The organism is Shimia sp. CNT1-13L.2 (assembly GCF_024331145.1).
GTDB lineage: Bacteria > Pseudomonadota > Alphaproteobacteria > Rhodobacterales > Rhodobacteraceae > Shimia.
The window spans coordinates 1-53,322 of sequence record NZ_JANDJO010000014.1 but is presented as its reverse complement, the minus strand read 5'-3'; the positions used below and the strand labels follow the sequence as shown (position 1 = coordinate 53,322).

Here is a 53,322-nt window from a genome sequence, read left to right as displayed (position 1 = left end):
ACGAGATGATCACCCACAAGCTGACCCTCGATCAGATCAACGAAGGCTTCGACCTGATGCACGAAGGCAAATCCATCCGCGCGGTGGTTGAATTCTGATCTGGTAGTCCTGCGAAAAAGAAAGGCGCGTCCGCTTCGGGCGCGCCTTTTGCGTTGATACTGTTCCTACGGTACCTAGTCCTGCGCAACCCCATAGCGCGCAAGGAACGTCTCGACCGCGTTCTCCGCCACGTTGCGGATCTCCTCTTGGGAAAACTCGCTCTGGATCCCAAAAACCGCCCTGTTCCAGATCGTCGACTTGCACAGTTCCGAAAACTGTTCCGCCGCCATCTTCACATCATCAATCTGCAAAGCGCCGTCCGCCACCGCGCATTCAAGAAAGGCCGCCATCCGGTCCCGCCCCATCCGCGGCCCGGCCTCGTAGAAGGCCGCGCCCAGTTCGGGAAAGCGGTCCCTTTCTGCCACGCAGATACGAAACACCCCCTGGGCCACATCAGAAACCAGAAAGCTCGCCAACCGTTCTGCCGCGATCAGCAAGGCTTCGCGCAAAGGACAGTCCTCGGTCAGCATGGCAAGGATTTCATCCGCCATCCGGTCGCATTGGTTGGTCGCAATTTCACGGAACAGAACGGCCTTGTCGGGAAAATAGCTATAAAGCGTGGCCTTTGAGACACCGGCCACCTTTGCAATCTCATCCACGCTCGCCCCTTCGAACCCGTCGCGAAGGAACACCTCACGTGCTCCTTCAAGCACCTGGTCGAATTTGCGTCCCCTACGGATGACTGGGCTGTGCGTGTTCATTGACGCTCCTGGCTATTTGGAATTCGAATATAAACTGAGCGGTTCAGTTACCACAAGAAAAACACCTTGCACCTGACCCGCAGTTACATAAATTAGAATTATTCTAAAATACGCGAGTCCCCCATGCGTTTTTTCTCTCAACGACGCCACTTCAAGGATCTGAGCGAACAGGAACTCATAGCGCTGGCCATCTCCTCGGAAGAGGATGACGCCCGCATCTACCGCTCCTATGCCGAGATGCTACGCGGCGATTTCCCGGCAACGGCGAAGGTGTTCGATGGCATGGCCGCCGAGGAGGACACCCACCGCCAGCGCCTGATCGACCTGCATCAGAGCCGCTTTGGCGATGTGATCCCCCTGATCCGCCGCGAACACGTTGCAGGCTATTATGCCCGCCGCCCGATCTGGCTGGTTGAAAACCTCGGGATCGACCGCATCCGCACCGAAGCCGCCGCGATGGAACGCGATGCCGAAAGGTTCTACCTTGCCGCCGCCGCCCGCAGTCAGGATGCCGCGACCCGCAAACTGCTTGGCGACCTCGCCGCCGCAGAGGCCGGCCATCAGGACACGGCGCACGGTCTGGAGCAGCAGCACCTCGACGATGACAGCCGCGAGACAGAAGCTGATACTGCCAAACGCCAGTTTATCCTGACATGGGTGCAACCCGGCCTTGCCGGTCTCATGGACGGATCGGTGTCGACACTGGCCCCCATCTTCGCCACCGCATTCGCCACACAGGACACCTGGACCACCTTCCTTGTCGGCCTTGCAGCGTCGGTTGGTGCCGGCATCTCGATGGGCTTCACCGAGGCCGCCTCGGACGACGGCGAACTCTCTGGGCGCGGCTCTCCGATCAAGCGCGGCTTCGCGTCGGGCATCATGACAACCGTAGGCGGCCTCGGCCACGCCCTGCCCTATCTGATCCCCGATTTCTGGACCGCAACCACCATCGCGATCCTCGTGGTGTTCCTCGAACTCTGGGCCATCGCCTGGATTCAGAACCGCTTTATGGAGACCCCGTTCTTCCGCGCCGCCTTCCAGGTCGTGCTGGGCGGTGCCCTCGTCTTCGCCGCAGGGGTGCTGATCGGCAGCGGCTAGACCGCACTTCAACCCGCAGTCTCCTTCCACCATCACAAGAATTCGATCACCATTTCCCCAAAGACCCGCTAGAACCAAGGGGAACAGGAGACACCCATGCCCCAGATCACCGACATCGACTCTCTCGAAGCCCTATACGGCGAACCGGTTCCTGCCTCGCTGACCAAGGTCGCCATTCGCATGACCCCGCTGTACCGCCAGTGGATCGAGGCCGCGCGCTTTGTCGTGCTCTCCACTGTTGGCCCCGAGGGCACCGACGCCAGCCCGCGCGGTGACGATGGCCCGGTTGTGAAAATCGCCGACGACCACACCCTCCTGCTGCCGGACTGGCGCGGCAACAACCGCATCGACAGCCTGCGCAACATCGTACGCGACGGGCGCGCCAGCCTGATGTTCATGATCCCCGGCACCAGCAACGTCGTGCGCTGCAACGGAACCGCGATCCTTACAACAGATGCAGAGATGACCGAACAGTTCACGCAGGAGGGCAAACACCCCAAGTCTGTCATCGTTTTCACCCTCGCCGAAATGTACTTCCAATGCGCCAAGGCGATCATGCGCTCGGGCCTCTGGACCACGCCACACCCGGACAACGTCCCAACCGCCGGACAGTTCATCCAGGAAATGAAAGCTGACTTCGACGGCAAATCCTATGACGCAGGCTACGCGGAATACGCCAAAACGCGGATGTGGTAGCCGCCTTTGCCATGCGCCGCGCCTTGGCCTATGCTGGACGCCCGTCAGGAAAGGGCCGAAAGACCGTGGCCAAACCGCTGAAACCCCTGGTAGCCTGCTGCCTCTTACTGGGCGTGTCGCTCTCGGCAGCACACGCCCAAAGCCTAGCAGACGATACGGTTTTCCCGTCCACCACGCCGCCTTTCTCGGACTTTCGGCTGACCAATGATCCTGAAACCCTCACGCCCTATCCCCTGATACGCGATTGCCCCGAATGCCCGCCGCCTGCATTTTACGGTCGCATTCCCGATCCCTTTACCGACCTGTCCTTCAGCAGCCCCGTATCACGCCACCCCGACGGCATCCTGACTTTCCGGGGGGGGTTGCAAAAAGACGGCAGCATTTCCCTTGGGCTGATATGGACCAACCGCCGCTGGTACTGGGCCGAAAAACGCCAGCCTTCACAGCCTTTGACGCCCTCCCATGCCTTCCGTCCGACGGTCCCCCTCGGCCAAGGCGGCACCTGGAGCTCCAACTGCAACCCGTTGACCGATCCGGACTGTACCCGCTTTTGATCCCGCCATTCGCTTCGAAAACACCCGACAATGACACGGTCGCCCCAACGATTGCGCGACGGGCCAACAAATCCCTTGCCCTGCCCTGCCGGGATGCTACCAAGTTGCCATGTTAGCGATCTTCCTCAAGACCCTGCCGTTCTTCGCAATCATCGGCCTTGGCTACTGGGCCGGGCGTACGAAGTTCTTCAGCCAGGAAGCCACCGCCTACCTCACCAAGTTCGTCTTCTACTTCGCCCTCTCGGCCATGCTGTTCCGCTTTGCCGCGAACCTATCGCTGGTCGAGGTACTGGATTGGCCGCTTGTCGGCGCCTACCTGCTGGGCACGCTGGCGATCTACCTGCTCGCCACCGGCATTGCTTTCCTGCGCCGCCTCGACATTCCCACCGCCGCGATCGAGGCCCAATGCGCCGTCATCGGCAACGTCGGTTTCCTTGGCGTGCCCATGCTTGTCCTGCTGCTCGGCGAACGGGCCATTGGTCCGGTCATGCTGGTCCTCGCGGTCGACCTGATCGTCTTTTCCTCTCTGATCGTGATCCTGATCACCGGCTCCCGGGATGGCCGGATGAGCTTTGCTATCCTGCGCACCGTCGGTCTCGGCCTGCTGCGCAACCCGATGATCGTGGCGATCTCCTCGGGCCTGATCTGGTCAGCCCTCGAAATCCCGATCCCCGCGCCGCTGAATGAATTCCTCGCACTGCTTGGCGCGGCAGCCACCCCCGGCGCGCTGTTCGCCATCGGAGCCTCGCTGGCCGCCATTGCCGCGGAGCGCGTTCAGGTCGCCGCCTGGCTCTCGTTCTGCAAACTGGTCCTGCATCCGGCCGCCGTTGCAATCGCAGCGCTCTGGATCATCCCGATCGATCCCTATTCCGCTGCCGTGGTGATCTCCGCTGCCGCCCTGCCCGTGGCCGGCAACGTCTATATCCTCGCCCAGCACTACGGCGTCGCCCCCCACCGCGCTTCGGCCGCCATCCTGCTCTCGACCGTCGTCAGCATCGGCACCGTTTCCGCTGTCATCGCATGGGTCGGCACCCTCACCTGACGCACAGCCTTTCTGCAAAGGCGCACATCACCCTTAGTTGTTTTGAACGTGATTGGCCCGGTTCCTAACTCGAGGTCACCGCAGCGCAATATCGCTTGCGGCGCAAACAACTCCGATCTGTCCGGAAATTTCGGCTGGCCAGATCAAGCACTCTGAAAAGGCAAAACCAATGAACGCTTTCAAATCCCTCATCGGCGGCATCGCCCTCTCCGCAGCTCTCGTCACCTCGGCCCTGGCAGCAGGCGTCGACGTCAATGCCACCACCACTGGCCTTGCCCTGCGCGGCTACGATCCGGTTGCATACCACACCGTAGGTGAACCGACCCCGGGCGACTTCCAGATCACCGCAACCTACAACGACGCGACCTACCGCTTCGCCTCGGAAGAGAACAAAGCCACCTTCGAAGCCAACCCCGAAGCATACGCTCCGGCCTACGGCGGCTACTGCGCCTTCGGCACCGCGATGGGCTTCAAATTCGACGGCGATCCGGAAATCTGGAAAATCGTTGACAACAAGCTCTACCTGAACCTGTCGGCTGGCGTTCAGGAACGCTGGGAAGGCGACGTACCGGGCTTCATCGAAAAAGCCTCGGCCAACTGGGTCGACATCGCAGACAAGACCCCGGAAGAGCTGCAAGCGCAGTAAATCCCAATCCACTCACGGATCAGAGCGGCGGCAGGACACCCTGCCGCCGTTTTGCGTTGCGCCTTACAAAAAAAGGCGCCCCAAGGCGCCCTTTCAGATGTTGCTTCTCAGACAAAGTCAGTAGCTGAACTCACCGTAGATCCGGCTCAGGTCACCGTTCCAGTCACCATGATAGTGGTCCAGCAGTTCATCCGCCGGCACCTTGCCGCTTTCCACGCTTTCCTTCAGCGCGTTGAGGAAATGGGTCTCGTCCGGCACCAGACCGCCCGCGCCTTCCTTGCCACGCGCCACAAGGCCCGCCTCGGAAATCGTCAGAACTTCGCGCGCCAGATCGTGCATCTTCACGTTGCCCGCCTGTGCCTGCAAACCGTCGACCGAGGCCGCCACGCGCAGCATCTCGCGGGTCTCTGCGTCCCAGCCCTTCACAAGGTCCCAGGCCGCATCCAGCGATGACTGGTCATACATCAAGCCGACCCAGAAGGCAGGCAGCGCACACAGGCGACGCCACGGGCCACCGTCGGCGCCGCGCATCTCCATGTATTTCTTGATCCGCGCCTCTGGGAAGGCGGTGGTCAGGTGGTCGGCCCAGTCGCTCAACGTCGGGGTCTCGCCCGGCAGTGCAGGCAGTTCACCCTTCAGGAAATCGCGGAACGACATGCCCAGCGCGTCGATATATTCGCCGTCGCGGTAGACGAAATACATCGGCACATCGAGCGCATATTCCACCCATGCCTCAAAGCCGAACCCCTCTTCGAACACGAAAGGCAGCATGCCTGTGCGCGCCGGATCAAGGTCACGCCAGATGCGCGACCGCCAGCTTTTGTGGCCGTTGGGCTTGCCGTCAAAGAACGGCGAATTAGCAAACAGCGCCGTCGCCACCGGCTGCAGGGCAAGCGCCACACGCAGCTTTTGCACCATGTCCGCCTCAGAGGCGAAATCAAGATTCACCTGCACGGTACAGGTCCGGTACATCATGGATTTGCCCATGGTGCCCACACGGTCCATGTAATCGGTCATCAGGCGATAACGCCCTTTCGGCATCACCGGCATTTCCTCGTGCGACCACACGGGCGCCGCGCCCAGGCCGATGAAGCCGACACCGATCTTGTCGGCAATGTCCTTCACATCGGCAAGGTGCTGATTCACCTCGTCACAGGTCTGGTGGATGCTCTCCAGCGGCGCGCCGGACAGTTCCAGCTGACCACCCGGCTCAAGGCTCACGTTGGCGCCATCTTTCTCAAGACCGATCAGCTTGCCGCCCTCTTCCACCGGCGTCCAGCCATGGCCATCACGCAGGCCTTTCAGCACCGCGAGAATCGACCGATCGCCCTCGTAGGGCAGCGGCTTGAGGGTTTCCTTGCAGTACCCGAACTTCTCGTGTTCGGTCCCGATCCGCCACTGTTCACGCGGCTTGCAGCCACTTTCAAGATATTCACCAAGTTGGGAGTGGTGCTCGATCGGCCCGCCACCGGACTGAGGAATGGACATTGCGGTTTCTCCGGTCCTTTTGGATGCGCATGTCCGCTCAGTGGTGATCGGAAATGCGCAAAGTGTCAATGCAGCGTTGCGGCGACCTTTGACCAGATCACGACAGGGTGATCCGGTTTCGACTTCAACTGCGCCAGCATGTGCTCGGTCCGAATACCGGGCAAGGCGGCAAAGGCATCGAACAAAGCATCCGATCCTTCCGCGTTCACGGGAATGCGCAGATCGGCCTGTCCGGGCTGGCGCAACACCCAGACCGGCGGCACGCTATGCGCCTCAAGGCTCAGTCCCATCATCTCGTCAATCGCCACGGCCCCGCCATCCAGGGGGCCGAAATAGGTGATCTGCCGTTCATCCACCTGCACAACACCGGGGCCGCCCTTGCCCATGCGAAACCGCGCGCGCTGAACACCGGCCACCAAAAGGGCCGCACCAATCAGGATCACCACGATCCCGACCCACTTCAAAAGTCCGAAACCGCTTGCCCAATAGATACCAAGGGCCACCACGACGATCCCGATCATCACCTCGCGCCACCGATCAACAAAGGCGCTGGCTTCTGGTCGAATGAAACTCATGCGTCAGGCTCCCATCCTGCAAGAAACAGATCGACCTGCGGCAAGATCAGGTCGTCACGTTCTAGATACTTAGGTGAGCCATACTTGCGATACATCTCCAACCCGATGAAAAACCGGAACACGGTTGCGTAATCGTCACCAACGGCAAACCGGCTTGGGCGAAATGCGGCAAGTTCGTCGGGGGTACACCAGATTTCCTGCCCAAGGCAAAACCGCGCCGCCATCTGCAAAACCGGCATCTGGTGGCTGCCGTGAATGTCGATCCCCCACATGTGGGTGCCATCATACATCAGGTTGGTCAGGCTAAAATCCCCATGCCCGACCGAGAACATGACCTCGCGGCCCTCCATCTCCCGCGCCATGACATCCAGTTCCGAGCGAAAGCGGCTCAGCGCCTCGATGATCTCCGGCTTCGCTCTGGCATCAGGCGGCACAAGCCGGCTCAGGCATTTCTGCGCCGGAAAGGCCCGCACCTCGGCCCGCAGCACCGCCACCTCCTGCAACCACTCCGCCGACAGGCGCACCAGCTTCTGACGCCGCCGTGATGGCGCGGATTTTATCCGTTCGCCAACCGTCTTGCCGGGCACCTTCTCTGTCACCAGAAGCCCGTGTTCGGGAAAGGCATCCAGAACCCGCATCACCCGGTTCTGCCCATCGCCGAGCGCCTCGTGCAGAAATCCAAGCTCGCGGCAAGCACGCTCCACACCTCCGCTCGCATCCTTAACGCGCAGGTGTTTGAAAAACACCGGCGCCCCGCGCAACCTGCCCCTGATGACTGTGGCGCGGTCATCGGATTTCACAACGTCTTTGATCTCGGCGGTCTTCGCGCCGTAAACGCGGTCGAGCAGGTCCTGAATCTCTTGTCCCCGCGCCGACCATTCCAGCATGCGGTCAAGAAATCCCCGGCTCATACCGCCCCCTTCACGCCCAGTCGCCAAGGGCCTGCTGCCAAAGCGTCATCGCCGCCACCGCCGCGGTGTCCGCCCGCAGGATACGTGGCCCCAAGGCCACCACGTGCGCCTGTGGATGCGCATGCAGCTTGGCGCGCTCTGCTTCGGAAAAACCACCTTCCGGTCCAATCAGGATCGCCCATTTGCCGCCTTCGGCAGCTCCAAGACGCTTGGCCGATCCAACCTCGGCCTCGTCACAGAACATCAACTGCCGGTCTTCCGGCCACTCCGCCAGAACCCGCTCCAGCTTTTGCAAGTCACGAACCTCGGGCACAAAGGTGCCCCCGCATTGCTCTGCCGCCTCGACCGCATGGGCCTGCAACCGGTCCTGCCGGATACGCTCGGAATTGGTAAAGGCCGTCTGCACCGGCATGATCTTCGCGGCCCCCATCTCGGCCGCCTTCTCGACGATGAAATCGGTCCGCGCCTTCTTGATCGGGGCAAACATCAGCCAAAGGTCCGGCGGCATCTGCAACGGCTTGGTCTGTTCCTCGCACACAAGAACACCGCCACGCTTGCCCGCCTCGGCAACCGCGCAGCGCCACTCACCATCCACCCCGTTGAACAGCAACACCGGGTCCCCCACGCCCATCCGCATCACCCCGAAAAGGTAATGCGCCTGATCGCGTTCAAGAGGAACCGATTGCCCTTGGCCCAAGGGATGCTCTACATACAGCCTGACTTTTGCCTGTTTCATGGAAACCTTCATATGAGCGACACGCCCACAACACCAGAGCCGAAAGGTCAGGTTTCCGACGCGGTCCGCGGTAATTGGGTCGATCACCTCGCCCCGCACGCCACCCGCCCCTACCTGCGCCTAAGCCGCGCCGACCGTCCCATCGGCACCTGGCTGTTGCTGCTGCCCTGCTGGATGTCGCTGCTACTAGCCATGCTCTACGATGGCCAGGCCCGGCTCGAAGACCTCTGGATCGCCATCGGTTGCGCTGCGGGCGCATGGCTGATGCGCGGCGCAGGCTGCACATGGAACGACATCACCGACCGCGACTTCGATGCACAGGTCGAACGCACCCGCTCACGCCCCATCCCCTCGGGTCAGGTCACCGCACGGCAGGCCGCGCTGTGGATGGGCATTCAGGCGCTGATCTCATTCGCCATCCTGCTGACCTTCCACCCCAATGCCATTCTGCTTGGCGTGGTCTCGCTCGCCCCCGTCGCCATCTACCCCTTTGCCAAACGTTTCACGTGGTGGCCGCAGGTCTTCCTTGGCATCGCCTTCAACTGGGGCGCACTTCTGGCATGGACGGCACACACCGGATCGCTGCAATGGCCCGCCGTTGTCCTTTATCTCGCGGGCATCGCATGGACCCTGTTCTACGACACCATCTATGCCCATCAGGATACCGAGGACGACGCCCTCATCGGCGTGAAATCCACCGCCCGCCTGTTTGCCGAGAAAACCCCGCAATGGCTTCAGGCCTTCCTGATCCTCACCGTCGCCCTGATGGCAATCGCCACCTTCCTTGCCACCCGCGACCGCAGCCCGCTCTCGATGGTCGTCGCACTTGCCGGTCCGTGGGCGATGGGCTGGCACATGCAATGGCAGATGCGCCGCCTGAACACCGATGACAACGACGTGCTCCTGCACCTGTTCCGCTCGAACCGCGACACCGGCCTGATCCCCTTGCTGTTTTTCGCCGTCGCCTGCTTCCTTTGAGCGCAAGTGATTGCATGCAGGCGGGCAGCAGCGTATCAAACGCTAACTCGAACAAAACAAACGCTTCCGAACGCTCCTGATGCGCCTTTCCGACTACCTGCCCATTGCCACCACCTTCACTCTGGCCGCCGGCTTCAGCGCCGTCGCCGCGGTGTTCTCGGCAGACCTGATCGAAGAGGCCTCGCGCCGCGGCGTGCAAAGCGAACTGGCCAAGGAAGGCATGACATGGGCCACCATCCATGCCGAGGGCCTTCAGGTCTTCATCACCGGCGTCGCCCCGACCGAGGCCGAGCGGTTCAAGGCCATCTCTTCGGCTGGCAAGATTGTCGATGCCGCCCGTGTGATCGACAACATGCAGATCGAGGCCACCGCCGACATCGGCCCGCCGCGTTTCTCGATCGAAATCCTGCGCAATGACTCGGGCATCCAGCTGATCGGCCTGATCCCCGAAGACAGCAACCGCGCCGAAATCATTGGCGATCTGCGTGGCCTCGACGGCAGTCCGGTGGTCACCGACTTCCTTGAAACCGCCGAATACGATGTTCCCGAAGGATGGCAACAGGCCCTGAGCTATGCCCTCTTCGCCCTCGAAGAACTGCCCCGCGCCAAGATCTCGCTCGAGGCAGGCCGCGTCAGCGTCACCGCCATGAGCGACAGCCCCGAAGCCCGTCGAGAGCTGGAAGGCATCCTGACCCGCAAGGCACCGCCGACGCTTGACCTCGCGCTGACGATTTCGGCGCCCCGCCCTGTCATCACGCCCTTCACCCTGCGCTTCCTGATCGACGATCTTGGCGCGCGCTTCGATGCCTGCTCTGCCGACACCGAGGACGCCCGCAGCCAGATCCTCGCCGCCGCAACTCAGGCCGGCCTCGAAGGCAGCGCCGCCTGCACCATCGGCCTTGGCGTGCCTACTCCGTCTTGGGGCGACGCGGTCGAAACCGCCATCTCAGGCCTCTCCGAACTGGGTGGCGGCAGCGTTACCTTCTCCGACGCCGACATCACCCTGATCGCCCGCATCGGCACCGAACAGGATCTCTTCGACAAGGTCATCGGCGAGGTCGAAAGCGCCCTTCCCGAGGTCTTCGCCCTGCACGCCACCCGCCCGGTCCCGATCGAGGAAACCGACGAAGGCACGCCGGAATTCACCGCCACCCTCAGCCCCGAAGGCACCCTGCAACTGCGCGGTCGCCTGCGCGACGACGTCAGCCGCACCATGGCGCAAAGCTACGCCAACGCCCGTTTCGGCATGGAAGACGTCTACATGGCCGCCCGCCTTGACGAAAACCTGCCCGGCACCTGGTCGCTTCGCGTTCTCGCCGGGCTCGACGCCCTGTCACAGCTGCACAACGGCGCCCTGACCGTCACCCCCGACACCATCGACATTTCCGGCACCACCGGCGATCCGCAGGCCAGTGACCGCATTTCCCGCCTGCTGGCGGAAAAGCTAGATCAGGGCGACCACTATGCCCTCAACGTGCGCTACGAAGAGGCGCTCGACCCGATTGCCCAGCTTCCCACCCCAGAGGAATGCCTCGCCCGCCTGCAAGAGGTACAGGGCACCCAGAAGATCAGCTTCGAACCCGGCTCCGGCACGCTGGATGAAACCGCGGGCCCGGTGATCGACGAACTCGCCGCTATCCTTCAGGACTGTCAGGACATCAACCTCAAGCTGGAAATTCAGGGCCACACCGACAGCCAGGGCCGCGAGGAAATGAACATGGCCCTAAGCCAGACCCGCGCCCAATCGGTTCTGAACGCCCTGCATGACCGCCGCATCCTGACCGGCAACTTCTCGGCCAAGGGCTATGGCGAGGCCGAACCGATTGCCGACAACAAGACCGAGGAAGGCCGCGAAGCCAACCGCCGCATCGAATTTGTCCTGATCCAACCCGAAGAGACCCCGCCAGAGGGCGAAAATGCGGATGGTGAAGCACAGACCGGTGAAGAAACCGCTGTAGACACCGGCGCGAATCCGGTACAAGACGACGCCGCACAGGATGTGGCACCGGCCGAACAAACCCAAGACGACGGCCAGCAGGAGACAACCGATGACCAGAACTGATTTCATCATCGCCACCGCGATCATCCTGTTCGTCGCCTTCTGCATGGGCTGGTTCGCCAACTGGCTGGTGCACCGCTTCTCACGCGTTTCGCAGTCCGACGTCGACCAGCTTGAGCGCATGAGCCAGGAGTTGCACGAGGCCGAGGAAACCCGCGATCAGGCCATCACCTACCTGCAACAGCGCGAGGCCGAACTGACCAACCAGCTGGCCCAGACCGAAGCCGAACTCTCTGCCGCCATGGAAGGCCTGCGCGACGCCCGCCACGAGGCCGAAGAACTGCGCAGCCACATCGACCGGATGAGTGCCGGCTAAGCCGTTTTCGATGCGGGGTGCTGCATCAAGCCCCGTCAAAATCGGTGTAGAATTTCCTTAACAAAGCCTGAGCGCACGGTGCCTTAAACTGGCCAGGTCGTCTGTGCCCACCTCCGTAATACCGACGTAATACCGACGTGGCACCGACAGCCGTTTTTGCCAATTCTGCCTTGTTAACCTGAACGATTCGCCCAAATGCGCCCGCGCCACACATACCGATAGGGCGCGCCCCATTAACCGCTCACCAGCGGTTCAGCGCGTCCTCGTCTTCATCCTTGGCCGCAACCCATGCACCACCATCCGCAGTGAACTCCTGCTTCCAGAATGGCGCGCGCGACTTGAGGTAATCCATCAGGAATTCCGCAGCTGCAAAGGCATCCACACGGTGCGGCGCAGCGGTTGCCACCATCATGATCATGTCGCCCGGGCGCAACGTCCCGTGGCGATGGATCACCAGCACATCCCCCAGATTCCAACGGCTTTGCGCCTCTTCCGCGATCTTGGTCAGCGCCTTTTCCGTCATCCCCGGATAGTGCTCGATCTCCATCCGGTCCAGCGGATCACCCGGCAGGTCGCGCACAACGCCGGTAAAGGTCACAATGGCGCCCATGTCGGTGTGACCACTGGCAAAGGCCTGCGCCTCGGCACCGAAATCAAACGCCTCTTCCTGAACCAGGATCTTCATACCGTCAGCCCCCGGTCATTGGCGGGAAAAACGCCACCTCGCGCGCGCCATCCAGCGCCGCGTCGAACTCGGTCAACTCCTGGTCAATCGCCACCCGCAGGGCGCTCAGGTCGGCAAAGGCCGCCTCATACCGCTCTTCCCGCGCCTTCAACTCCTCGACCAGTTCGGCAACTGTCGCGGCGCTCGTCTCGACCTTCTCTTTCGGCAGGCCAATCCGTTCGCGCACCCAGGCAAAATACAAAACATCCAGTTTCATCGCGTCAGTCCTTCAAATGCGGATAGGCCTTGCGGAAATAGTCGACCCCGGTGATCCCGGTCAGCGCCGCCGCGATCCACAGCAGGATCAAACCGGCCCAGCCACTCCAGATCATACCCGTCAGCTTCCAGCCAAGCCCCTGTGTATCCTCGATTTTTCCGGCCACCATCTGCGCAACGATCTGCGGATCCATGCCCAGCGACGACATGCCTAGGTAATGTTCAAACACACCCTGCCCGAACAGGCAGGCAATCGCCACCATCTGCGTCGCCGTCTTCCACTTGGCCAGCTTCGTCACCTTGAGGGTTCCGGCGACGTCGCCAAGAAACTCCCGCAAGCCGCTGACAAAAACTTCGCGGAACAGGATCACGGTGGCCGGCAGCACCAGCCAGGGCGACATCGACGAATAGCCCACGATCACCATCAACGCGATCACCACCATCGCCTTGTCGGCAATCGGGTCGATCATCGCGCCCATCCGGGTCTCCTGCCCCCAGGCTCGCGCAAGATAGCCGTCGAACCAATCGGTCACCGAGGCCAGCACAAACAGGCCCAGCGCGAACCAATCCGCATAGGGGCGGGTGAAATAAAGGAACATTACCGCGACAAGAGGCGCCGCGAGAAGACGAAGCACGGAAAGGATATTGGGGATCGTCCAGGTCATGAGGTCTTCCTAACCTGTCTTTCAGGGCGTGGAAAGCACTGCCCTTTCGAAATGTGCTATACTGGGCCAATGAACGGGGGCGGGCGCCTTCGTGGCGGCCTCCCCTGCCTGCACCAAAGAATGGGAGGACAAGATGCACCCCATAGTTTTGCTCGTGGCCGACATGCCGCAATCCTGCGAGATCGCGCAACAGCTTGATCACCTGCCAATCGAATGGCTCGGCGCACACGATCACGGCGAAGTCGTGCGCCAGCTGGAAACCGAACCAAGGATCGAATGCGTGATCATGGGCGGCGGCCTTGATGACCGGATGCGCGGCGATCTCGTCGGGCTCATTGCCCAGATGCGCCCGGACGTCTGCATTCACCTCAAGGACCGCGCCTCCGGCCCGCACGGCCTTGCCCCCTTTGCCGCGCAGATCGTCGAGAACATCCTGCTGCGAAAACGCGAACGCGAAGCCGCCTGACCCGGCCAGACCGCTGCGTTTACCCTTTTTCGTGGAAGTAGTCGTAGATTGTCTCGGCCAATGCGTCTGAGATGCCGTCTACGGCTTTCAGATCGGCAAGATTCGCGCGGCTCACGGCCTTGGCTGATCCGAAATGCGCCAACAGCGCGCGCTTGCGGGTCGCCCCTACGCCCGGCACATCGTCCAGCGGCGTGGCGCCAACCGCCTTCGCTCGCTTGGCACGGTGGGTGCCAATGGCAAACCGGTGTGCCTCGTCCCGCATCCGCTGGATGAAATAGAGCACCGGATCATTGCGCTTGAGAGCAAAGGGCCGCGTGCCTCTCCGGTGGAATTCCTCCTTGCCGTGGTCGCGGTCCACCCCCTTGGCCACGCCCACCATCGGGATATCCTCTACCCCGTGTTCGCGCATGATCTCGGCCACGGCAGACACCTGCCCCGCGCCCCCGTCGATCAACAACAGGTCCGGCCACATGCCCTGCGCCCGGTCCGGATCTTCCTTGAGCAACCGTTTGAACCGCCGCGTCAGCACCTCTTTCATCATGCCAAAGTCATCCCCCGGCGTGAGGTCATCGCCCTTGATGTTGAACTTGCGATACTGGTTCTTCATGAACCCTTCCGGCCCCGCCACGATCATCGCCCCAACGGCGTTCGTGCCCTGTATGTGACTGTTGTCGTAAACCTCGATCCGCGCAGGCGGCCCATCCAGATCAAAGGCCTCTGCCACACCTTTCAACAGCTTCGCCTGCGTCGCAGTTTCGCTCATCTTGCGCGCAAGGCTTTCGCGCGCGTTGCGGGCCGCATTGGCAATCAGCTCGGCCTTTTCCCCACGCTGCGGCACAAGGATCTCCACCTTGCGCCCCGCCTTGCCACTCAAGGCTTCGGCCATCAGGTCCGGGTTCTCGATCGGGTGGCTCAGGATAAGCTGTCTCGGCGGCTCCTTGGTGTCGTAGAACTGACCGACAAAGGCCTCGAGCACTTCCGCCGCCTCGATGTCGGCCCCGACTCGCGGGTAGTAATCCTTGTTGCCCCAGTTCTGGTTGGCGCGGATAAAGAACACTTGCACACAGGCCTGCCCGTTCTCAAGGTGAAGCGCAATCACATCCGCCTCGGTCACACCCCGCGGATTGATCCCCTGCGCCGTCTGCACCTGCGTCAGCGCCCGTATGCGATCGCGCAACGCCGCCGCCCGCTCGAACTCCATCGCTTCTGATGCCGCCATCATCTGCTTACCCAGCGTCTCCTGAATCTGGGTCGACCGCCCCGCCAGGAAACGCTCTGCATCACGCACGCTCTCGGCATAATCCGCCTCGCTGATCTTGCCGACACAAGGCCCGGAACACCGCTTGATCTGGTAGAGCAGACAGGGGCGCGACCGGCTCTCGAACATCGCGTCCGAACAGTTCCGCAGCAGGAAGACTTTCTGCAATTGCGACAGCGTCCGGTTCACCGCCCCCGCACTTGCGAAGGGTCCGTAATAGCTGCCTTTTTCCTTCTTCGCCCCACGATGCTTCTTGATCAGCGGAAAGGCATGTTCCCGGCTCACAAGGATATTGGGAAAGCTCTTATCGTCCCGCAAAAGCACGTTGTACTTGGGCTTGAGCTGCTTGATCAGATTCTGCTCTAAGAGGAGTGCTTCTGTTTCGGTTTGCGTCGTCAGGAACATCATCGACGCGGTTTCCGAGATCATCCGCGCAATCCGGCCGGAATGTCCGGCGGGGCGTGCATAGTTGGAAACCCGCGCTTTCAGGTTCCGCGCCTTGCCCACGTAAAGAACGCGCGCCTGCGAATCCAGCATCCTGTAGACGCCGGGCGAGCCATCCAGAGTTTTGAGATAGCCCTTGATACAGTCATGACCGAACGGTCCTGCCGACGTTTGTTTATCCTGATCCGTCATCATTTAACGAAATATGATTCTTTTGCGACGCCTGCAATCTTCCGAAACCGAGGGCAAGAAAAAACATGTCCACCATTCCTGTGGATAAGTCTGATGATATCTTTTCGTGATTGCGGAAATCCCCTTGTTTTCCGCCCATTTCATGTGATTGCTTAAAAAATAGGCACAAATGCAAGGCATTGATTTTAAACGATATTTTTTTCACCTCTTAACAAAGGACTGAAAACATTAGGAAATTCGTAACACATTTGTAACGCTCCCGTTACAAGTGCAAAACTTTGGTCAGCCACATCTTTTCAAGGGGCAGAATGCCTTCCCTATCGGCAAGCACTACCGCGCATGAAACGCACCTGAGCAACGCTCAGTAAGCAGAAAAGATCGCTCGGGAAGCAAAACGCCTAACCAGTGTTATCAGCAGGTCAGGACACCGATCACGTAGACAAGGTAGAGCACCGTCAACACGATCCCCCACGTGCGCCCAATGTCACGACGGAAGAACACGAAGGGGATCAGCAAAAGCGACGCCGCCAGCATCACCCAGAGATCGAATTTGAGGAACTCGGGATCGACAGGAATTGGTCCAACCATGGTGGCGACGCCAATAATCGCCAATAGGTTGAACATGTTCGAACCGATGACGTTACCTATGGCCACATCCGCCTGCCGACGAAGCGCCGCCATGGTGGTCGTCGCCAGCTCGGGAAGCGATGTGCCAAGCGCGACAAGCGTTAGACCGATCACGCTTTCACTCACTCCGAAATCACGTGCAATCACCTGCGCAGCATCGACCAAAAGATCCGCCCCCAAAGGCAGGCCAATCAGGCCAAGCACCAGAAAAACAATGATCTTCCACCAAGGCATATCCGGGTCCATGCCTTCCGGCTCATCAAGATCCGGATCACAGCATTCATCCCCCATCCGCCGATGCATCTGCGCTTCGCGCACCGCATCCAGGAGCATGTAGGCCAGCATCGCCAACAACAAGAGCCCGGCGTAAAAGTCAAAGACACCCCGGAAGGCCAGCCCGATGAATACCACCGTGGCGACAATCATCTGGATGTAGGTTTTCCTGCTCTCGCAGGCAGAGGTATGCAGCGCCGCCAGAATGGCCGGGAAGCCCAGGACCAGAAGGATATTGGCCGTATTCGACCCCACCACGTTACCGATGGCAATGCCCGGCACCCCTTGAAGCACCGCCTGCACCGAGATCAGCAACTCTGGCGCAGAGGTTCCAAAGGCCACGATGGTCAGGCTGACAACAAGCGCAGGAATGCCAAGACGCAGCGCCAGATTCACGGCACCGCGCACAAGCGAGTCGCCTGCCAGAAGCAGAATGAGCAGACCAAGTCCGGCAAAAAGCCACTCCATGGATTATCCCTTACCCTTGGTGCAGGGGCACGGGCCCTTGCCGATCTTGTAGCGCCCGCATTTGGGGCATTTCGCCGATTGCAGCCGTTTCTTGCCCGGATAGGTCAGTTTTCCAAACATCGCCAGCACTGCCATGCCGACCAGAAACAGGGTGACAATCTTGAATATCATCTCAGAGACCGAACCGCGCGAACTCGGCGCGTTCCTCAATCGCGGCAATCGCATCTTCAGCCACGGACGCCCCGAAGCGCTGCCAGAACGGACGGCGCGTGTCATAGCGGCGCAGGCGCACCTTGTCGCCAAACCGTTCCTTCAGCATCGGCACCATGTGCCCGATCCCGTCGATCAGGCCAAGCTCCTGTGCCTGACGACCAATCCAGACCTCGCCGGTGAACAGCTCTGGTTCATTCGACAGCTTCGGTCCGCGGCGGGCCTTCACGTGATTGATAAAGTTCGCATGGATCTGTTCCAGCATGGAACGCAGCCGCACAACATCCTCGGGTTTCTCGGGGCGGAACGGGTCCAACATGGACTTCGACTTACCTGCCGTATGCACCCTACGCTCAATCCCTTGTCGGCTCAGGAACACATGAGCCCCAAAGCTGGCGGAAATAACGCCGATAGACCCGACCACCGAACTCTCGTCCGCGTAAATCTCGTCCGCCGCCGCAGCGAGCCAATAACCGCCCGACGCGGCAACGTCTTCGACAAAGGCCAGAACGGGAATATCCTTTTCCTCGGCCAGGCGGCGAATACGTGCGCCAATCAACGAGGACTGCACAGGGCTGCCACCGGGCGAATTGACCTCAAGGACAACTGCCACCGGCTTGCCTTTTCTGAACGCCTTTTCGATCAACGGCGCCAATGCGCGATCATTCAACGCCCCACGATTGCCTGCGCCGATAGCGCCTGAAAGGCGCAGTACAGCCACCGTGGGCGGAGATTTGGTGAAGGGTATCCAGCGTGCCATGCAGAGCCATTTAAAAGCGCATGTGCCCTCAGACAAGGCATGAGGGCCATGAAACGTGCGACGTGGCAGAAATATCCCGTTTTCGTGATACGCATATCGCGACGTCACTTACGACCGGATGCGCCATCCCGTCCGGAAGATCCACCAAATCGCGGCAAGGCAAAGCGCCGTGAATCCCGCAATCGCCAGAAGGCTCAGGCCGATGGGTACATCCGCCAGCCCGAAAAACGCCCACCGGAACCCTGAAATCAGGTAGACCACCGGATTGAAGAGCGTGATCGTCTGCCAGATCGGCGGCAGCATCGAGATCGAGTAGAACGACCCACCAAGGAAAACGAGCGGGGTCACAACCAGCAGCGGGATCAACTGCAGCTGTTCAAAGTTCTGCGCCCAGATTCCGATGATAAAGCCGAACAGGGCAAAACTCAGACAGGTCAGGACAAGGAAAGCGACCATTGCAATCGGATGCTGGATTTCGAGATCGACGAACAATGAGGCCGTCCCAAGGATTACCACGCCAATGAAAAGAGCCTTGGTCGCCGCCGCACCAACAAACCCGAGGACAATTTCAAGAAAGTTAACCGGCGCTGACAACAGCTCGTAGATCGTCCCGATGAACTTTGGAAAATAGATCCCGAAAGAGGCGTTCGAAATGGCTTGGGTGATCACCGACAGCATGATCAGCCCCGGTACGATGAACGCACCATAGCTCACACCTTCGACCTCCTGGATACGGCTGCCGATGGCTGCACCAAAGACGACAAAGTAAAGCGACGTCGAGATCACCGGTGAAATGAAAGACTGTGCCAATGTACGGAAGAACCGCGCCATCTCGGTCACGTAGATGGCTTTGATCGCGGACCAGTTCATGCCGCATCCTCCTTGACCAGAGACACGAAGATTTCCTCAAGGCTGCTTTCTTCGGTTCGCAAATCCCGCATCACCAGACCGGCGGCGGCAATGTCATTCAACAGCGCCGTAATGCCTGTCCGCTCGCCCCTCGTGTCATAGGCATAGTGCAGCACATCTCCGCCCTCGCCCAAGCTAAGTCCATGCGAGGCCAAGGCCTCGGGAACCTCTGCAATCGGCGTTTGCAATTCGATCTGCAGGTGCTTCTGACCAAACCGCGCCATAAGCGAGGCCTTTTCTTCGATCAGCAGCAGTTCACCCTTGTTGATGACGCCGACACGGTCTGCAATCGCCTCGGCTTCTTCGATGTAGTGGGTGGTCAGGATGATCGTCACGCCATCGGCCTTGAGGTCCGCCACGACATCCCACATGTCCTTGCGCAGTTCCACGTCGACACCCGCAGTCGGCTCATCAAGAAACAGAACGCGCGGCTCGTGCGCCAGCGCCTTGGCGATCAAGACGCGGCGCTTCATCCCGCCGGACAATTCCATCGTGCGCGAGTCGCGTTTGTCCCAAAGGGACAGCTGTTTCAAGAGCTTCTCGATGTAGGCATCGTCACGCGTTTTGCCAAAGAGACCCCGGGAAAAACGCACTGTATCAATCACCTTGGTGAAGGGTTCGAGATTGATTTCCTGCGGAACGAGGCCAATCAAGCGGCGCGCCTGGCGATACTCGCGCACCACGTCATGCCCGCCGACCCTGATCACGCCACCACCCGGATTGGTGATTCCGCAGACGGTCGAAATCAATGTCGTCTTGCCGGCTCCATTCGGCCCCAGAAGGGCGAGAATCTCGCCCTCCTCAATGGCAAGTGATACGCCCTTGAGCGCTTCGAACCCGCCTGCATAGACCTTGCGCAGGCCTTCAATCTCTACAATCGCTGACATCGCACCCCTCCTGTTCGCCGCCCCATAGGATAGCAACGTATCAGAAGGATCAAACCGATATTTCGAGAGGACGGTCTGTGCGCGCCTGCAGGATCAGCCGCCGGTCAGGCGTTTGACCCAACCCTTCTTTTCCTCTGGCGCGTCCGCCTCGGTGTCATCGTCCTCGGGCTCTGCCGGACCTTCCAGCGTTTCCTGAAGGTTGGCAAAGAACTGATCCGCCATCTTCTTGGCAAATCCGTCGATCAGGCGGCTTCCAAGCTGGGCGAGTTTACCGCCTACCTTGGCATCCACTTCGTATTCCAGAAGCGTTCCGCCTTCGGTTTCAGACAGCTTCACATCCGCGCCCCCCTTGGCAAATCCGGCGGCACCGCCCTTGCCTTCGCCCGACAGCGTCAAACTCTGGTGCTCCACCAGATCGGACAGAGAGACATGCCCTTTGAACGTCGCTTTCACCGGGCCAACTTTCTGAACGACCGTGGCATCAAAGCCATCTTCCGCGTTGCCCGTCACCTCCTTTGCGCCGGGAACGCAGGCAAGCAAAGTGTCGGCACTCAGAAGGGCCGCCCAAACCTCGGACACTGGCGCGGCAATCTCGCGCTGATCGCTCATGTGCATGAAACTGTTTCCTCTCTCCTGTTGGTGAACAAGTTAGGCAGCTTCAGGCGCAAGGTCCAGTCACAGGTCCAATTCAATAACGCCATCCGGCTCGGCAGCGCGGCTCTGGCAGGTGATGATCGTCGTTTCACGTTGCTTGTTCGACAGCACGAAATCCCGATGTTCTACCTCGCCCGACAGCACCCCGCACTTGCACACCCCACAAATGCCGTCCGAACATTTGACGTCCACATGGATACCATTCTCAAGCAGGACATCCGACAACAGCTTGTCCGCCGGTACATGCAGCTCCTTGCCCGACTTCGCCAGCTTTGCCGTGAACGGATGGTTTTCGTACTCCGGCTGTTCAGGCGCACTGAAGTACTCAAGATGGCACGCCTCTTCCGGGAAGCCCTGCCGCTGGGCCGCAGCCATGACACCCTCCATGAACCGATCCGGCCCGCAGGTATAGACGTGCCAGCCGCCCCTGTACCCCGCCAATACCTGATCCAGATCGGCACGGGTGCCCTGATCCGAAAAGTGAAGCTGCACGCGATCCGCCCAGGGCACGCCAGCAAGATCATCCAGATACCCTGCCCCGTCCTTTCGGCTCGCGGAATAGTGCAGTTCGAAATCCGCCCCCAGCTCATGCAGGCGATGGGCAAAGGCGATCATCGGCGTGATCCCGATACCGCCGCCCATCAGGAAGGTTTTTGTCGCCCCCTCGTCCAATTCAAAGTGATTGATCGGCTTGGAAATGAAAACCTTGCGTCCTTCACTGAAGATCCTGTGCATCAGCAACGATCCGCCCCGCCCTTCATCCTCGCGCAGCACACCGATCTGATACTTGGAACGGTCCGACGGATTTCCCGACATTGAATACTGGCGCAGGAACTCTGGAGCGACCAACACGTCAAGGTGCGCCCCAGCCGTCCACTCGGGCAACTCCGATCCATCGAGGGTCGAAAACTCGTACTTCGTGACGTCTGCCGTCATCTTCTCGGCCTTGCTCAACGCCACGCGGATAACCGGCGCGTCGGCCGCATCCGGAACGGAATAGGTGTGCACGACGCTCATGTCGCCTTTGGCCATCCGCGCGCGATATTCCTGCGACGACACCATCTTTTCGTAGGCCTGAATGCCCGCTTCCCGATCCATCGGAAACGGATAGGGCCAGGGATGCGGAGCTAGCGGCGCCGGATAGACGGCAAGCGTCTGATCTTCGTACTTCAGGTCAAGATCAGTCTGCAGATCGCGTCGGTTCAACGGGTGTTTGGTCGGCCGATAGGAACCATCATCCTGCAACTCGATATCCCACCACCACTTTTTCGTGTCGTTCAGACCACCATTGCCAACCATATCGTCCAACTTGGCCAGCACCGGCGCGGCGGCGGGGATGTTGGAGGCCGCCCATCGGAACGGCGCTTCGGCAAATAGCCCTTCAAGGTTCCACGGGCAGGTTTTCATACAGCGCCCGCACATTGACCCACCTTGCGTGGTGATCCGGTAGGTCGCGCATTTCTGGCTGTCCGACTTCCAGATTTCATAGCCATTGAACATCAGCTTTGGCCCTGCGGTAATCGCTCCGGAGGGGCATTCGCGCGCGCACTTGTTGCAGGACTCGCAAAATGTCTGGAGCCCGAAATCAATCGGCTTGTCATGCACAAGCGGCATGTCGGTCGTCACCGCACCGCTTTTCAGGCGGGGGCCAAGGTAGGGGTTCAGGATCACCTCACCGATACGGCTCACCTCGCCCAAGCCACTGAGAAGCAGGAGAGGCGGCTGCAAGACCTCGCCATCCATGACCGTGTGGGCCTTGGCCTTGTAACCCAGGTTCCGGATTTGCTGGGCGATCACGCCCCCCAGCAGGGAAAACCTAAGGTAAGCCCGCATGGATTGCGCAACGCTGATCCAGTCATCACCGCTTGCGCCTTCCATTGTCTCATAGCCCTGATCGACAATCATGCTGATCGCCTGATCATGCTCGGGCACAATCTCTTCCCCGGTGGCATCATGGCTGTACCACGCCCAGTCGGGGCAGCGGGACAGACCCACCGCATCAACCCCAAGGAAATAGGTGGCCGCCTTCACATTCGCCGCATTGCGCTCTGCATCGGTCGGCCGCTCCACATCCGCACTAGCGCCATCCTGCAAGAGAACAAATGCGCCAAGGGCCCGTCGCTGAGCAAAGCTCGGCGCAGATTTGCGGACGTAGTACCCGCCCTTCGCACTGTCCTGAAGCGCCTTGCCCATATCCCCGAACTGGGCGCGCGCGAACATGTCGGCCCGCTTTGGCACGCGTGCCACGTTGGCTTCGTCGATATAGGTCGTCGGGGTCTCCACGCGTTTCAAACGCTCGAACGGATGCGCCCCTTCGACATAGTTGCGCTTGGAAAAGGGATCACGGTTGAACGCCGCCTTGGCGTGCCCCAGCCCCAGTTTCCAGCCAAGACCGCCCAAAACGCGGCTGGGTTGCTTGGCCATCTCAAGCAACGCCCCGTCATGGCCAAGGTCCATTTCCGTGGTCACCACGGCCACGCTGAACCGACGGCCCAACCAGGGCACCACGGGAACGCCGTCTTCGCAGCTGGCCAATCCGGCGGCGATCGTGAGTTTGTTGAGATCGACGTCACTGGATGTCGCCGTATGCGCCCGCGCATCGAAGCCCAGCAGTCGAATATAGTTCGCAATCACAACCGCGGTTTCGGTTGCACGAATACAACCGCGATGGTCCTGCGCGTCCATGATCCAATCGCTGCCCGGCTCATCGGGTTTCGGATCACGCATATGCTCGTACAGGAACACGATTGCATGTTTGTGCCCCTCAATCGTGGTTGCCGGGGCCTGCATGCTTTCCTTGAGATCGGCCATGATCACGTCAATGCCGCTGGCCAGTGTCTTGGTCTGCCGCGTCTTCAGGGCGTGCGCGAGGCGATCAATATCCGGATTGCGGATCGGTTCTTTCAACAGCGCGGCGTCCGGCAGCGGCCCAATGCCGACCATCGAAGCATCGTTGAAATAGCCAAAGGCCTTCAGGTGATTGGCACGCTCAACCGGATCAGCAGGAATATCTGCGGTCGCCTTGTTCACAAAGCCATCGCGAATGGCATCCATCATCGCCTGGAATTCGCCCATCGCGTTCACGATGCTCTCGGGATTTTCCGGCCGGTGAAAGCTCAAAGGCTCCGAGGCCACCACCTTGTCCATGTCCGGCATCGCCCCTCGCGCAAGCCGCTCAAGAGGATACGGACCAAGGTGTACGGGGCGTTTTCGGGTCGAAAAAATCTGGGACAAGGCGGTGGCTCATGAGTTGTGGCTAGGCGTCTTGACTATCGCATTCCCAAACCTTCAATCTGTCACCCATATGAGTGACACATTCCCTTCTCGCCCCCTGCCTCGTGATGCGACTGCCGCGCTTGCCGCCGCTGTCCCAAGCCCCGCGTTCAGCGCAGCCTTGATGCAATACGTCCGCGACGCCGCTGAAATCGCCAACATCGGGGCCTTCTACGTGTCCGACCTGCGCCGCCCGGAACCCGTTCTTTCAATCTGGGCCGGCGACATGAGCAGCTATTGGTTCAACCGCAACGCCCGAACCATCCTCTCTCACGACAGCCTGAAACAGGACATCCTGCGCCGAATCCAATCCGCCCCCGAACAAGGCCTTGCCATTGAACGCTGGAGACCTCAGCCTGATGACCCTCGCGCACCGATCTACGTACGCGACGAGGTGATCGAACGCATCACCATATCCTCGCGCACGGACAACACCGGCTTTCTGTCGTTCTACCTCCGGGGCAAGGAACACGGCTGGATGGATGAGCAAGAGGTCAACCGACTAAGCGCCATTCTCCCCCTCGCGCACGAACTCATCGGGCTGCGCCACCGCATCATCGGGTCGGAAGCCTTCCACTTTTCCTCGCAACAGCGTGTGTCGGCCCTCAAGGAACGTCAGGTCGGCCAGTTCGCGCGCCTGTCCGATCGCGAAGCCGAAGTCTGTGACATGCTGGTCCAAGGTATCAGCGTCGCCGGCACCGCCGTCGCCCTTGGCATCTCCGACAACTCGGTTCGCACGTTGCGCAAACGTGCCTATACCAAACTGGGGGCTAATTCCGCGATGCAGATCGCAGCCCTTGTCCTGAACGATCTTGCCTAGCGTTAGAACATCGCCCTTACCCACCGATCCGGCAAGAGCCGCATTAGGGGGAACAGCCAGGCAAACGGCCTTGGGAAATCCGTGCGGAACCTGCCACGCTTCATCGCCTTGATCACATGTTTCGCCGCCGCTTCCGGCGTCATGATCTGTGGCATTTTGAACGTGTTCTTGTCGGTAAGCCGCGTGGCAATGAAACCGGGGTTGATGATCTGCACCTCGACACCAGTGTTCTTGAGATCGACATAGAGGTTTTCGGCCAGGTGCATCAGCGCGGCCTTGCTCGCACTATAGCCGATTGCGCCGGGCAAACCGTAATACGCGGACAATGACCCAATCAGCACAACACGCCCTGCGTCGCGGGTAACCATTCCGGCAAGAACATCTGGCAAAACGCGCATTGCCCCAAGAAAGTTCACATCAAAAACTTTCAAGGCGCGCGCACTGTCCCACTTCTGCGCGACCATCGGATCATAGGCCCCTGCGCAGTAGAGAACGATATCGACATCTCCGACCGCCGCGACAGCATCCGTAACAGAGGCATCATCCGTCACATCCAACTCAACCAGCTGCGCACCCTCGATCCCGATGTCTTGTAGACGAGACATGGTCCGCGCCGACAGAACCATCCGGCATCCTTCGGACGCAAGCAACAGGGCAAGGGATCGGCCCAGCCCCTCGCTTGCCCCGATCAGCCAAACGCGTTTGCCCGACAGCATCACTCGACCGGTCGGATCGTGGCGATCAGCTCGGCAACGGTGATCCCGAACTTGCGCATTTGGGAACGATTCATGAGCGTTCCGTTGTCCATCAGATAAAGCCAGTCCGTGACAGACAGCACATGCCCCCCGGCCTCTTCGGTCAATCGAATGCGATAGGTCAGCCGCGCCGCAGATCCCATCTGCTGGCCTTCGACCTTGCCCACGATATCAGGCGCCGTACCCGTGATCTTGCCATCATCCGAGACCGTCAAAGTCCAGCGCCGCTCTTGGGTATTGCCGGTGTCATAAACAAAACTCTCGCCGATCTCGCCCGAATTACCGGTCCAATCGCCCTGCATTTCGGCCACGAACCGCGAGGCAACCTTGCCGCTGGGTCCATAGATCACGCCCTCGCTGATCATCCTCCCGGCCATCGCCTCGCGAATGTCGAGCTTCGGGGAGGTTCCTGCAAAGTCCTGCAACCGGTTCAGGCGAAAGCCACTCCCCGGCCCCCACAAGAGAACCACAACCAACAGTACCGCGAACACAAGCAACAGTTTCATTGCAAAAGCGCCTTTCGAGGAAGGAGAAGAACGAGACCGATCGCCAGGGCCTTGAGGCCAAGCGGAACGACCGCATAGAGGATGGTAAGGGTTTCAATCGCCTCGCGCGAATTCCCCTGATCCGAACGGAAACCGGACGCATCAAGAATGGGCAGGACAAACGCCGCAGCAAGGGCCAGCGCCATCTTGTTGGCAAATGCCCAAAGACCAAACGCCTGTCCGGCCTGCAGCCCGGCGCGGGCAAGAACCCCTGAAAACAGCACAGGCAAAAGCAGGATATCCGCGCCAGCCGCCAGCCCGGAGGCCACACAGATCATGGCAAAACTCAACGACGCGCCCGCAGGAAGATAGGCCGCCCAGACAAAACAGAAGATCGCCAGCGTCATCGCGCCGACCAACACGTTTCGGGCTTCGAAACGTCTCGCCAGCATGGACCAAAGCGCGATGGAAATCCCCGCGGCGACAAAGAACAGGATCAGGTAGAGGCCCGACATGCCGGAAAGCTGCAGGGCATCTTCCACAAAGAACAGGAACAGCGTCGAGGTGATCGCAACAGGCAGGCTATTCACCAAAGCCAGCCCAAGAAGCCACATCCCACCTGAGGCCGCAAACCGCGACCAGTTCAGCTTGGCTTGGCGCTCGGCCTGAAGCCGCCAGATCGGCGCGGCGGCGACACCGGCCACCAGAACGATCACCATCAAAACGAACCCGAACACCGTGTAGCCAAAGAGGCTCGGCAACACGGCGGCCACCACGATCCCCCCAAGGGTGCCAATCTCGCGCCAGGTGCCCACCTTCACGAGGTCTTCGGCTCTGTCACTCTCTGCCAAAGCGCGGGTCTGACTGTAGAAAAGGATCGCGGCGAGGCTATAGCTGGTGAAAACAAGAACCAGTACCAGCACAAGCCACGTCACCGCATCAACAAGCGGTGGCGCGGAAAACAGCGCCAGAAACCCGAGGCCAAGCCCGATGGTCGCCACCCAGGCAAACCGCGATCGCAATCGGGGCCAGCGATCCACCATCCACCCCAAGGCGGGGTCTTGTACGAAATCCAGAATCCGTATCCCGATCAGCACCGCGCCCACCACGGACAGCGACAAGCCGAGTTCGACCTCGGCATATCGCGGCAAGTGGATATAGAGCGGAAGCCCTGCCGCAGCGAGCGCCATCGCGTAAAGGGAGACAGAGGCGTTGGCCATCAAGAACCTCGAAGGCGCTCGGAAAGACGGGGGTTGCGACTGTTGGGCGAAAGCCAGATATCAAGGAAGCGCCCCCGAATATCAGGGTGCGATAGGCTGCAGGTCTGTCGCCCGTTCAGATAGAACTTGATCTGATCCGCCTTCGGGGCCAGCGCAAGAAACTGGTCTGTCCTTCCAACCGCAGCAAAGCAATTGCCCAGCTTGCGACGCAGGACTTCATGGTCTGCCTGCGCGTTCTCCAGCCGCACGAGTTCCTTGATCGTCGCGCCCACCAGCTCCTCTCGCGAGAACTCTACGTTGTAGCGCAAACGCAGCGCCGCAGCGCTCCCACGCTTGTAGGGTGCGCCGTTTGGCGTGAACAGCTCTGCATCATAAACCTTCACCCCGAACCATCGAAGCGTTGCCTGTCCGGCAAGCTGCGCCTGGTTAATCCCCGGCATGGTCGATGCGTCCGCTCTTGCGACAGAAGCGATACAAATCAGGACGGCCAAAAGTAGTGCTCTATGCATGACATAACTCCACTTGAACGACATCGGTCTGTTTCACCGCAAAGGATGCGGCGCAGATTTCGAGGTAAAAATGCCAGTTGCGCAGGAATTTCTGGTCGTAGCCCAGTCTGAGGATTTTCTGCTCCTGCGCCTTGATACGCTGAGACCACATCCGGCAGGTCTGGGCATAGCTGTCGCCAAAGGCAAAGCTCTCGACAACCTTCAGGCCCGCTTTTCGCGCCTGTCCGGCAATCACTCCATCGGACAAGAGCATCCCTCCGGGGAAAGTGTAGTGGCGAATGAAATCCGAACCCCGTCGGTAAATGTCGAAATACACATCGGGAACCGTAATCGCCTGCACAACGGCGCGGCCGCCTTCGGCCAGACGCGCGTTCAGCATGTTGAAATAGTCCGGCCAATACCGCTCGCCGACCGCCTCAACCATTTCGATCGAAACGATGCTGTCAAACTTGCCCTGGGTCGCTCGATAGTCCTGCAACTGGATCAGCGCCCGACCATCAAGGCGCGCATCCGCATATCCTTTTTGGCTTGGCGAAATGGTGATGCCGGTCACGTCCCGTCCCTGCTCAGCGGCGCGTTCCGCGAAACCGCCCCAGCCACAGCCCACTTCAAGAACCCGCTCCCCCTGTGCACGCTGCAAGATGCGGTCGTACTTGCGCAGCTGCCCGCGTTGAAGATCTGCATCCCCATCGGCAAACAACGCCGAGGAATAGGTCATGCTGTCATCAAGCCACAGCTGGTAGAACTCATTGCCCACATCATAATGCGCCCGGATGTTGCGCGAGGCGCCCCTGCGCGAATTGGCGCGCAGCAGGCGGTCGACGAGGCGGAATTTCACACGGTTCCAGAACCCCGGATAGGCGTATTCCGACAACTCATCCAGATTGTTGAGCGCCACCGTCGTCACATCCTCGATCGACGGGGTATCCCACAAACCCGCGACATAGGTCTCGCCAAGGCCGATATCACCGCGCGCCGCCATTGCCGTTACAACCGCCCAGTCATGGATCACCATCTCTGCATGCGGGGTACCTTCCCCGAATTCATGCACCTCTCCTTCGGGCGTCAGAATACGAAGCGAGCCCTTTCGAATGCGCTGACAGCTTTCGAGAAAGTCGTGTTTTACGCGTTTGCTCAGCATCCGCTGATCTCCTCTGTTGGGGGAACCGGACGCGTTCTATAGCGCGCGCCCTTGAATTTCAGTTTGAGGGCCTGCCAGTAGATCAACGCAACAACACGTATCGTGCCAAACGGCCGGCGGATCGCGGCACTCATCAGCGAGGCACTTGAGGCAGGTTTAAGCGATCCGACCAGTGTCGCGATCAAACCTTCTTCGCCATTGTCATGCTGGATGCGAATGGCGACCTTGGATCGGGTCACATCAAAGTGGAACACATAAGTTCCGGCGATGTCCTGAAACGGCGAGACGTGGAAAATCTTCTTTGCCTCGATCCTGTCATTTCCCTTCATGGGAGCAAAACCCGGCAAATGGCAGAGATAGCTGTGCCGGTCCCCAAAGGTGTTGTTCACCTCGGCAATGACCGCCACAAGAGCCGCACCGCGAAACGCCATCCAAAAGCTGACCGGATTGAAGTTGTGCCCAAGAAAACTGGGCTGGGTCAGCAAGCGGATATCGCAGGTCTCGAGCCCCGCGCGTTCGAACACCTCGCGCGCCCAAGCAACCCCTTTGCCCTTCTTCCGTTCACCGCCATGCAGGCGATCATGAACCGCATAAAGGTTGAACCTGTTCCGCGAAAAAACCACAGGACCAGCCGTCTCGTCCGGATCAATCATCACGAAATCAACGCCATAGCGAAAAGCATTGTCGATCCCCCCCTTGCGGGCATGGGTTGTTGACCCTTTCATGTGAAGCGGGCGGTTCATGCGGGCTGGCCTTCGAATTGCAGCCCCATCTGACGCACGACGCGCATGGCACTGGCATAGCCATCCTCGTGGAAACCATGACGCAGCCAGGCGCCAGCAAACCACGTCCGGTTCTGGCCCTGCATGGTCTTGATCCGCTCCTGGGCATCCAATGCCGCCTTGTCGAACACCGGGTGGCGGAACACCCGTGTTTCATAAATCTTGTTTTTCGCAATGGGCTGGGCCGGATTCAGCGTGACCAGAAGAAGATCATCCTCCGGCAGGTTCTGAAGCCGGTTCATCCAATAGGTCACGCCAATGGCTGTCTGCGGGAACCGCGTGTCCGCCTTGTAAACCCAGCTCGCCCAACACGCCTTGCGCCGCGGCATCTGTGTCGGATCGCAATGCAGGATCACCTCGTTATCCTGATACCGCACATCGCCCAGCGCCGAGGTCTCTGCCGGGGTCGGGTCAGAGATAAGCCGCAGTGCCACATCACTGTGGCAGGCAAAGATGACCTGATCGAACCGTTCACTGCGCCCGTCAAAGGACACTTCCACGCCACTCTCGTCCCGCGTCACACCCTGCACCGGCGTGCCCGTGTGGATAACCACACCCAAACCGCGCAAGTGACGCTCAAGGCGTTTGACGTATTCGATACTGCCGCCATCCACGGTCCACCACTGATGCTGGCCTGTCGCGCTCAACAGGGCATGATTACGGAAAAACCGGACCAGACTACGCGCCGGAAAGGCTTCGATCCCGTTCGGCGGTGTCGACCAGATGGCCCCGCAAATCGGCATCAGGTAATATTCCTTGAACCAGTCCCCAAGACCCAACTCTTTCATCAGGTCCCCAACGCTGACTTCATCCGTGGCGGCCGCGTCTTCCGCCCGTGCGTTGAAGGCAAAGATGTCCCTCACCATCCGATAAAAGCCCGGGCGTCCAAGGTTGCGTTTCTGCCCAACCAGCGCGCCGGCACTTTGCAGACCGTATTCAACCCGCCCGTCATCGATGGTCGCACCAAAGCTCATGTTGCTGCGCACGACCGGCACCTCAAGATCGCGGAACATGCGGGTCAGGTGCGGATAGTTGGCATAGTTGAAAACGATGAAACCCATATCCACCGGAACATCACCGTTGCGCCCTGCAAGAACGGTATGCGCATGCCCCCCAAGACGGTCTTCTGACTCAAACAGGGTGACACTTGCACCCGGCGTCAGCTCGTAAGCTGCCGAAAGGCCGGAAATTCCGCCTCCGATTACGGCAATACGCTGTGGTGAAGGAGGCGCGGCATCAAAGGACATTGCGAAAACCCTGTAGTTGTTTGAGAGTGTTACGAGATAAAAAGCACATCGGATCAAATAAAGTGATCCAAAAATCTGGCGGCGTCGTAGTCGTCATATGTTCGTGCTGGATGATCATAGGATTGCGGGCCCCAAGATCGGGGCGGAAAGGACTGTGTCCCGCGTGGCGGAACCATCTCGCCCTGAATTTTCCGAGCAAACGGTCTGGATGATCGCGGTGCGTTCGAACCGCGACAAACGGGCATTTGCCAAGCTGTTCGACTACTACGCTCCGCGGATCAAGGCCGTCCTGATGCGGTCTGGCGCATCCTCGGCCATGGCCGAGGATATCGTTCAGGACACCATGCTCACCGTTTGGCGCAAAGCAGATCAGTTCGACCCGCATCGTGCCCAGGTTTCGGGCTGGGTGTTCCAGATCGCCCGCAACCGCCAGATCGACATCATCAGGAAGGAACGGCGCCCGGTCCCAGAGGAGCTCGCGCCGGCAGAAGAAACCGAAGTAGACGCCGCGCATATCGTTGCTTTGGAACAGGAAACACAACAACTCCGCAGTGCTCTCGAAAAATTGTCTCCCAACCAGAGACAAATGCTCGAAAAGGCCTATCTGGGCGAATTAAGCCATACGGAAATCCAGGCAGAAACAGGAATGCCGCTTGGCACTATCAAATCGAGAATAAGGCTCGGGCTGGAACGTCTCCGGCACGAGTTGAAAGGAAACCGCAGCTAATGAAACGCATCAATCATCACGTCTCTGAGGAGCTCTTGGTAGCCTACGCCGCTGGTGCGTTGCCCTACCCTTTTGCCCTCGTGGTCGCGACGCATCTGTCGATGTGCGATGAATGCCGCGTCCGTCTTGCCGCTCATGAAACCATGGCCGGCCTCATCGTGGAAGAAACAGCCGCCATGGATGTCGATCCCGGCCTCAAGTCACGTGTGCTTGCCATGCTTGACGAACCGGCCCCGATTGCACCGCCCGTTCAGGGCGCAGGCATCTTCCCCGCCCCCCTGTTCGAGGCGCTGAATTTCGAGCCGCCCCGCTGGAAACACCTCGGTTTCGGATCACGCCAGTCGATCTTGTCGGACGACAACAAGGGGTCGGTGCGGCTGCTCTACATTCCGGCCGGTCAGGCCGTGCCGGATCACGGCCACAATGGTCTGGAACTGACACTGGTCCTGCAAGGCGCGTTCAGCGACTCCACCGGCCGTTTCGGTGTCGGGGATCTGGAAATCGCCAATGACGATCTGGAGCACACACCGATTGCAGAAGAAGGCGAGGCCTGTATCTGCCTTGCGGCAACAGACGCGTCTTTGCGCTTCAACAGCCTGATCCCGCGCCTGCTTCAGCCCATTCTCAAGATCTGAGCGCCGCAGCTCCCTGCGGCGCACCCTCTTTGGTTATCACCCCAAAAGGGCTTCGATCTTAGCCAGCGTTGCAACGTTCACGGCCACACCGTCGTCCGCAGATTTGACACGCTTGGACCGGCGACCGTCGCCGGGAAGATGCGCACCATCCTGATCGTGAATGGCCGCCACCAGATCGCGCATGCGCGCCGCAAAATCGCCACCCGAAGTGGCTCCCGGATCAATCGCAAGGAAGAACTGTCCGGTCTTCGGCGGCCCACCCGCCGTGCCCGAAAACGGCGAGGCGTGAATGCCCAGGGTCGCCCCCGTCATCGCGGCCGCCATCATCTCGGTCATCAGGGCAACACCCACCCCCTTGTAACCGCCCGAAGGCGCCATCGATCCCTTGAGGCCAACCTCGGGATCGGTGGTCGGATTGCCCTCCGCGTCCAGCGCCCACCCCTCGGGAATGGGCTGACCTTCGCGCGCGTGTTTCATCACCTCTGACTTGGCAATGGTGCTGGCGCTTTGGTCAATCAGCACAGCCGGCTGCCCATCTTCTCCGGGTGCTGCAATCGAAAACGGATTGGTGCCCACAACCGGCTTCGCACCACCCGACGGGGCAATGGATGCAGGCGCGTTTGTAAACCCGATCCCCATCAGACCCGCCTGCGCGAGACGATAAGTGTGATAGCCGAGAACCCCGCAGTTATAGCTGTTGCGAATGGCTAGGGCGGCAACGCCTTGCTCGCGGGCCAGCGGGATCAAGGCATCGAACCCCTTGTCGATCGCAGCATGCGCAAATCCGGTCGCCGCATCGACGCTCACGACACCGGGACGGGGACGTTCGACAACTGGCACAGCCGCGCCATCAACCTTGCCGCACTGCACGTGCTCGCAATAGATCGGGATATAGGCCAGCCCGTGGCTTGCAACGCCATCCGCCTCGGTCGCGGCGGTGGCCACGGCCAGCGGGCGGGCGTTCTCTTCGGTCGTGCCAACCGCCATCAGGGCGCGCAGCGACAGGTCTTCGATTTCAGCAAGCGTCAGGGTTTTCGTTTCAATCATCGGAACCTCGGATCAATCATTGTCGGAAAGCCCGGCACCCGCTCCAAGGCGGCGGCTTTCCTCTGTGGCAGGGGCATATGTGCGATGGGCCAGCGCATTCAGCGCCTCCCATGCGGCTTTGTCGGGCGTCGCGCGCGTGACCTTGGAGCAAGCAGCCTCAAGCACGCCTCCGAGATGCACAACAAGATCGGCGTTTTTCGGGAACTCTCCCGAAATACTCACCAGCGAACCATCTGTAACAGCCTTGGCCTTGGCACAGGCGACCGTCACCGTCTGTTCGAGTTGCCTTGCCGCCATGGCCGCAAACGGCAATATCATCAAAGGTTCGGCAATCTCTCCAAGGCGCGCATCCGCCTGTTTCAAACCTGCGGCACGGTCGGATAGCGCGGCCCCTTGGCTGATCGTAGACACCGGCTTTGTCTCGCCCTGAAGGACCGCAGCCAAAACCGACACCCCGTCAAGGCCCTGCGCACAAAGCCACCGTGTCGCCTTTGATGCCTCCTCGGCAAGCCCCCACGGATACCCGGCCCCACGCGTCGCCCGTTTGGCCGTTGCCTCGACTTCGTTCAATGCAAAGCTCATGCCTGACCCTCCGGATAGACCCACAAATCACAGTTCTCGGTCGAGAGTTCCTGCGGATAGGGTGCGCCCGAGTACATGCAGATGCGCACCCAACGATCCGACCTCGGATCGAAATGCGTCGCCCCGAAGAACGAGAGCTTGGCACGCAGCATGTCGATCGGCATGACCTGGGCGGAAATCGTGTTGTCGTGGATTTCACCATAGGGCGCGACGCGGGTAATCTGGGCCCTGCGCACCGTGTGGCGGTGTTCGGGATGTGCCGACAAGAACGCGGCAATCGGCTCTTCAGGTGACCATCCATCCAGAGCCTGCAACGCCATCGCCGCATCCCGCGCTGGCGCAAGCGGCTGTTCATAGTCTGCAATGGTCTCGTCAAACCGCTCACCCAGACGGGGCTCGAGCTTTTCTTCGGATACATACCAGGCACGCGCGCAATTCTCGCGCGCGGCCCAGTCAATTTCCTTGGCCCATCCAAAGCTGTTTTCGATCAGGTCGCGCACTTCGCCAACCGGCATGGCACCGTCAATCACGAAGACGTCCGAGTTGCTGTCGGCCATGCACCCCGACAAACCGTCCACCAATGCCCCATAAGGTTCGAGGATCAACGAGGCCAGACACTCCTGCCCCTCCTCGCTCAAAGCCTCCTGCGCCCATGACACAAGTCCGTCCCACGGCAAACGCCCTGTGAAATCAAAAGCCCCGACCTGCGCTTCCAACGCATCGAGATCGCGTTTCAACTGGGCCAGTTTTTCGATCTGCAAAGGGTGCTCGGACATCCAGCTGTTGACCGAGGTCCGCGTCTTGGCCAGCAAGTCAAGGAAATGCGCGATCTCCTCCCCGGTCGCCTTCTCAACACTCCTGACACGGGAAATCGCCTCCTCCCGCGCCATGATCCAATTATTGAACAGCACTGGATGGTTAACGATGAACGGCGCCATACCAAGACCCGTCGAGTTCCCGATCCCAAGCTGCCGCGCCGTTTCCGGCGCAAGTGACACAGCCGCATCTCCGCCGCGTACCTTTGCCATGTGCTCAACAAGATCACGCACGAACCAGCGGGTCAGGAAAACCGAAAGCATCTCGGCTTGAAAAGGTGCCTGCATCTCTGGTCGATCCGCGATCATCTCGCGATCCGCGGCACCCAGCTTACCCGAGCCATAAACCGCAGTGGTCCGCATCAGGTAGCCAACAGAGCGCAGCATGGCGGCATCGGGTTGTTCCCCGCGCGACAACACATCCACCATATGCTCCCAAAGCCGCACGGACCGGTTGGCCCGCGAAACAGAAATCTCGCGCTCGCTCACCCGCCCCGCTTCCTGCAGCGGCACATTGCCAGACAAGCGGTCGATGTCCGCCTCACTCGGGATGCCGTCAAACAGGGTGAACGTTGCATCCCATGCCGTCGCAATCACCCGATCCGAACGCATTTCGGGCGGCAGATCGTGCGCAAAAGCCACCAGAGAATATGCCCGCTCCGGCCCTTGCGCCGTATAGACCGCACGCCCCACGCCCTTATCATCAACGTCAAACTTGGGGCGCGAAAAGCTCCAGTTCTCTTCCGCCATGCGGCGCGTCAGCACCCGCATGAAACTCAGACGACATTGATGAAGCGACCCCAAACGCGACAGGCGCATGACTGTCTGCGGGTCTCGCCGGGGAATGGATGTCTGCGCGGCACCTTGCATGTAGATTATCCTTGTGGGCCAAAGTTTTCGGCAAAGAACCGATACCAGTTCCCGCCCATGATCCCGGCAACCTCATCTTCGCTCAGGCCGGTCGCGCGCAGCCCCTGCTTGATGTTGCCGAAATGTCGGTTGTCCTCGAACCAGCTTGGCATGTCCGGAAATCCGGGCGCCGATGCCGATCCTTCTCCATAGTCGATTTCCTTGGTCCAGCGACCGACACGCATCCATTCAACGATGCTGTCAGGCTGATCCTGACACAGGTCAGTCCCGATCCCCAAATGCTCGGCCCCGAATTTCTCGGCGGTCCGGGCGATCATCTCGCAAAAGCTCTCCAGCGTGCAATCCGACTTGCCCTTGAGGTGATGCGGATAAACCGAGAACCCCAGCATACCGCCATTTTCCGTCACCGCGCGGATCACATCATCCTTCTTGTTGCGCAGCGCCGGATTCCAGTCATACGGGTTCGCATGGGTGATCGCGATGGGACGTTCTGATGCCTCGGCGGCCTCAATCGTCGAACGATCCCCCGAGTGGCTCATGTCCACCACGAGACCCACCCGGTTCATCTCTTTGACAACCTGCCTGCCCATACGGGTCAGGCCCATGTCTTCGGCCTCGTAACACCCGGTCGCAAGAAGCGACTGGTTGTTATAGGTCAACTGCATGAACCGCGCGCCAAGGGTGTGGAGGATTTCCACAAGGCCAATGTCGTCCTCGATCGGCGAAGGGTTTTGAAAGCCAAAGAAAATCGCCGTACGCCCCGTCTCGCGGGCCTTATCGATGTCGCTGGCCCACTGCCCCTTCATGATCAGATCAGGATACTGTTCGAACCAGCGGTTCCACTTTTCAAAGTTCAGCACCGTTTCCCGAAATGTCTCGTGATAGGCGATGGTGACGTGAACCGCATCCACGCCCCCTTCACGCATCTGACGGAAAATCTTTTCCGACCAATTGGCATATTGCAGGCCATCAATAAGCATTATTCCGGGCTCCCTGCCGAAATATAGGCCGTTTTCACGGTTGTGTAGAATTCGGCTGCCGCCTTACCCTGTTCCCGCGGACCGTACGAGCTGTCACCACGTCCCCCGAACGGCACGTGATAATCCGTGCCCGCCGTCGGCAGGTTAACAGTTACAACGCCGGTTCGTGCATTGCGACGGAAGTGCGTGGCTCGCGCCAAAGACTTGGTCACGATCCCCGAGGTCAGGCCAAAGTTGGTGTCATTCACCGTGGCAAGGGCTTCATCATAGCTGCCGACCTTGATCACGCTAGTCAGCGGCGCAAACATCTCTTCGCGGTTGATGCGCATGTCATTGGTGGTGTTCAGGAAAACCCCCGGCGACATATAGAACCCCTGGTGCGGCATCTCGAGACGCGCGCCGCCACAGGCCAGTTCCGCCCCTTCCGATTTACCCAGATCAACATAGGCAAGGTTTTCATTCAACTGTTGTTCGCTGACCACCGGCCCCATCTGGGTGCCTTCTTCCAAAGCGTGCCCAACTTTCATCGCCTGCGCACCGGCCACCAGCTTTTCGACAAAAGCGTCGTGGATGGCTTCATGCACCACAAGGCGCGAAGAGGCCGTGCATTTCTGCCCCGTCCCACCAAAGGCACCGCCCAGCGCAAGGGAAACAGCCAGATCAAGATCGGCATCGTCCAGCACTGCCAAGGCGTTCTTCGATCCCATTTCCATCTGCACCTTTGTCAGGTTCTGGATCGCGGCAACGGCAATACCCTTGCCCACTGTCACCGACCCCGTAAAGGAAATCGCGTTCACCTTAGGGCTTTCCACCAAACGCTGGCCAATCGCACCGCCCGCGCCCATCACGAGGCTGAACAGGCCCTTCGGTATGTCCTGCCGGTTGATGATTTCGGTCAGCGCAACGGCAGAGGCCGGCGTGACGTTCGCGGGCTTCCAGACCACCGCGTTGCCATAGCAAAGCGCCGGCGCAATCTTCCACGAGGCGGTCGCGGTCGGGAAGTTCCAAGGGCTGATGATAGCCACGGTTCCAACAGCCTCGCGCCGCACGTCGATTTCAATGTCCGGACGAACCGAGTCTGCATTCTCGCCGATCTGGCGCAGGCATTCGGCGGCGTAATAGGTAAAGAATTGACCTGCGCGATAGACCTCGCCCTTGCCCTCGGCCAAAGGCTTACCCTCTTCGCGCGACAACAGCGTGCCAAGTTCTTCGGCCCGCGCCATCATTTCGTTGCCAATCGCATTCAGCACGGCCTGTTTGCGCTCAAGGCCATAGGCAGCCCACTCACGCTGCGCGACCTGGGCTTGATCCAATGTCGCCTCAAGCTGGTCGGGCGTGGCCTGGGCAAACATGCCGATCAGGTCAGTCACGTCAGACGGATTGCGGTTTTCGATCTCGGTGTCGCCTGCCAGCCATTCGCCGGCAATAAGATTCATATGAGTCACGGGAGCTCTCGAATTTGGGAATTTGGCCAATGGTGGACAATTCGAGCCACATCAGTCAAATTCGAATTTCTGTAGCAAACTTCAGAAATTTTGAAACATGGCCATAAAGATCGAAATGCTCCGCTGCTTTTGCGCCGTCGCCAAAGCAGGAAACCTCTCGGATGCCGCCGCCCGCTTGGGGCGCACGCAATCCGCTGTCTCCATGTCGCTCAAGCAACTGGAAGCCAACCTTGGCAGCCCGCTTTTCGAAAGCGAGCGCAAGAACCGCCTGACAGCCCTTGGAGAACAGGTGTTCCAGCTGGGCGAGAAACAGCTCAAACACTTTGACAGTTCGATAAGCGCCATGGAGCTTCTCGCGCAGGCACCGCAGGGTGTGCTGCGTGTGTCCGCCGTACCATCCGTCGCGGCCCTCGCCTTTCCACCTCTGGTGCGGCATCTGACGGCCAATCATCCCGGCCTCAAAATCGAACTGCGCGATGCCGACAGCCCGAGTGTCATCGAGGCGCTTGTACAGGGCTGGGCAGACATCGGGATCGCGTCCACGCACCACGTGTTGAATGGAATTGAGACACTTCCCCTGTCCACAGACAACTATGGGCTGGTTCTGTCCGAAACCCATCCTCTGGCGCAATCAAAGACGCCACTCGCCATTGAAGACATCTTTGGCGCGCCGTTCCTGCGCAACGCCCTCTGCGACCAGATCGAAACTCAGGCCTTTCGCGACCACTTGGGCCAAACAGATGTGACCGTTCACAATACGCAGTCCCTGCTGGCCATGGTTCTTCAGGGGGACTGGGTGACCGTCCTTCCCCAATCCGTATTGGGGCTGGCCCCTTCGGGTCTCGCGTTCCGCCCGATCAGGAACCTGCCCGATGTGAGGCAGGTCTTTCTCTATACACGTGACCAGAGTTCTCACCCCAAGGCCACTCAGGATGCGCGCCAAAAACTGACGGACCTTCTGAACGGAAATCCGGTCGGGTGATACTTAAGGCAAGCCCGTCTGATACACCCTTCACCGCATGACAAATGGATCGGGAATCGGCTCGTCACTGGTGCGCAGCCAAACCGCTTTGACCTTGGTGTAATCCAGCGCGGCCTCGATGCCCCCTTCGCGTCCATGCCCCGAAAGCCCATGCCCGCCAAACGGGGCAATCGGGCTCACCGCACGGTATGTGTTCACCCAGACGATCCCGGCGCGGATGGCGCGGATCATGCGATGCGCCCGGGTCAGATCACGTGTGAACAAACCCGACGCCAGCCCGAATTGCGTATCATTGGCAATCTCGATGGCCTCGGCTTCGTCCTTAAAACTGACCACCGACAGCACAGGTCCAAAAAACTCGTTGCTCAGGCTTGCCGCCTCCGGGGCATCGTCGCAGTCCAGAATGGTCGGCGGGAAATAGAAACCGGGCCGATCCAGCGCAGCGCCCCCCGTGACCAGTGTCGCCCCCTGCTGAACCGACTGATCAATCAGGCGCAGCGCATTCTCCCGCTGCTTCTCGGTACACAAGGGGCCAACTTCTGTTGCCATATCATCAGGTGATCCGATCACCACGGCTTCTGCCTTCTCTTTCAGACGCGACAGAAAGGCATCCTTGATCCCTTCCTGAACAACAAGGCGCGATCCCGATACGCAACTCTGCCCGGTTGCCGCGAAAACTCCTGATACCTGCGCATTCACGGCGCTTTCAAGATCAGCATCGTCAAACACGATGAACGGCGACTTTCCTCCCAGCTCCAAAGAGGTCGAGGCAAGGTTCTCTGCCGAATTCCTCACGATATGCCGCGCTGTTTCCGGCCCTCCTGTAAAGGCCACATGCGCAACTTTCGGATGGCTGGTCAGCGCGGCCCCCGCATCCGGTCCGCCGGTGATAACGTTCAGAACCCCCTTTGGGAAACCCGCTTGGTCGAAAATCCGCGCGAATTCCAGCATCGGCGCAGGCCCCTCTTCCGAGGCTTTCAAAACAACGGTGCACCCCGCTGCCAAGGCTGGTCCGATCTTGACCGCCGAAAGAAACAACTGCGAGTTCCACGGCACCACCGCCGCGACGACACCGATCGGTTCACGCCGCAACCAGACTTCCATGTCCGGCTTGTCGATCGGCAGATGCGCGCCCTCGATCTTGTCCGCCAACCCCGCATAGTAACGATAGTATTCCGCTACATAGGCAATCTGCGCACTGGTTTCGCGGATGATCTTGCCCGTATCCCGCGTTTCCAGCTCGGCGAGGCGGGGCGCGGCTTCGGCAACAAGGTCAGCCAGTCGCATCAACAGCTTACCACGGGCGGTCGCCGTCATCCCGGCCCACTCCGGTGCCAGAAACGCACGTTCCGCCGCCGAAACCGCCCGATCAACATCCTGCGCCGATGCAGCAGGCATCCGCGCCCAAGGCGTACCGGTGGCCGGGTCAAGGCTCTCGAACTGCTGGGCCGCGTCCTCGAATGCCCCACCGATGTACTGCTGAAAGCTCTGCATCTCTCTTCCTTTCCCGCCTCAGGCGAACGCTGGCATGACCTCGTCTATGAACCGTTCGAGCGAAGCTTTCTTGCGTTCAAACGGCATCGAACTGTCAATCCAGAAGGAATACTCGTCATACCCAAGCGCCTCGTATTCCTTGAGACGCGCAATCACCGTGTCCGGCGTGCCGATCACGAGATCCCGCTCCATCGCCTCGGGCGAATAGATCGGATGGGCTGCGATTTCTTCATCGCTCAGCGGCTCAATCAAGCCTTGGCTGATCTCGCGCTTGTTCATGAACCACGCCCCGAAATAGCAATAGAAACGGTTCAACTCGATTGCGCCCTGCTTTGCGTCTGCATCGCTGTCGGCCACATAGGTATGCTGCAACAGCATGATCTTCGGACGCGGACGTTCGGGAAATTTCTCGCAGGCGGCATTGAACTTGCCCATCAGGTCACGGATTTCCCCGTCGCCGTTCCAAAGCGGTGTGACCTGCACATTACAGCCGTTCGACACGGCAAACTCGTGACTATTCCGATCGCGCGCCGCGATCCAGATCGGCGGCCCATCCTGCTGCAAGGGCTGTGGCGAGGAGGTGGTCTTGGGGAACTGGAAAAACTCACCTTCGTGGGTGTAGTCCCCTTTCCACAAGGCCTGCACCGCCGGCACCAGTTCACGCATCCTTTGTCCTGCCTCCCAGGCATCCATGCCCGGCATCAGCCGTTCGTACTCAAACGAATAGGCCCCCCGGGCGATCCCCAGATCAAGACGGCCCCCGGTAATGATATCCGTCATCGCCGCCTCGCCCGCGAGCCGGATCGGATGCCAGAACGGCGCAATCACCGTGCCCGTCCCAAGGCGCACGTTCTTGGTCTGACGCGCGAGATCGACAAGGTTGAGCATCGGATTGGGCGCGATGGTGAAATTCATCCCGTGATGCTCGCCGGTCCAGACCGCGTGCATCCCGCCCTCGTCGGCGATTTTGCAGAGCGCGACGAACTCGTCATACAGTTTCTCCTGATCCTCAGCCGAGGAAATGCGCTCCATATGCGCAAAAAGCGAGAACTTCATGTCTCACCTCCCTGATGTCATCGGACGGACTTTGCCGCTGACCTGATTGCCGTAATACACCCCGAAATTCCCCATCCGGCTTTCTGCCGCGAACCTCTCAAGCATGGTGCAGACCGCAGGGTCGGCAATATCCATGAGGGTCGAAGCCGTCAGCTCGGTGAAAACCCCTTGCGAGGCGACCTCACCGCTTGCCTGGCACAGGAACGAGATGTGCTGTGTTTCGCGCGCTTCATCTTCGTAAACGGAATAGACAAAACCGGGTTCGGCATCCGTGCCGCTGGCGTCGATCAACCGCCCAAGCGCCGCCGTTGTTCCGGCCTTACCGACCTTGGCCTCTGGCAGCACCAGACGCCCGGCGCCATTGTCTACCAACAGGATTTTCCCTTGGTATTCGATCATCGCCGAAACCATCAGGTTGGCGCTGTTACTCAGGGCTTCGGCCTCGGCGGCAGGGGTGACATAGGCCCCCCGCGCGTATCCAAGGCCGGGATGCGTGCTGTTTTCAAACGCCTCGACCTTGCCGATCAGGATCAGGTGATCGCCCGCTTCAACGGTGTTGAACATCGAGCAATCGAACCAGGCGGACACACCGTCGAAAACAGGCGATCCATGCGGCCCGGCCTGCCATTCCACCGCCGCGAACCGGTTCTCGACGGGGCGGGCAAAGGTGTTGGACACATCTTTCTGATTTTCGGCCAAGACGTTGACGGCAAATCCGCGCGCACGGGACAGCGGGCCATAGTTGCTCGACGTGTTGGCAAGACACACCAATACCAGCGGCGGATCAAGGGATACCGAGGTAAAGGAATTGGCCGTAAAACCGATCGGCTGCCCGTCCTCGTCATGCGCCGTCACAACCGTGACACCCGTCATGAAAGCCCCGAAAGCATTGCGCAATTCACGCGGATCAATCTCGGTCATCTGCGCTTCCCTCCTCACACCAGTCCAGCCACTCCTGCATGGCCGCCGTCACCACATCCGGCGCGGTCAGGTTCACCATATGCCGATGTCCGGAAATCACCAAAGCCCGGCCATGCGCGACGCCGTCCGCCATTGCATGTGTCATCTCAGGCGTTGAATTCGGATCACCGTCACCCGTGATCGCAAGGAAGGGGCACGTTATGTCGGCAAGCCGGTCGGCATAGACCTGATCGCCGCGCGCAAAGGCGCCATAGGCCGTTGCGTATCCCGCCAGATCGACCTGCCCAAGCCATTCTGCAACATCCCCGCGCGCTGCCTGCTCACTCGGGCTGTCGCCGAACCAGCGCGACAAGGGCGTGTCGAAATCCACGATACCGGCTTTTATCTCGTCCGCCCGCGCTTCAACCGCCGAACGCGCCGCAATCGAACGTCGATAGACACCATTCAGCAGGGCAACCCGCGCCAACCGCTCCGAATGCTCAACAGCAAACCCCAATGCGATCAAGGCTCCCATGGAATGTCCGCCAAGGCTCACGTCTTCAAGATCAAGGTCCCGAAACACCGCCGCCAGCCAGGCCACAAAGTCCGGCAATTCCGCGCCTTCGGGCAAGGGCGACGAACCGCCATGCCCCGGCATGTCCAATGCGATCACCCGATGACTGCGCGACAGGGCGTCGATCTGCGGCCCCCAGGCCGCCGACTGCATGCCGACACCATGCACCAGCACCAAAGGGCGGCCATGCCCCACCTCGCGGTAGGACAGACTACCGTAGGGCTCAGACAGCTGCCGGATTGTCGAGGTCATGGCCCAATTCCTTGAGGTCCTGATAGCGATCCCCGATCCGGTGGTGCGGACGCCCGCCAACCGACGCGCCCAGCGCAACCACGATCTCATCCGGTCCGGGCGCATCCGCGACCGAAAGCTGGATGGTCAAATAATGGCTCCGACGTCCACCATCATTCTTGTCCATCAACGGGATCTGCAAAGGCGCATTCGCCGGTCCGCGCGTGTTGGTAAACGCAAGATAGGACTTCGCCCCAACCGCCTCGCGATAATGGTTCCCGAACCGCAGCGTGTGGATCAGCGCCGACGCGTGTTCGACCTCGCCGTTCACCCCGACAATCGCCGATTTGCCATAGCCTTCGACCTTGTCTCCTCCGCCAGCGGCATCAAGGATCATCTCGGTCAGCAACACCCCCAGCCCCGGCGCGCAATCGTGAATCGCCGGGCGCAGGTCTTCGACAAACCCAAGCCCCGCCCATGGGTTTCGGATCACGGCAACCGCAGCAATCATTTTCAGTGGGGTCTCGGCAACCTTCCCGCCCTCGATCAGCGTGTTCTCGACGTGCAGAAGTGTTTTGCGAATGTCAGCGGGCATGGCGGTACCTGTTGTGGGAATCTCTTATCAGTCTTATGGTATACCAACATACAGTCTGTCAATCTGCTTGCCCAACTTCCATCCCATTGGTATCACCTTCGCCATGAACACGCCTTCGCTCGAAAAGATCGCGCAACCTCCACAAACCCTGCGGGACATGGTGCAGGAACGCATGCGCGACGCGATCATCACGGGCCATTTCAAACCCGGCGAACGCCTTGTCGAACGCCCACTCTGCGAACAGTTGGGGGTAAGTCGTACGGTGGTCCGAGAAACCATCCGCTACCTCGAAGCCGAAGGTCTGGTGGAAATCCTCCCCGGTCACGGCCCGATCGTCGCCGAGATGAACTGGTCCGACGCCCGCCAGATCTATGACATCCGTCGCATGCTCGAAACCGCTGCGGCCCGTGCCTGTGCCCTTTCGGTGACCGGGGATCGCGCAAAACGTCTCAAATCGGCTCTGGCCGACCTGCAAAAAGGCATCGACAGCGGTGTCGCCAGCGATCTGTTCGCCGCGACCAACCGGTTCTACCAGGAAATTTTCGAAGGGGCTGGCCACAATGTCGCCTGGGAAATCGTCCAGCGCCTGAATGGCCGCATCAGTCGGCTAAGGATGATGACGCTGTCCGATACCAACCGGGAAAAGCCCGGCCCGTCGCATATGCTCTCAATTTGCGAAGCGATTGTCGCCGGTGACCCAGAAACCGCCGAACGCGCGGTTCATGCGCATCTGGCGGATACGGCGGCTATTGCAGAACGCCTCCTCGCCGCCCAAGCGCCCTGATCTACTCGGTATAGTCCGCAGGTGCCTTGCCACGGTACTTCTCTGTCAGATCATCAGGCACCTCTGACCCGTCGTACATGAACGGCAGGATACCCTTGCGCAGCGATTTGCCGCGCATCGCCTTGATATCATCCTCCGAACGCGTCACCCGCTGCGACAGGCGCCGCCCCCACCGCGCGAGATAGCCATAGAGCCGATCAATTTCGGCCTGATGGGCATCGCCCTTTGCGAGATCGTGAAACTCTTCCGGATCGTTTTGAAGATCGAACAGCATGGGACGGAAACCGCCTTCGGCATGCATCATCTTGTAACGCCCATCAAACACCATGAAGAGACGTGCATCACGTGGCTCAAGCCCCAGCTTCACGCATTGTGGCGTCGCCGAGTAGTCATACTCGCTGATCGCGAACTCCCGCCAGTCCGGCACCTCTCCATGCAGCCAGGGCACAAGCGACCGCCCCTCGATAATGTGGTCGGGCACCTTGCCCCCGGCCACCTCCACGAATGTCGCGGCAAGGTCGATACTTTCGACCAGCGCATCACAGGTGGTGCCGCGCGTTGCATCCGCTTGCGCGCGCGGATCATAGACGATCAGCGGGATCTTCACGCTCTGTTCGTGAAACAGGTCCTTCTCGCCCAGCCAGTGATCGCCAAGATAATCCCCGTGGTCCGAAGTCAGCACGATCATCGTGTTGTCCAGCCGACCGCTCTCTTCCAGATAGTCAAGCAGCACCCCCAGCTGGTCATCACACTGTTTGATCAGCCCCATGTAGGCCGGGATCACCTTCTGGCGCACGTCCTCGCGCTGGAACGCCTGGGCAATCTTGTTGCCCATATACGCCCCGAACACCGGATGCGGATCATCCTGTTCAATCGCGTCACGGCTGGCCGCCGGAACATGGTTCGCACCGAACATGTCGTTATAGGGCGCCGGCACGATATAGGGCCAATGGGGTTTGATGAAACTCACATGCGCACACCACGCCCCTTCCGCTTGCTCGATAAACTCGATCGTGCGCTGGGTTAGCCACGGGGTCTCGCTGTCTTCCTCGCGAATGTTCGCTGGCTTGTCGGCATTCCTGAACATCCAGCCAGAGGCAATATCACCGTCCTCATCTATCCCGGCATTGGCGAAATCCGACCAGGGGTTCTGAGAGGGGTAGCCCTTTGACTTCAGGTATTCGTTATAAGGGGACCGCTTCTCGTCATAGAACCCGTCCGGCCCTTCGGCCCAAAGCCCGTCATCCCTGATCCAACTGTCGAACCCGCACTCTGCCTGCCTTGCGCCAATCTCGCTGTCCGGTGAAAGACCCAGACGCGCCATGCCCTCTGCATCTGCCTTCATATGCGTCTTGCCCAGCAACCAACATGCCATCCCCTCGCGCCGCAGATGATCGCCAAGGGTCTGTTCGCCCACACGCAGGGGAAAACCGTTCCACTGTGCGCCGTGGCTCGCACAATAGCGCCCTGTATAGAAACTCATCCGCGACGCACCGCAGATCGGCGACTGCACGTATGTATTGGTAAACCGCACCCCCATCTTGGCGACGCGATCAAAGTTGGGCGTATGCAGATGGGGATGGCCGGCACAACTCAGGTAATCAAACCGCAGTTGATCATACATGATGAACAGGATGTTGGGTGCCTGGGATTGTGCGGACATGTGGGCCTCCTCGTTTCAGGGGAGACTGCCACAACTTGGTCTGCTGTCCAACGGAAAGTAATTAACAAGGCAAATTTAATTACGCCCCATCCTTCAGCCGTAATTCCTGTTCCGCGACATCTTCCCGATACCGGGGTTCATGCTGTTGGTCGGATCAACCGACTTGTAGAACGCCGCAAGGTCCGGCTTGGCAGGGTACAGGTGCCCGACATTGTGCTCAGCCGGGTATTCAGCGCCACGCTTGTCCAGGATCTCCAACATCGCCTGTTTCAGCGCCTTGGGATCAGCCCCTTTCTTCACAACATAGTCCTGATGCAGAACGTGGCACATGAAGTGGCCATAATAGAGACGGCTCACCAGCTGATCGCCAATCTCTGCCGGCAGTTCTTCGAACCACTCGGTGTCATTGCGGCGCAAGGCAATATCCAAGGCGATGATGTCTTCCACCTCGCTGGCATGCACTTTCATATAGCGAATGGCGGCCCCCGCCGCGGCGAACCTGTGCAAACCTGCAATCTTGGCCTCGCGGTCATCGCATTCGAAAAAGTCGAGCTTCCCCTCGCCCGCCATATCCGAAAGCAGCACCTTCGCCTCTTCAATCCCCCCGTCGCGCATCTTGAGGATCAGATGATGCGGAAAGGACGTGCGGAAGGCCCGCATGCGTTTGGGCAGAATGTCCGGCCAGAACTTCATCGCGAACTGCATGAAGTTGTCCGTGAAATTGGCAAGACCGGGCACATTTGCCAATCGCGCGTCCACGGCCCCCTTGATAGCGAAAAACGTCGGCAAGCGGTCCGTGCCAAGCTTGTCGATCATCACCATGGTGTCCTTGCCATAGCGATCCGAGACGTCAAAGACCTCTTCGTGCATGTACTCCGCGCTCACAGGAAGCGTCTTGAAGTCGGCAAGGATTCGACGGCGCAACTCGGTCAAGGCAGCGGTATCGCGCGTCCCGACATAGAACGTACGCTCGTCATCGTTCTTGGGATAGGTATCCAGCCGTACCGCAAAAACCGCGAGTTTTCCGGCACACCCTGCCGCTTCGTACAGGCGCGATTTGTCGGCATTGAACCGCGCGGGCGTGTCGGCATCCACGTTGCGCACCCGGCGCGCATAGTCGGTGTCGGATGCCTTGCGATTGTCCACGGCAATGTCCTGATCGCCATAGGTGCCGGATTGCAACCGGCTCAGAATTTCTTCCGGGCTGTCACCAAGATCGATCCCCAGGTGGTTCACCAGTTCAAGCTGCCCCTCACCGTTGATCCGCGCATGGAGCGACAACTCGGTATACGAAGGGCCACGCTCGACAAGCGAACCGCCAGAGTTGTTACAGACGCCCCCGACAACTGAAGCACCGATGCAGGACGACCCGATCACCGAATGCGGTTGCCGGCCAATGGGCGCCAGCAGCTTTTCCAACGCAAACAAGGTCGACCCCGGAAAGCTGATCACCTGTTTGCCGTCATTGATCAATTGCAGCTGATCCATCCGCCGCGTGTTGATCAGCACGACATCACGGTCATAGCGGCCCTTCGGCGTCGACCCTTCGGTCAGGCCAGTGTTTGCCGCCTGCATGATGACGATCTTGTCCGCTTCGACGCAGGCCTCAAGCACCTTCCACTGCTCCAGAAGGGTTGCTGGCTGCACCACGGCAATCGCATCCCCTTCGCCAGATCGAAACCCCTTGCGAAACCGCTGGGTCCGGCGGGCGCCGGTAAGCACATGCCGCCGCCCACAGATGGATTTCAAACGCTTGATCAGTTCTGCATCGGTCATGGGGTCAAGCCTCGCTTAGTAGGCAACCGATGGCAACCACGTTGCCAGTTGCGGCCACAGGAAGACAAAGGCCAGACCGGTCAACTGAAGGATCACGAAGGGAATGATGCCCTTGTAGATATCCGTCAGCTTGATCTCCGGTGGGCAGACCCCCTTGAGATAGAAGAGAGCAAACCCCACGGGCGGCGTCAGGAAGGACGTCTGCAATGTCACCGCGACGAGGATCACGAACCAGACCAGCGCCGGTTCATCCATGACGCCAAAGCCCGGAATATCAAGGCCAAGGCCATTCACGATCGGACGCATCAGCGGCAGCACGATCAGCGTGATCTCGATCCAGTCCAGTACAAAGCCAAGCAGGAAGACGATGAACAAGATCATGAAGACAGTGCCATTCGGACCAAAGCCGGTCCCCTGGATCATCTCTTCGATCAGCGCATCCCCGCCCAGCTCACGCAGAACATAGGAAAACACGGTCGCGCCAAGGAAGATCGCAAAGATATAGGCGGTGGTATTGAAGGTCGCTTTCAGAACGTTGACCAACTTGTGCAACGTCAGCTTTCGATACCCAAGCGCCAGCAGAGTCGCGCCCAAGGCACCAACACCCGAGGCTTCTGTCGGCGTTGTCAGGCCCGCAAAGATCGACCCCAGAACCGCGAGAATAAGGCCAAGCGTCGGCAGGACGGCAATCAGCACGTCTTTGACAGCAGCCCAGTCCGGCGCCTTTGCGCCTTCGGGAACCGGCGCAACATCCCGTTTGATCAGGGCGATTACGAAGATATAGGTCAGGTACAGCGCACCTATGATCACGCCGGGGAAGACTGCTGCCATGAACAGGTCGCCAACCGACAGCGCCATCTGGTCGGCCATGATCACAAGCATGATCGACGGCGGGATCAGGATGCCCAGCGTACCGGAGGCGGACACCACGCCTGCCGCCAGCGACGGGTTGTACTTCTGCTCCATCATCGACGGCAGCGACAACACGCCCAGAAGAACCACCGAGGCACCGATGATGCCGGTCGAAGCGGCAAGGATGATACCGATCATGGTCACGGTGATCGCCAGACCTCCCCGCACAGTGCCGAACAGGCGCTGCATCGAAGACATCAGGCGTTCGGCCACACCGGACTCGTCCAGCATCAGCCCCATGAAGATGAACATGGGCAGCGCGACCAGAACGGCATTCGACATGGTGGCATAGACCCGGTTCACCACGGCGCCCAGTGTCAGGTAATCAAGACCGGTCAGGGTTTCTTCCAGACCTGTCCAGTTCATCATGCCATTGTCGAACAGGTAAGCCAGACCACAGTAGGCAACACCCACGCCCGCCAGCGTCCAGGCCACAGGAAAACCGGTGAACAGAAGCGCGATAAAGGTCAGGAACATCGCGATGACCAGCTTTTCCTCGGTTGTGTGCACAAGGAAGGTCAAGGCGGTCGCAACGATTGCAAAGCAGACCAACGCCCAGAAGATCAGACGCAGGCCTTTACCCTCGCGCTCTTCCTCAAGGTTCATCCAAAGCGCATGAACGTCGTGGATCAGTCGCGCCACGGCTGCTAGCGCCAGCATGACAAAGCTGATCGGGATCACCGCTTTCAGGGCCCAACGCGCCGGCAGACCGGTCGGGCTGTCCGAACGCTCATTCACCCGCCAGCTTTCATAGAAATAGTCATAGCCCTGGTCGATCATCAGATAGATGAACGGCACCAGAAGCGTCAGGATACCGATGATCTCGATAACCCGCCGAGCGCGCTCGGACAGCTGCATGTGCAACAGGTCAACACGCACGTGGCTGTCGGTGACAAGCGCATAGGAAATGCCGATCATCGTCACCAACCCGTAAAAGTGCCACTGAATCTCGTCCAGCTTGGGATAGTTCTGGTTGAAGAGATACCGCAGGCCCACCTGCGATACGATGGCAAGCACCAGAAGCAGGTTCGCCCACATCACGACATTGCCGACGCCCTTGACCCCCTTGTCGATTGCAACGGCAATCGCCTGCTGGTCGCGGTCGTCGTGTTCCAGGATGTGCTCATAGACCTCGATCGGGTCGTCTTGCGGATGCAGGTTCTCGGCCATGGTCTCCTCCTAAAGATGCTGGCACGGGGCCGGAAAAGCGGCCGGAAAAGTCGGGGAAATAAAGAAAATCAGAAAGGTCGGGGGCGGCGCATGGGAAGGCCGCCCCCGGGGTGCAAGTAATCGGGATTACTTGCGAGGGAGGAACGCGTTCTCTTTCCAGACGGCATAGCCCGCGCGGAACTCGTTCATGTCCGCCAGAACCTTGGCAAAGTAGGCATCCTTGCCTGCTTCTTCGGCAGCAACCTCGTCCCAGGTCTTGCGGAAGGTGGCGAGCATCTCGTCATCCCACTGCTTGATGGTCACGCCGTTGTTCTCGACGTTGTCGATCAGAGCTGCGTGCTGGATCGCTTCACCTTCTGCGAAGGAGTCTGCCATCGAAGCCTTACATGCGTTCTCGATGATCGCCTTGTGCTGCTCAGATGCTTCGTTCCAGACGTCCTTGTTCACGAGCAGTTCAAACACGGTGGCCTGCTGGTGCCAGCCCGGGAAGTAGTTGAACTTGACCAGCTTGTGGAAGCCCAGACGCGCGTCGATGGCAGGCATCGAGAATTCGGTTGCGTCGATTGCGCCCTTTTCCAGCGCCGGGAAGATTTCACCACCCGGAAGCAGCGAGGTCGCAACGCCCAGTTTCTGCATGACTTTGCCACCCAGACCGAAGAAACGCATCTTCAGGCCCTCAAGGTCGGCCGGGCTGTTGATCTCTTTTGCGAACCAACCCGAGGTTTCCGGTGCGATGATCGCGCAGGGCAGAACCTTCACGTTGAAACCAGCCTGGTCATACATCTCCTGGTACAGGCTCATGCCGTTACCATAGTACAGCCACGCCATGTATTCGCCCGCTTCCGGACCAAACGGAACGGCCGAGAACAGCGGTGCCGCCGGGATTTTACCCGCCCAGTAACCGGCAGTGGTGTAACCCGAGTTGATCTTGCCCGACGACACAGCGTCGAGGATTTCAAACGGCGGAACCAGCTTGCCCGGCTCGTACACCTTCATCTTCAGGGTGCCGCCCGACATCAGGTCAAGCTGTTCGGCAACACGCGGGATCGGCGAGCCCAGGCCCGGCAGCGCAGTCGAGAACGCGATCGGGGTTTTCAGTAGCATCTTGTCTTTCGCCATTGCGGCAGGGGCTGCCAGAAGCGACGCGGCCACAGCCAGCGAAGTCAGGGTCTTTTTCATGAGTGTCTCCTCCAGAATTCAGATCAGCCGGTTTCTCGGCCAGCAATCACACCGCCTCCGCGGTACATCCTGGTAAATATTGTTTACCTCTAAATTCAGTCAACAACTTTATTGACCAATTTCCGAGCGAAGTGACGAATTCCAGATCAGCGTTCAGACCGGCAAAAACCGGCGTTTTTCTTAAGAAAAAATCGAATTTCTTTTGTATTCAATCGCATACCGACGCTGTTGATATACGGGTTTCTGGGTAGCAACCCCTTGATTGAAAGCGCCTCACTGGTAAATATTAGTGACAACCTTTTTTCACCGCCAGAACCGCAGAAACGGGAAATCATGGACCATTCCAGCCCCTTTGACCCTGTTGGACACGAATCACTTGCTGTCGCCGTGGTCGATCAAATCGAATCGATGATCGTTGACGGCATTCTCAAGGAAGGACGCAAACTTCCCTCAGAGCGGGACCTGGCAGAAGCCCTCGGCGTCTCACGCCCTAAGCTACGTGAAGCCCTTCAGATCCTGGAAGAACGCGGGCTTGTGCACGTCCGTCACGGCGAAGGAACTTACATCGCCGCCCTGAGTGGACGGGCCATGTCCCCCGCCCTCCTCGCGCTCTACACGCGTCACGGACGCGCGTTCTACGACTATCTCGAATACCGCCGCGAACAGGAAGCCTTTGCAAGCCGACTGGCAGCGGAACGCGCCACGCAGTCCGACAAGGAACGCCTGTCGGACATCCTCCAGACCCTCCAGAAAGCCTGGGAAGAGGAAGACGCGGAAACCAGTCAGGAGGCCGACCTCGCACTGCACGTTGCCGTCGTGGACGCCAGCCAGAACACAACGTTGATCCACATGATGGCCTCCATCTATGACCTCACGCGCCAAGGCCTGTTCTACAATCGCAAATACCTGCGCACCATGGACGGCACCGGCGAGAAGCTCCTGGACCAGCACCGACAGATCGTCGAAGCCATCCTGTCCGGTGATCCTGATCGGGCAGAACGGGCGGCCCGCGCTCACCTGGATTTTGTGGAACAGTGCTTCCGTCTCGGCCAGGAGCAAGCCGAACGCGAAACCCGCGCCGCCAAACGCAGGAAGCTTTCTCAGTAGGAAGCACTGGCCACCGTTGTCACGGCAGTTCCACCGCTGACCCAGAATGAAGAGTTAATCTCACGGCGTGCAAATCGTACGATCCCTGTTTTCGAACACTTCATCTGTTGTCGACGTCACATAGACAGTTTCTGCGAAACACCAAGTGCTCGCCACTGCATTTCCAGATATCGTGGTGTTGATAAAGTAAACGCGCATTGGGCTTTGACGCTCCTCTCTTTCCACAACAATATCTACTGATAGGTTTTGGCGTTCAGACTCTTCAGCTGCGTGATCAAACACTGCTTTAAAATCCAGCAAAAGTAGTGGCAACAACAACGCATCTCGCCAGGCCTCAAGCGAGAAAAACAACATGTCTGCGCGATCGAAATCATAGATGCTCAACTGCTCTCCAAAGAAGCCTTCCTTATCCTGTTCTTTAAATGAAGGCTCAAACCCCTCGGGAAATCCCCAAAGAACGTAATCGATCTTTTTTCCGCCCTCGTTGAAGAATTCGGCAGCAAATCTGCTCTTAAACTCGTCCGCATGAACGCGACTAGACGGCGTGACACCCCAACACATTAGAGCGAAAAAATTCACAACAATGACACTCAAAAAAAGTTCTTTTCACATATTTCCCCCAATTCTCGTTTCCCAAATAACTTTTTCCCAGAGCATCGCCAGAAAACTCCCCTAGCACGCCGCAGAAACGACCCTTAATATCTACAGTATCAACCTCTCCACAACGGCATCCAAGCACAATTCGTCTACAGGCTTGTGCCCCAAAACGGCAAAAGCCGCCTTTCGGCGGCTTCCTTTTGTGGTTTTTGTGGTTTTTTTGGTTGCGGGAGCAGGATTTGAACCTGCGACCTTCAGGTTATGAGCCTGACGAGCTACCGGGCTGCTCCATCCCGCGACGCTTTTGCCTTTTGCCT

The 53,322-nt window shown here is 59.6% G+C and carries 53 protein-coding genes and 1 tRNA gene; 15 read left to right on the top strand and 39 right to left on the bottom strand.

Annotated features, from left to right (window positions below):
• Positions 1–173: 173 nt before the first annotated feature.
• Entirely contained in the window at positions 174–800 is a 627-nt protein-coding gene (locus NNA36_RS19110; RefSeq protein ID WP_255110087.1) for a TetR/AcrR family transcriptional regulator, read from the bottom strand.
• Between the two features lie 123 nt (positions 801–923).
• On the opposite strand from NNA36_RS19110, the gene mbfA reads away from it, so the two are divergent.
• The 5 genes from mbfA (at position 924) to NNA36_RS19085 (ending at position 4,836) form a co-directional block, all read left to right on the top strand.
• Complete coding sequence (gene mbfA / locus NNA36_RS19105) at positions 924–1,898, top strand: iron exporter MbfA (RefSeq protein WP_255110084.1); 975 nt, start codon at positions 924–926, stop codon at positions 1,896–1,898.
• Positions 1,899–1,994: 96 nt separating this feature from the next.
• Positions 1,995–2,594 carry a pyridoxamine 5'-phosphate oxidase family protein gene (locus tag NNA36_RS19100; protein ID WP_255110082.1) on the top strand — a complete coding sequence of 200 codons (600 nt, stop codon included), beginning with the start codon at positions 1,995–1,997 and terminating at the stop codon, positions 2,592–2,594.
• A 65-nt stretch (positions 2,595–2,659) separates the two neighbouring features.
• Positions 2,660–3,148 (top strand): hypothetical protein, encoded by a 489-nt coding sequence (locus NNA36_RS19095; protein WP_255110080.1) that lies wholly within the window; start codon positions 2,660–2,662, stop codon positions 3,146–3,148.
• Positions 3,149–3,257: 109 nt separating this feature from the next.
• Complete coding sequence (locus NNA36_RS19090; protein WP_255110078.1) at positions 3,258–4,190, top strand: AEC family transporter; 933 nt, start codon at positions 3,258–3,260, stop codon at positions 4,188–4,190.
• Between the two features lie 169 nt (positions 4,191–4,359).
• Entirely contained in the window at positions 4,360–4,836 is a 477-nt protein-coding gene (locus NNA36_RS19085) for a YHS domain-containing (seleno)protein (protein WP_255110076.1), read from the top strand.
• A gap of 117 nt (positions 4,837–4,953) precedes the next feature.
• Here NNA36_RS19085 and NNA36_RS19080 read toward each other — a convergent pair whose 3' ends face one another.
• From NNA36_RS19080 to NNA36_RS19065, 4 genes are all read right to left on the bottom strand, one after another.
• Positions 4,954–6,324, bottom strand: a complete 1,371-nt coding sequence (locus NNA36_RS19080; RefSeq protein ID WP_255110074.1) for a glutamate--cysteine ligase — start codon at positions 6,322–6,324, stop codon at positions 4,954–4,956.
• A gap of 65 nt (positions 6,325–6,389) precedes the next feature.
• Positions 6,390–6,899 carry a hypothetical protein gene (locus NNA36_RS19075; RefSeq protein WP_255110072.1) on the bottom strand — a complete coding sequence of 170 codons (510 nt, stop codon included), beginning with the start codon at positions 6,897–6,899 and terminating at the stop codon, positions 6,390–6,392.
• Positions 6,896–7,810, bottom strand: a complete 915-nt coding sequence (locus NNA36_RS19070; protein ID WP_255110069.1) for a hypothetical protein — start codon at positions 7,808–7,810, stop codon at positions 6,896–6,898. Before NNA36_RS19070 ends, NNA36_RS19075 begins: the two co-directional genes overlap by 4 nt.
• A 10-nt stretch (positions 7,811–7,820) precedes the next feature.
• On the bottom strand, positions 7,821–8,546 hold the full coding sequence (locus NNA36_RS19065; RefSeq protein WP_255110067.1) for a 16S rRNA (uracil(1498)-N(3))-methyltransferase: 726 nt from the start codon (positions 8,544–8,546) through the stop codon (positions 7,821–7,823).
• Between the two features lie 12 nt (positions 8,547–8,558).
• Between NNA36_RS19065 and ubiA the strand changes: the two genes are divergently transcribed.
• The 3 genes from ubiA to NNA36_RS19050 all read left to right on the top strand — a co-directional run bounded on the left by ubiA (position 8,559) and on the right by NNA36_RS19050 (position 11,899).
• Positions 8,559–9,524, top strand: a complete 966-nt coding sequence (gene ubiA / locus NNA36_RS19060) for a 4-hydroxybenzoate octaprenyltransferase (protein ID WP_255110065.1) — start codon at positions 8,559–8,561, stop codon at positions 9,522–9,524.
• A gap of 79 nt (positions 9,525–9,603) precedes the next feature.
• Positions 9,604–11,586: an OmpA family protein gene (locus NNA36_RS19055; RefSeq protein WP_255110063.1), complete on the top strand. Its 1,983-nt coding sequence runs from the start codon at positions 9,604–9,606 to the stop codon at positions 11,584–11,586.
• Positions 11,573–11,899, top strand: a complete 327-nt coding sequence (locus NNA36_RS19050; RefSeq protein WP_255110061.1) for a hypothetical protein — start codon at positions 11,573–11,575, stop codon at positions 11,897–11,899. Before NNA36_RS19055 ends, NNA36_RS19050 begins: the two co-directional genes overlap by 14 nt.
• 241 nt (positions 11,900–12,140) lie before the next feature.
• Here NNA36_RS19050 and NNA36_RS19045 read toward each other — a convergent pair whose 3' ends face one another.
• The 3 genes from NNA36_RS19045 to pgsA are packed head-to-tail and all read right to left on the bottom strand — an operon-like array spanning position 12,141 to position 13,504.
• Positions 12,141–12,584, bottom strand: coding sequence for a molybdenum cofactor biosynthesis protein MoaE (locus tag NNA36_RS19045; RefSeq protein ID WP_255110059.1), 444 nt, complete (start codon positions 12,582–12,584; stop codon positions 12,141–12,143).
• A gap of 4 nt (positions 12,585–12,588) precedes the next feature.
• Positions 12,589–12,834 (bottom strand): molybdopterin converting factor subunit 1, encoded by a 246-nt coding sequence (gene moaD, locus NNA36_RS19040; protein WP_255110096.1) that lies wholly within the window; start codon positions 12,832–12,834, stop codon positions 12,589–12,591.
• Positions 12,835–12,844: 10 nt separating this feature from the next.
• The gene (gene pgsA / locus NNA36_RS19035; RefSeq protein ID WP_255110057.1) at positions 12,845–13,504 is read right to left on the bottom strand and encodes a CDP-diacylglycerol--glycerol-3-phosphate 3-phosphatidyltransferase; all 660 of its coding nucleotides are present in this window, start codon (positions 13,502–13,504) and stop codon (positions 12,845–12,847) included.
• A gap of 133 nt (positions 13,505–13,637) precedes the next feature.
• On the opposite strand from pgsA, the gene NNA36_RS19030 reads away from it, so the two are divergent.
• Positions 13,638–13,970, top strand: coding sequence for a hypothetical protein (locus tag NNA36_RS19030; RefSeq protein WP_255110055.1), 333 nt, complete (start codon positions 13,638–13,640; stop codon positions 13,968–13,970).
• Positions 13,971–13,989: 19 nt separating this feature from the next.
• Here NNA36_RS19030 and uvrC read toward each other — a convergent pair whose 3' ends face one another.
• The 8 genes from uvrC to NNA36_RS18990 all read right to left on the bottom strand — a co-directional run bounded on the left by uvrC (position 13,990) and on the right by NNA36_RS18990 (position 23,886).
• Positions 13,990–15,864, bottom strand: a complete 1,875-nt coding sequence (gene uvrC / locus NNA36_RS19025; protein WP_255110095.1) for an excinuclease ABC subunit UvrC — start codon at positions 15,862–15,864, stop codon at positions 13,990–13,992.
• Positions 15,865–16,275: 411 nt separating this feature from the next.
• Positions 16,276–17,232, bottom strand: coding sequence for a calcium/sodium antiporter (locus NNA36_RS19020; RefSeq protein WP_255110053.1), 957 nt, complete (start codon positions 17,230–17,232; stop codon positions 16,276–16,278).
• Positions 17,233–17,235: 3 nt separating this feature from the next.
• Positions 17,236–17,403 (bottom strand): hypothetical protein, encoded by a 168-nt coding sequence (locus NNA36_RS19015; protein WP_255110051.1) that lies wholly within the window; start codon positions 17,401–17,403, stop codon positions 17,236–17,238.
• Between the two features lies 1 nt (position 17,404).
• On the bottom strand, positions 17,405–18,202 hold the full coding sequence (locus NNA36_RS19010; RefSeq protein ID WP_255110049.1) for a S49 family peptidase: 798 nt from the start codon (positions 18,200–18,202) through the stop codon (positions 17,405–17,407).
• 108 nt (positions 18,203–18,310) lie between these two features.
• The gene (locus NNA36_RS19005; RefSeq protein WP_255110047.1) at positions 18,311–19,072 is read right to left on the bottom strand and encodes an ABC transporter permease; all 762 of its coding nucleotides are present in this window, start codon (positions 19,070–19,072) and stop codon (positions 18,311–18,313) included.
• Complete coding sequence (locus tag NNA36_RS19000) at positions 19,069–19,998, bottom strand: ABC transporter ATP-binding protein (RefSeq protein ID WP_255110045.1); 930 nt, start codon at positions 19,996–19,998, stop codon at positions 19,069–19,071. The genes NNA36_RS19005 and NNA36_RS19000 overlap by 4 nt, the downstream gene beginning before the upstream one ends.
• A gap of 93 nt (positions 19,999–20,091) precedes the next feature.
• Entirely contained in the window at positions 20,092–20,613 is a 522-nt protein-coding gene (locus tag NNA36_RS18995) for a CoxG family protein (RefSeq protein ID WP_255110043.1), read from the bottom strand.
• Positions 20,614–20,673: 60 nt separating this feature from the next.
• A complete protein-coding gene (locus tag NNA36_RS18990) occupies positions 20,674–23,886 on the bottom strand; it encodes a reductive dehalogenase (protein WP_255110041.1) in 3,213 nt (1,070 codons plus the stop codon).
• A gap of 70 nt (positions 23,887–23,956) precedes the next feature.
• Between NNA36_RS18990 and NNA36_RS18985 the strand changes: the two genes are divergently transcribed.
• The gene (locus NNA36_RS18985; protein WP_255110039.1) at positions 23,957–24,745 is read left to right on the top strand and encodes a helix-turn-helix transcriptional regulator; all 789 of its coding nucleotides are present in this window, start codon (positions 23,957–23,959) and stop codon (positions 24,743–24,745) included.
• A gap of 2 nt (positions 24,746–24,747) precedes the next feature.
• Here the strand turns inward: NNA36_RS18985 and NNA36_RS18980 are convergent, their stop codons facing one another.
• From NNA36_RS18980 to NNA36_RS18950, 7 genes are read right to left on the bottom strand one after another with little or no spacing between them, the layout of a single operon-like run.
• Positions 24,748–25,461, bottom strand: coding sequence for an SDR family oxidoreductase (locus NNA36_RS18980; protein WP_255110036.1), 714 nt, complete (start codon positions 25,459–25,461; stop codon positions 24,748–24,750).
• Positions 25,461–26,006: a DUF3833 family protein gene (locus NNA36_RS18975; protein ID WP_255110034.1), complete on the bottom strand. Its 546-nt coding sequence runs from the start codon at positions 26,004–26,006 to the stop codon at positions 25,461–25,463. The genes NNA36_RS18980 and NNA36_RS18975 overlap by 1 nt, the downstream gene beginning before the upstream one ends.
• Positions 26,003–27,205, bottom strand: a complete 1,203-nt coding sequence (locus NNA36_RS18970; RefSeq protein ID WP_255110032.1) for an MFS transporter — start codon at positions 27,203–27,205, stop codon at positions 26,003–26,005. The genes NNA36_RS18975 and NNA36_RS18970 overlap by 4 nt, the downstream gene beginning before the upstream one ends.
• Entirely contained in the window at positions 27,205–27,696 is a 492-nt protein-coding gene (locus NNA36_RS18965; protein WP_255110029.1) for a chalcone isomerase family protein, read from the bottom strand. The genes NNA36_RS18970 and NNA36_RS18965 overlap by 1 nt, the downstream gene beginning before the upstream one ends.
• 10 nt (positions 27,697–27,706) lie before the next feature.
• Positions 27,707–28,855, bottom strand: a complete 1,149-nt coding sequence (locus NNA36_RS18960) for a cyclopropane-fatty-acyl-phospholipid synthase family protein (RefSeq protein WP_255110028.1) — start codon at positions 28,853–28,855, stop codon at positions 27,707–27,709.
• Entirely contained in the window at positions 28,849–29,598 is a 750-nt protein-coding gene (locus tag NNA36_RS18955; RefSeq protein ID WP_255110026.1) for a DUF1365 domain-containing protein, read from the bottom strand. The genes NNA36_RS18960 and NNA36_RS18955 overlap by 7 nt, the downstream gene beginning before the upstream one ends.
• Positions 29,595–30,884, bottom strand: a complete 1,290-nt coding sequence (locus NNA36_RS18950; RefSeq protein ID WP_255110024.1) for an NAD(P)/FAD-dependent oxidoreductase — start codon at positions 30,882–30,884, stop codon at positions 29,595–29,597. Before NNA36_RS18950 ends, NNA36_RS18955 begins: the two co-directional genes overlap by 4 nt.
• Before the next feature lie 208 nt (positions 30,885–31,092).
• Here NNA36_RS18950 and NNA36_RS18945 point away from each other — a divergent pair, with 208 nt between their 5' ends.
• A complete protein-coding gene (locus NNA36_RS18945) occupies positions 31,093–31,611 on the top strand; it encodes a sigma-70 family RNA polymerase sigma factor (RefSeq protein ID WP_255110093.1) in 519 nt (172 codons plus the stop codon).
• Positions 31,611–32,246, top strand: a complete 636-nt coding sequence (locus tag NNA36_RS18940) for a ChrR family anti-sigma-E factor (RefSeq protein WP_255110023.1) — start codon at positions 31,611–31,613, stop codon at positions 32,244–32,246. The genes NNA36_RS18945 and NNA36_RS18940 overlap by 1 nt, the downstream gene beginning before the upstream one ends.
• A gap of 36 nt (positions 32,247–32,282) precedes the next feature.
• Here NNA36_RS18940 and NNA36_RS18935 read toward each other — a convergent pair whose 3' ends face one another.
• From NNA36_RS18935 to NNA36_RS18915, 5 genes are read right to left on the bottom strand one after another with little or no spacing between them, the layout of a single operon-like run.
• Positions 32,283–33,293 (bottom strand): Ldh family oxidoreductase, encoded by a 1,011-nt coding sequence (locus tag NNA36_RS18935; protein ID WP_255110021.1) that lies wholly within the window; start codon positions 33,291–33,293, stop codon positions 32,283–32,285.
• Between the two features lie 12 nt (positions 33,294–33,305).
• Positions 33,306–33,875 (bottom strand): DUF3726 domain-containing protein, encoded by a 570-nt coding sequence (locus tag NNA36_RS18930; RefSeq protein ID WP_255110019.1) that lies wholly within the window; start codon positions 33,873–33,875, stop codon positions 33,306–33,308.
• Positions 33,872–35,560, bottom strand: a complete 1,689-nt coding sequence (locus NNA36_RS18925; protein ID WP_255110017.1) for a hypothetical protein — start codon at positions 35,558–35,560, stop codon at positions 33,872–33,874. The genes NNA36_RS18930 and NNA36_RS18925 overlap by 4 nt, the downstream gene beginning before the upstream one ends.
• A gap of 5 nt (positions 35,561–35,565) precedes the next feature.
• On the bottom strand, positions 35,566–36,540 hold the full coding sequence (locus NNA36_RS18920) for a membrane dipeptidase (protein ID WP_255110015.1): 975 nt from the start codon (positions 36,538–36,540) through the stop codon (positions 35,566–35,568).
• Positions 36,540–37,976: an aldehyde dehydrogenase family protein gene (locus tag NNA36_RS18915; protein ID WP_255110091.1), complete on the bottom strand. Its 1,437-nt coding sequence runs from the start codon at positions 37,974–37,976 to the stop codon at positions 36,540–36,542. Before NNA36_RS18915 ends, NNA36_RS18920 begins: the two co-directional genes overlap by 1 nt.
• 106 nt (positions 37,977–38,082) lie before the next feature.
• Between NNA36_RS18915 and NNA36_RS18910 the strand changes: the two genes are divergently transcribed.
• The gene (locus NNA36_RS18910) at positions 38,083–38,967 is read left to right on the top strand and encodes a LysR family transcriptional regulator (protein ID WP_255110013.1); all 885 of its coding nucleotides are present in this window, start codon (positions 38,083–38,085) and stop codon (positions 38,965–38,967) included.
• Positions 38,968–38,997: 30 nt separating this feature from the next.
• On the opposite strand, the gene NNA36_RS18905 is transcribed toward NNA36_RS18910, so the two are convergent.
• The 5 genes from NNA36_RS18905 to NNA36_RS18885 are packed head-to-tail and all read right to left on the bottom strand — an operon-like array spanning position 38,998 to position 43,817.
• A complete protein-coding gene (locus NNA36_RS18905; protein WP_255110011.1) occupies positions 38,998–40,461 on the bottom strand; it encodes an aldehyde dehydrogenase in 1,464 nt (487 codons plus the stop codon).
• Positions 40,462–40,479: 18 nt separating this feature from the next.
• The gene (locus NNA36_RS18900; protein ID WP_255110009.1) at positions 40,480–41,517 is read right to left on the bottom strand and encodes an LLM class flavin-dependent oxidoreductase; all 1,038 of its coding nucleotides are present in this window, start codon (positions 41,515–41,517) and stop codon (positions 40,480–40,482) included.
• A 3-nt stretch (positions 41,518–41,520) separates the two neighbouring features.
• Entirely contained in the window at positions 41,521–42,438 is a 918-nt protein-coding gene (locus NNA36_RS18895) for a flavin reductase family protein (RefSeq protein WP_255110007.1), read from the bottom strand.
• Positions 42,425–43,243 carry an alpha/beta fold hydrolase gene (locus tag NNA36_RS18890; RefSeq protein ID WP_255110005.1) on the bottom strand — a complete coding sequence of 273 codons (819 nt, stop codon included), beginning with the start codon at positions 43,241–43,243 and terminating at the stop codon, positions 42,425–42,427. The genes NNA36_RS18895 and NNA36_RS18890 overlap by 14 nt, the downstream gene beginning before the upstream one ends.
• Positions 43,215–43,817 (bottom strand): amino acid synthesis family protein, encoded by a 603-nt coding sequence (locus NNA36_RS18885; protein ID WP_255110004.1) that lies wholly within the window; start codon positions 43,815–43,817, stop codon positions 43,215–43,217. Before NNA36_RS18885 ends, NNA36_RS18890 begins: the two co-directional genes overlap by 29 nt.
• A 103-nt stretch (positions 43,818–43,920) precedes the next feature.
• On the opposite strand from NNA36_RS18885, the gene NNA36_RS18880 reads away from it, so the two are divergent.
• Positions 43,921–44,601 (top strand): GntR family transcriptional regulator, encoded by a 681-nt coding sequence (locus NNA36_RS18880; protein ID WP_255110001.1) that lies wholly within the window; start codon positions 43,921–43,923, stop codon positions 44,599–44,601.
• A gap of 1 nt (position 44,602) precedes the next feature.
• On the opposite strand, the gene NNA36_RS18875 is transcribed toward NNA36_RS18880, so the two are convergent.
• From NNA36_RS18875 to NNA36_RS18855, 4 genes are all read right to left on the bottom strand, one after another.
• Entirely contained in the window at positions 44,603–46,264 is a 1,662-nt protein-coding gene (locus NNA36_RS18875) for a sulfatase-like hydrolase/transferase (RefSeq protein ID WP_255109999.1), read from the bottom strand.
• 93 nt (positions 46,265–46,357) lie between these two features.
• Entirely contained in the window at positions 46,358–48,040 is a 1,683-nt protein-coding gene (dld, locus tag NNA36_RS18870; protein WP_255109996.1) for a D-lactate dehydrogenase, read from the bottom strand.
• Positions 48,041–48,055: 15 nt separating this feature from the next.
• Entirely contained in the window at positions 48,056–50,122 is a 2,067-nt protein-coding gene (locus tag NNA36_RS18865; RefSeq protein ID WP_369681692.1) for a TRAP transporter large permease subunit, read from the bottom strand.
• 126 nt (positions 50,123–50,248) lie between these two features.
• Complete coding sequence (locus tag NNA36_RS18855) at positions 50,249–51,301, bottom strand: TRAP transporter substrate-binding protein (RefSeq protein ID WP_255109994.1); 1,053 nt, start codon at positions 51,299–51,301, stop codon at positions 50,249–50,251.
• A gap of 333 nt (positions 51,302–51,634) precedes the next feature.
• Between NNA36_RS18855 and NNA36_RS18850 the strand changes: the two genes are divergently transcribed.
• Entirely contained in the window at positions 51,635–52,408 is a 774-nt protein-coding gene (locus NNA36_RS18850; RefSeq protein ID WP_255109992.1) for a FadR/GntR family transcriptional regulator, read from the top strand.
• 60 nt (positions 52,409–52,468) lie between these two features.
• On the opposite strand, the gene NNA36_RS18845 is transcribed toward NNA36_RS18850, so the two are convergent.
• A complete protein-coding gene (locus tag NNA36_RS18845; protein WP_255109991.1) occupies positions 52,469–53,002 on the bottom strand; it encodes a hypothetical protein in 534 nt (177 codons plus the stop codon).
• Between the two features lie 224 nt (positions 53,003–53,226).
• Positions 53,227–53,303: transfer RNA gene (locus NNA36_RS18840), tRNA-Met, on the bottom strand.
• Positions 53,304–53,322 lie beyond the last annotated feature (19 nt).

Coding starts and splice junctions, on each gene's coding strand:
- NNA36_RS19015 (WP_255110051.1), bottom strand. CDS start 17,403: ATGATATTCAAGATTGTCACCCTGTTTCTGGTCGGCATGGCAGTGCTG.
- NNA36_RS19030 (WP_255110055.1), top strand. CDS start 13,638: ATGCACCCCATAGTTTTGCTCGTGGCCGACATGCCGCAATCCTGCGAG.
- NNA36_RS18915 (WP_255110091.1), bottom strand. CDS start 37,976: ATGAATCTTATTGCCGGCGAATGGCTGGCAGGCGACACCGAGATCGAA.
- NNA36_RS18910 (WP_255110013.1), top strand. CDS start 38,083: ATGGCCATAAAGATCGAAATGCTCCGCTGCTTTTGCGCCGTCGCCAAA.
- NNA36_RS18955 (WP_255110026.1), bottom strand. CDS start 29,598: ATGAACCGCCCGCTTCACATGAAAGGGTCAACAACCCATGCCCGCAAG.
- NNA36_RS19050 (WP_255110061.1), top strand. CDS start 11,573: ATGACCAGAACTGATTTCATCATCGCCACCGCGATCATCCTGTTCGTC.
- NNA36_RS18900 (WP_255110009.1), bottom strand. CDS start 41,517: ATGAAGTTCTCGCTTTTTGCGCATATGGAGCGCATTTCCTCGGCTGAG.
- NNA36_RS19075 (WP_255110072.1), bottom strand. CDS start 6,899: ATGAGTTTCATTCGACCAGAAGCCAGCGCCTTTGTTGATCGGTGGCGC.
- NNA36_RS18995 (WP_255110043.1), bottom strand. CDS start 20,613: ATGCACATGAGCGATCAGCGCGAGATTGCCGCGCCAGTGTCCGAGGTT.
- NNA36_RS18970 (WP_255110032.1), bottom strand. CDS start 27,205: ATGGCCAACGCCTCTGTCTCCCTTTACGCGATGGCGCTCGCTGCGGCA.
- pgsA (WP_255110057.1), bottom strand. CDS start 13,504: ATGACCTGGACGATCCCCAATATCCTTTCCGTGCTTCGTCTTCTCGCG.
- NNA36_RS18985 (WP_255110039.1), top strand. CDS start 23,957: ATGAGTGACACATTCCCTTCTCGCCCCCTGCCTCGTGATGCGACTGCC.
- NNA36_RS18975 (WP_255110034.1), bottom strand. CDS start 26,006: ATGAAACTGTTGCTTGTGTTCGCGGTACTGTTGGTTGTGGTTCTCTTG.
- NNA36_RS19045 (WP_255110059.1), bottom strand. CDS start 12,584: ATGAAGATCCTGGTTCAGGAAGAGGCGTTTGATTTCGGTGCCGAGGCG.
- uvrC (WP_255110095.1), bottom strand. CDS start 15,864: ATGACGGATCAGGATAAACAAACGTCGGCAGGACCGTTCGGTCATGAC.
- NNA36_RS18930 (WP_255110019.1), bottom strand. CDS start 33,875: ATGAGCTTTGCATTGAACGAAGTCGAGGCAACGGCCAAACGGGCGACG.
- NNA36_RS19080 (WP_255110074.1), bottom strand. CDS start 6,324: ATGTCCATTCCTCAGTCCGGTGGCGGGCCGATCGAGCACCACTCCCAA.
- NNA36_RS18980 (WP_255110036.1), bottom strand. CDS start 25,461: ATGCTGTCGGGCAAACGCGTTTGGCTGATCGGGGCAAGCGAGGGGCTG.
- NNA36_RS19065 (WP_255110067.1), bottom strand. CDS start 8,546: ATGAAACAGGCAAAAGTCAGGCTGTATGTAGAGCATCCCTTGGGCCAA.
- NNA36_RS19005 (WP_255110047.1), bottom strand. CDS start 19,072: ATGAACTGGTCCGCGATCAAAGCCATCTACGTGACCGAGATGGCGCGG.
- NNA36_RS19100 (WP_255110082.1), top strand. CDS start 1,995: ATGCCCCAGATCACCGACATCGACTCTCTCGAAGCCCTATACGGCGAA.
- NNA36_RS18905 (WP_255110011.1), bottom strand. CDS start 40,461: ATGCAGAGCTTTCAGCAGTACATCGGTGGGGCATTCGAGGACGCGGCC.
- NNA36_RS18945 (WP_255110093.1), top strand. CDS start 31,093: ATGATCGCGGTGCGTTCGAACCGCGACAAACGGGCATTTGCCAAGCTG.
- NNA36_RS18890 (WP_255110005.1), bottom strand. CDS start 43,243: ATGACCTCGACAATCCGGCAGCTGTCTGAGCCCTACGGTAGTCTGTCC.
- NNA36_RS18950 (WP_255110024.1), bottom strand. CDS start 30,884: ATGTCCTTTGATGCCGCGCCTCCTTCACCACAGCGTATTGCCGTAATC.
- NNA36_RS19010 (WP_255110049.1), bottom strand. CDS start 18,202: ATGGCACGCTGGATACCCTTCACCAAATCTCCGCCCACGGTGGCTGTA.
- NNA36_RS18895 (WP_255110007.1), bottom strand. CDS start 42,438: ATGACCGAGATTGATCCGCGTGAATTGCGCAATGCTTTCGGGGCTTTC.
- NNA36_RS19055 (WP_255110063.1), top strand. CDS start 9,604: ATGCGCCTTTCCGACTACCTGCCCATTGCCACCACCTTCACTCTGGCC.
- NNA36_RS18960 (WP_255110028.1), bottom strand. CDS start 28,855: ATGCTGAGCAAACGCGTAAAACACGACTTTCTCGAAAGCTGTCAGCGC.
- NNA36_RS19000 (WP_255110045.1), bottom strand. CDS start 19,998: ATGTCAGCGATTGTAGAGATTGAAGGCCTGCGCAAGGTCTATGCAGGC.
- NNA36_RS18940 (WP_255110023.1), top strand. CDS start 31,611: ATGAAACGCATCAATCATCACGTCTCTGAGGAGCTCTTGGTAGCCTAC.
- NNA36_RS18880 (WP_255110001.1), top strand. CDS start 43,921: ATGAACACGCCTTCGCTCGAAAAGATCGCGCAACCTCCACAAACCCTG.
- NNA36_RS18875 (WP_255109999.1), bottom strand. CDS start 46,264: ATGTCCGCACAATCCCAGGCACCCAACATCCTGTTCATCATGTATGAT.
- NNA36_RS19085 (WP_255110076.1), top strand. CDS start 4,360: ATGAACGCTTTCAAATCCCTCATCGGCGGCATCGCCCTCTCCGCAGCT.
- NNA36_RS18920 (WP_255110015.1), bottom strand. CDS start 36,540: ATGCTTATTGATGGCCTGCAATATGCCAATTGGTCGGAAAAGATTTTC.
- mbfA (WP_255110084.1), top strand. CDS start 924: ATGCGTTTTTTCTCTCAACGACGCCACTTCAAGGATCTGAGCGAACAG.
- NNA36_RS18885 (WP_255110004.1), bottom strand. CDS start 43,817: ATGCCCGCTGACATTCGCAAAACACTTCTGCACGTCGAGAACACGCTG.
- NNA36_RS19110 (WP_255110087.1), bottom strand. CDS start 800: ATGAACACGCACAGCCCAGTCATCCGTAGGGGACGCAAATTCGACCAG.
- NNA36_RS19020 (WP_255110053.1), bottom strand. CDS start 17,232: ATGGAGTGGCTTTTTGCCGGACTTGGTCTGCTCATTCTGCTTCTGGCA.
- NNA36_RS18865 (WP_369681692.1), bottom strand. CDS start 50,122: ATGGCCGAGAACCTGCATCCGCAAGACGACCCGATCGAGGTCTATGAG.
- NNA36_RS19070 (WP_255110069.1), bottom strand. CDS start 7,810: ATGAGCCGGGGATTTCTTGACCGCATGCTGGAATGGTCGGCGCGGGGA.
- NNA36_RS18935 (WP_255110021.1), bottom strand. CDS start 33,293: ATGATTGAAACGAAAACCCTGACGCTTGCTGAAATCGAAGACCTGTCG.
- NNA36_RS18855 (WP_255109994.1), bottom strand. CDS start 51,301: ATGAAAAAGACCCTGACTTCGCTGGCTGTGGCCGCGTCGCTTCTGGCA.
- NNA36_RS19090 (WP_255110078.1), top strand. CDS start 3,258: ATGTTAGCGATCTTCCTCAAGACCCTGCCGTTCTTCGCAATCATCGGC.
- ubiA (WP_255110065.1), top strand. CDS start 8,559: ATGAGCGACACGCCCACAACACCAGAGCCGAAAGGTCAGGTTTCCGAC.
- NNA36_RS18850 (WP_255109992.1), top strand. CDS start 51,635: ATGGACCATTCCAGCCCCTTTGACCCTGTTGGACACGAATCACTTGCT.
- NNA36_RS18925 (WP_255110017.1), bottom strand. CDS start 35,560: ATGCAAGGTGCCGCGCAGACATCCATTCCCCGGCGAGACCCGCAGACA.
- dld (WP_255109996.1), bottom strand. CDS start 48,040: ATGACCGATGCAGAACTGATCAAGCGTTTGAAATCCATCTGTGGGCGG.